Source organism: Enterobacter sp. ENT03, assembly GCF_019218745.1.
Lineage (GTDB): Bacteria > Pseudomonadota > Gammaproteobacteria > Enterobacterales > Enterobacteriaceae > Enterobacter_D.
The window spans coordinates 1-56,250 of the sequence record NZ_JAHUXA010000007.1; the positions used below are offsets into that span (position 1 = coordinate 1).

The following is a 56,250-nucleotide window of genomic DNA, read 5'->3' on the forward strand; positions in this document are numbered from 1 at the left end:
GACCTCCGCGGTGCTGCTGGCGTATGCGGGGCTGAAAGAGCGGTTCGGACAGGCGAGACAGTTCGCGGCGTTCGCGGGACTGACGCCGCGGCAGCACGACTCGGGGAGCAGTGTGCACAGGGCGAGCAGGATGAGTAAGGCGGGTCATGTGTCGCTGCGCAGGGCGCTGTATATGCCGGCGATGGTGGCGCTGTATAAAACGGCGTGGGGAAAAACGTTCAGGGAGCGTCTGGAGAAGAACGGCAAGGGAGCGAAGCTGATAATCGGGGCGATGATGCGTAAACTTGCCCAGGTGGCGTATGGCGTCCTGAAATCAGGACGCCCGTTCGATGCCACGCTGCATGAGGAAAATGCTTGCATGGCATAACAGTATCTACCGATCCGGCGGGTTTGACGTGGTAACGAATTATGACGGGGTTAACATTGTCGGTGTAGGCCCGGCAAGCGAAGCGCCGCCGGGCGTTTAACGTTTAACCGCGTCCGCTTACTTAGCCGGGATCGCCTTCAGCAGTTCAGTCAGCAGAGTCCAGTACTGGCCCACGCTTTCAATATGCACCTGCTCATCCGGTGAGTGCGGCCCGGTAATGGTTGGCCCGATAGAGACCATATCCATGTCCGGATACGGTTTCTTGAACAGACCACATTCCAGACCAGCATGGATCACCTGAATGTTCGGCGTCTTATCAAACAGACGCTGATACGTTTCGCGTACCAGCGCCATCACCGGCGAACTGGCATCCGGCTGCCAGCCTGGGTAGCTGCCTTTGGCGGAAGTTTTCGCGCCTGCCAGCGTGCCGAGAGATTCCAGCATGCTCACCACGTACTCTTTACCGCTGTCGATAAGCGAACGGATCAGACAGATGATTTCAGCGCTGTCGTCCTGCATGGTAACCACGCCGACGTTCAGTGAGGTTTCCACCACGCCTTTTGCCACGTCAGAATTGCGGATCACGCCGTTCGGGGTTGCATTCAGCAGCTGCACGAACGCATCGCGGGACTGAGTGGTCAGCGCGCCTTTATCTGTGGTGGTCGCTTCCAGAACCACGTTCAGGTTCTTCTCTTTCGCTTCCAGCTCGTTCTTCAGAATATCGAGGTAAGTCGCCGCCAGCGTTTTCAGCTGATCAGCTTTATCGGCTGACACGGCCAGGGTGGCGAAGGCTTCACGCGGGATAGCGTTACGCAGCGTACCGCCGTTGAAATCCACCAGACGAAGATCCAGTTCATTCGCATGACCGGCCAGGAAGCGGGCCAGCAGCTTGTTGGCGTTACCCAGGCCCAGGTGAATATCACCGCCGGAGTGACCGCCTTTCAGGCCTTTCAGCGTCAGCTTGAAGATCTGGAAACCGGCCGGGATTGCTTCACGAGACAGCGGCAGGGTGGTGATAAAATCAATGCCGCCCGCGCAACCCATGTAGATCTCACCCTCTTCTTCAGAGTCGGTGTTGATCAGAATATCCGCCTGCAGCCAGTTGGCCTGCAGACCAAACGCGCCGTCCATACCGGCTTCTTCGGTCATGGTCAGCAGCACTTCCAGCGGGCCGTGCGCCACACTGTCGTCAGCCAGCACCGCCAGTGCGGAGGCCATACCGATACCGTTATCCGCGCCCAGCGTGGTGCCGCGGGCTTTAACCCATTCACCATCAATATACGGCTGGATCGGATCTTTTGTGAAGTCATGCACCGTGTCGTTGTTTTTCTGCGGCACCATGTCGAGGTGCGCCTGAAGCACAACCGCTTTACGGTTTTCCATGCCGGCGGTGGCCGGTTTGCGGATCAGGATGTTACCGACGCTGTCGCGCTCGGCAAACAGACCTTTCTCCTGCGCCCAGCCCATAATGTGCGCGGCCAGTTGTTCTTCATGATAAGAGGGATGCGGAATGGAACAGATTTTGGCAAAAATATCCCACAGCGGCTGTGGAGATAATTGAGACAGTTCAGACACGATAAGTCTCCTTGACATAGACCTGTAAAAGCAACTTACAGGTTGCAGGGTTAGCAAATAAACACCATGTGCAATGCTTGCGCGATAGGCTGGCAGAATACCACTTTATTGGCGGCATGGTACGGTGGCGCACGTAAAAAGCGGCGCAGGTGCCCCGTAACACTGGTTTTTAGTGCGTCGGATCTCTATAATCTCGCGCAACCCATTTTCCCCTCGAACACTTTTTAAGCCGTTTTAAAAATAGGCTGGGACACTTCACATGAGCGAAAAATACGTCGTCACCTGGGACATGTTGCAAATTCACGCCCGCAAACTGGCCGCGCGCCTGATGCCGTCAGAGCAGTGGAAAGGCATCATTGCCGTTAGTCGTGGTGGTCTGGTGCCGGGCGCGCTGCTGGCACGTGAATTAGGTATTCGCCATGTAGATACCGTCTGCATCTCCAGCTACGATCATGATAACCAACGTGAGCTGACTGTACTGAAACGTGCAGAAGGTGACGGCGAAGGTTTCATCGTGATCGACGATCTGGTTGATACCGGCGGCACCGCTGTTGCCATTCGCGAAATGTATCCAAAAGCACATTTCGTTACCATTTTCGCTAAACCGGCCGGACGTCCGCTGGTGGATGATTATGTAATTGATATTCCGCAGGATACCTGGATTGAACAACCCTGGGATATGGGCGTGGTCTTCGTACCGCCGATCTCAGGTCGTTAATCCCCGCAATTATTATGTGCTTTCAGCGCCCGGTTATGCCGGGCGTTGTTCATTTTAGCCCCCGGCAGGTTACAATAGTCATTAGTGACGTATTCATGGAGGCTGCGCGCAATGACCCAGGCTAATCTTAGCGAAACCCTGTTTAAACCCCGCTTCAAACACCCTGAAACGTCGACGTTAGTCCGCCGTTTTCAGCACGGCACGCAACCGGCGATGCAGTCCGCGCTGGACGGCAGAAACATCCCGTGCTGGTATCGCATGAACAACCGTCTGATGTGGATCTGGCGTGGCGTTGACCCGCGAGAGCTGCTGGACGTGCAGGCGCGCATCGTGATGAGCGAAGCCGAACGGACCGACAATGCCCTTTACGACACAGTGGTCGGCTATCGTAACGGTAACTGGATCTACGAATGGGCCACCCAGGCGATGGTCTGGCAGCAAAAAGCGACCCAGGAAGCCGATGCCGCCCTGAGCGGTCGCCATTGGCTGCACGCCTCCACTCTTTACAGCATTGCCGCCTATCCGCATCTGAAGGGCGACGATCTGGCGGAGCAGGCACAGGCGCTGGCAAACCGTGCCTATGAAGAAGCGGCGCGACGTCTGCCTGGTGCGCTGCGCGAGCTGGAGATCCCCATTGCCGGCGGCGCGCCCTTAACGGCGTTTCTTCATATGCCAAAAGGCGACGGCCCGTTCCCCACGGTGCTTATGTGCGGCGGTCTGGATAGCCTGCAAAGCGACTACTACACCCTTTATGAGCGTTATTTCGCGCCGCAGGGCATCGCAATGCTGACGCTGGATATGCCATCGATTGGTTTCTCATCAAAATGGAAGCTGACGCAGGATTCCAGCATCCTTCACCAGCACGTGCTGAAAGCGCTGCCGGACATTCCGTGGATTGACCATACCCGCGTCGCCGCCTTTGGCTTCCGTTTTGGCGCGAACGTCGCCGTGCGGTTGGCTTATCTGGAATCACCTCGACTGAAAGCGGTAGCCTGTCTGGGGCCAGTGGTGCATGGATTGCTGACCGACAGCGCCCGTCTGAGCACGGTGCCGGAAATGTATCTCGACGTGCTGGCAAGCCGACTCGGGATGCATGATGCATCCGATGAAGCGTTGCGCGTCGAACTTAATCGTTACTCGCTGAAAACCCAGGGGCTGCTTGGCAGACGCTGTCCGACGCCAATGCTGTCCGGGTTCTGGAAGAACGATCCCTTTAGCCCGGAAGAAGAGTCACGTTTAATCACCTCGTCATCTGCTGACGGCAAACTGCTGGAGATCCCGCAGAAACCGCTGTACCGCAATTTCGACCGTGCGCTGCGGGAAATTACCGACTGGATTAATCATAAATTGCGTTAATACATTGCTAATTTATGCCGGTTTGGTAAAACAGTGGCTACACCTAAGGAGATTGCAATGACGTTACCGAGTGGACACCCGAGAAGCCGGCTTATTAAGAAGTTCACCGCACTTGGCCCCTATATCAGGGAAGAACAGTGCGAAGATAACCGGTTCTTTTTCGACTGCCTGGCTGTTTGCGTTAACGTTAAGCCAGCACCAGAAAGCCGTGAGTTCTGGGGCTGGTGGATGATAATGGAAGCCCAGGAAAAACGCTTTACCTACAGCTATCAGTTCGGCATGTTTGATAAAGAAGGTCACTGGCAGGCTGTGGCGATCAAAGATAAAGAAGTGCAGGATCGTCTGGAGTACACGCTGCGTGATTTCCATGGCCGCGCCCGCGATATGCTGGCCACACTTGAGATGAAGCTTGAGCCTGCTGATGACTTCAAAAAAGAGCCGGTGAAACTCTCCGCCTGATTTGACGCTCAACCATACGCATAAAAAAACGCCCTTCATCGCTGAAGGGCGTTTTCTTTTCTGTCATCAGAACTGGTACGTTACGCCAACTGCCACGACGTCGTCGCTGCTCAGACCCAGTTTATTGTTGTCGTCGATCTGGTTGATTTTGTAGTCAACCATCGCAGACATGTTTTTGTTGAAGTAGTACGTCACACCCACATCAATGTATTTGACCAGATCTTCATCACCGATCCCGCCTTCAATATCTTTACCTTTGGACTGCACATAACCCAGTGACGGACGCAGCCCAAAGTCGAACTGGTACTGTGCCACCGCTTCGAAGTTTTCCGCTTTATTTGCAAAACCACCGGAGATCGGGGTCATGTTGTGGGAAACGGCGTACATGGCGGCCAGATAAACGTTGTTCGCATCATATTTAATGCTGGTGCCCCAAGCGTCGGCTTTCTCACCCTGACCGCGGGCAGACTGTTGCTGCAGGTTGGTGCGATCTGAACTGGCATACGCGCCCGTTACCGTTACCGGGCTGCCGCCGAAGTCATACGCCAGAGAGCTGCCCCAGCCATCGCCGTTCTGCTTGTTTACCGCGCGGGTGCCTTCATTTTTCCCCTGGTACTGCAACGACATATCCAGGCCTTCTACCATGCCGAAGAAGTCAGTGTTGCGGTAGGTTGCCACGCCAGTGGTACGCTTGGTCATGAAGTTGTCGGTTTTACCCAGAGAGTCACCGCCAAATTCAGGGAACATATCAGTCGCGGCCTGCACTTCATACATCACGCCGAGGTTACGACCATAATCCAGAGAGCCAAAATCTTTGATTTTCAGGCCGGCGAACGCCAGACGGGTTTTCTGCGCGTCGGATGCGCCTTCCACTTTGTTACCGGCAAATTCCGCTTCCCAGCGACCAAAACCAGTCAGTTGATCGTTAATCTGCGTTTCGCCTTTGAAGCCCAGACGCACGTAAGTGGTATCGCCATCGCTGCCGGCATCGTCGCTGAAATAATGCATGGCTTTAACTTTGCCATAGAGGTCCAGCTTGTTGCCGTTCTTGTTATAAACTTCTGCCGCCTGAACCGATGCGGAAGCGACAATGCTCATCACCACTAATGCCAGAGTACTCTTTTTCATTTTGATTCCTGATTTGAAAGACACGCTAATATTCGCTGGGCTTTACGCCCCGTGAAAAAACATGAAGGGTTTTAACTCCGTGGAATGAAGGATTTATGACAAAGTCGGATTAATTTGAAAAAACTGAATTTATTTATTGCTGCCATAAAAGTGTCAAACTCTGCCGTTAGGCTTGCTGATCCTGCGCAACAAAAAACCGTGCTTTTTGCGCTGGTTATTGGCAAGCACGCTGACTCCTGTTAAAACGTCCTTTCCCATCTTTTTTCTTAATTGTTTAACGGCAGAGAATCATGAGTGACAGCCAGACGCTGGTGGTAAAACTGGGCACCAGTGTTTTAACAGGCGGATCGCGCCGCCTGAATCGCGCCCACATTGTGGAGTTAGTCCGTCAGTGCGCACAGCTGCATGCCGCCGGGCATCGCATTGTGATTGTCACGTCCGGGGCGATTGCCGCCGGGCGCGAGCATTTAGGCTATCCAGAACTGCCAGCGACCATCGCCTCTAAACAGCTGCTGGCCGCAGTGGGGCAAAGCCGCCTCATCCAGCTGTGGGAACAACTTTTCTCCATTTACGGCATTCACGTCGGGCAGATGCTGCTGACCCGCGCCGACATGGAAGATCGCGAACGTTTCCTGAACGCCCGTGACACCTTACGCGCGCTGCTGGATAACAATATTGTGCCGGTGATCAACGAAAATGACGCCGTCGCCACCGCTGAAATCAAAGTGGGCGATAACGATAATCTCTCGGCGCTGGCGGCTATCCTCGGCGGCGCTGACAAACTGCTGTTGCTGACGGATCAACAAGGGCTGTTCACCGCCGATCCGCGCAGCAATCCGCAGGCTGAACTGATCAAAGACGTTTACGGCATCGACGACGCCCTGCGCGCCATCGCTGGTGACAGCGTTTCCGGCCTCGGAACGGGCGGAATGGGCACCAAATTACAGGCAGCGGACGTGGCCTGTCGCGCCGGTATCGACACCATTATCGCCGCAGGCAGCCGCCCTGGCGTCATTGGCGATGTGGTGGAGGGGATCCCGGTGGGAACGTTGTTCCACGCGCAGACCTCGCCGCTGGAAAACCGTAAGCGCTGGATCTTTGGCGCGCCGCCCGCCGGTGAAATCACCGTAGATGAAGGGGCCACTGATGCGATCCTGCAACGCGGCAGCTCCCTGCTGCCAAAGGGTATCAAAGAAGTGAACGGCAACTTCTCGCGTGGGGAAGTGATCCGTATCCGCACTCTGGAAGGGCGCGACATTGCCCATGGCGTCACCCGTTACAACAGCGATGCGCTACGTCGTATCGCTGGTCACCACTCACAGCAAATTGACGCGATTCTGGGTTATGAATATGGCCCGGTCGCCGTCCATCGTGACGATATGATCACCCGCTAAGGAGCAGACGTATGCTGGAAAAAATGGGCATCGCTGCGAAAGCAGCGTCTTACACCCTGGCACAACTTTCCGCCCGTGAAAAAAATCGCGTGCTGGAAAAAATTGCCGATTATCTTGAAGCACAGACTGAGGCGATCCTGCTGGCAAACGCCGAGGATGTTGCAGACGCGCGGCGCAACGGCCTGAGCGAGGCGATGCTCGATCGCCTGGCGCTCACCCCTTCGCGCCTGAAAGCCATCGCTGACGATGTACGCCAGGTCTGCAAACTGGCCGATCCGGTGGGGCAGGTGATTGATGGCTGTCTGCTCGACAGCGGCCTGCGTCTGGAGCGTCGGCGCGTGCCGCTCGGCGTGATCGGCGTGATCTATGAAGCGCGCCCCAACGTTACCGTGGATGTCGCCTCGTTGTGCCTGAAAACCGGCAATGCGGCTATTCTGCGCGGCGGCAAAGAGACCTGGCGCACCAATGCGGCGACCGTAAAGGTCATCCAACAGGCGCTGGAAGAGTGCGGTCTGCCCGCGGGTGCGGTGCAGGCGATTGAAAGCCCGGACCGCGCGCTGGTGAACGAGATGCTGCGCATGGATAAGTATATCGACATGCTGATCCCCCGAGGCGGCGCAGGATTACACAAGCTCTGCCGCGAACAGTCCACCATCCCGGTGATCACGGGCGGGATTGGCGTCTGCCATATTTACGTGGATGACACCGCCGAGATTGACCCGGCGCTAAAAATTATCGTTAACGCCAAAACCCAGCGTCCAAGCACCTGCAACACTGTAGAAACGCTGCTGGTCAATCAGCACATCGCCGAGACTTTCCTGCCTGCGCTCAGCAAGCAAATGGCGGAAAGCGGTGTAACGCTGCATGCCGACGATCTTGCGCTGGCACAGTTGCAGCACGGCCCGGCAAAAGTCGAGGCGGTAAAAGCGCAGCAGTATGACGATGAGTTTTTATCCCTCGATCTGAACGTGAAAATCGTCGCCGATCTGGATGAGGCCATCGTCCATATTCGTGAGCACGGCACCCAGCATTCCGACGCCATCCTCACTCGCACGCTGCGCAATGCGAACCGTTTCGTCAATGAAGTAGATTCGTCGGCGGTCTACGTGAACGCCTCAACGCGCTTCACCGATGGCGCGCAGTTTGGTTTGGGTGCCGAGGTGGCGGTCAGCACGCAGAAGCTGCACGCCCGCGGCCCGATGGGGCTCGAAGCGCTGACCACCTATAAGTGGATCGGCTTTGGCGACGATACCATTCGTGCTTAAATGAAACAGGGTGATGCAAAAGTAGCCGGTTGATTAGGAAGGTTATTGACGCATCGCCCTGTTAGTTTTAACCTTCTACACCGTCATTCACGCCCGTGAACACGTCTTTGGGCCGATATAGCTCAGTTGGTAGAGCAGCGCATTCGTAATGCGAAGGTCGTAGGTTCGACTCCTATTATCGGCACCACTTCTCCCTGTTTTTTGATCGCGTTACCACATCCCCTATATCAACGCCGAGACGGTCAACACGCCGCCAGGTAACACTACCATTGGCGTAAATCCGCGCCGCGGACGCAGCGCATCGCGGCTGTAGATCAGAAAGACCGCGAGCAGAAACAGGAAGATAGCCATCATTAGCCCGCAAACGGTTTCAATAAGGTTGATAACGTTCGGGTTCGCATACACCACGGCAAAGGACACGGTGAACAGCAGTAGAAATGCAATGATTTTGCCTTTGCGCTTTTACAGCGACTAAGGTTTCATGGGGAATATTTAAGATGCAACTCAGTACAAAGAAAATAATGCTGAAAATGATCAGCGTATAGGCATGACGTACAACCAGTACGGCTTTATTTTCTCCGCTGCTATTTTTCTCGTGATAATGTGCCGCCAGAAACGAAATTAACGGTGTGGAAAAAATAAAGGTGATAAGCGGCAGCGTAAACCATAAACGCCAGGCATCCATTTCGTATGTCTGAATGTCCATTGTGGATGGGAAGCTATTTTGTAGAATATGCTTTGGGACGACTTGAAAGCGTTAAAATAGGGCGGATGTTACAGGTTTGAATAAGCCTTTAACTTAAGGGGGGGATGCGATTAACATCCATGGCGAGTAGTTAATGGTTATTGTTATTTTGTAAATGAACCTGACTAAAGTTAAACTGATAATAAGATAAGCAGCGCTAATCCTTGACCTCAATTATCCTCTGCGCTATTTTTTATTGCCGGGCATGTCCTGCGTGCCGTCATTTATAATTAGTGCAGAAATAATTTTATGAAAAATACACTTTTAACGTTGGCTATTTTATTGCCAGCGGGGCATGCGTGCGCGCATGATAATTGCGTAGCGTCAGATAACTGGCAGTCTGAACGCAGCGCCGCTGAGCAGGCGGTAGAAGACAAGATAAATCAGACGCAACAAAATGGTATCGACAAATGGTTAAACGATATTAACAATGAAGCGGATCGCCTTGGTGTTCATTTTGGCAGCGCTGAAGAGGTTAACGCCTGGAATAATCATCATTATATCACCTGGGGTGACACCAGCGTATCCGATGATCTAATTTCTCAGCTACATGATAGTATTTCGGGGCATAGCGATACCGGAAATTCCGATAATAACCACGATAACAATAATAACGACAGCCATAATAATCACGACAATACCGATAACCCTAATACCGCCCCGGACGACAACGGAAACCCATCCCCCTCCACCCTGATAAGCTATGCCGATGCCGTTTCGGATCACGCCGAAGCTGCGGCTGAAGGACATGCAGACGATGCTGTTACCGCCGCTGAAAAGCACGCCGATGAGCATGCAGACAACGCCGCTGCACATGCCAGAGCGCAGGCCAATAACTATACCGATGAGCAGATTGCCGCCGCTGAAGCCTATGCCACGGTGCTGGCAGAGTCGTCGACGCGTTATGTGGATCAGGGGGTACAGGACGCAAAGCGCTATACCGATCGCGTCGCTAAAGGTTTGCAACAGCAGATTGACCACAACAGCCAGGCCATTAAACGGCTTGGCGCTAGCGCCCAGGCCACGTCAAACTTGCATTACAACGCGAACCGTAGCGGCTACGCCGTTTCCGTCGGCGACTACCGTGGTGAAACCGCGCTGGCGGGCGGCTTGCAGTTCAGGGCGGGTAACCACAATGCCGTCACGCTACAGGGCAGCTACGACGCCGAAGCGTTCGGCGGTAGCGTCGGTCTGCACGGAGACTGGTAACGCATGTCACTTTTTCTGAAGCTTTTTATCTTTTTAGTTATCGTTGGCTGGGGATTATTTGAAGGCTTTCGCAATAGCCCTAATAAATAATATTTTTGCAATGTCCCCATCCTTCCGATGGGGACGGCGATCACATTTGTAGTCATGCCGGATGTCAATCACTATCCACAATCCCCCAACTTAAAATCTACGAAACTAGACATTTGTCGACTTTTCATCTTAAAGTCCAGATTCTGCTACCAGACAACGCTGGTATTCAGTTATCAAATGGTTAAATAATATTTTGCTGAATGTAAAGGATCGACCGAAAAGCCATGGTCGGCGTGCATTCAGTGTTTGCAGTCGCTACGACACACCTCTTTGGGAGATTTTATGCATTCCTCTGTTAATAAAAACGAAAGCCGGACTTTCTTCGGGCATCCTTATCCGTTGGGCTCCTTGTTCTTCACTGAAATGTGGGAACGCTTCTCCTTCTACGGCATTCGTCCACTGCTGATTTTGTTCATGGCGGCAACGGTTTATGACGGCGGGATGGGACTGGCACGTGAAAACGCCTCGGCTATTGTGGGGATTTTTGCCGGCAGTATGTATCTGGCCGCGCTACCAGGCGGCTGGCTCGCAGACAACTGGCTCGGCCAGCAGCGGGCAGTGTGGTATGGCTCCCTCTTAATTGCCCTCGGCCATCTCTCCATCGCGCTGTCGGCCATGATGGGCGACAGCATGTTCTTTATCGGCCTGATGTTCATCGTGCTCGGCTCGGGGCTGTTTAAAACCTGTATCTCGGTGATGGTGGGAACGCTGTACAAAAAAGGCGATCCCCGTCGCGACGGCGGTTTCTCGCTGTTTTATATGGGCATCAACATGGGTTCCTTTATCGCGCCGCTGATCTCCGGCTGGCTTATCAAAACCCACGGCTGGCACTGGGGCTTTGGCATCGGTGGTATCGGGATGCTGGTGGCGCTGGTTATTTTCCGCGTGTTTGCCGTACCGGCGATGAAACGCTACGACAGCGAAGTGGGCCTCGACTCCACCTGGAACAACCCGGTGGCGAAGAAGAACGGCGTGGGGGGCTGGCTGCTGGGTCTGGCGGCAGGCGTGGCAATCGTGGTCGCGCTTATCGCGCAGGGCGTGATTGTCATCAACCCGGTTGCCGTTGCCAGCGTGCTGGTCTATGTGATTGCCGTTTCGGTGGCGCTCTATTTTATCTATCTGTTTGTGTTTGCGGGCCTTAACCGTAAAGAGCGCGCCAGATTGTTGGTATGCTTTATCCTGCTGGTTTCCGCTGCTTTCTTCTGGTCGGCGTTCGAGCAGAAACCAACCTCCTTTAACCTGTTTGCCAACGACTATACCAATCGCATGATCGGTAGTTTTGAGATCCCGGCGGTGTGGTTCCAGTCGATTAATGCCCTGTTCATTATCATTCTGGCTCCGGTATTCAGCTGGGCATGGCCGATGCTGGCGCGTAACAATGTGCGCCTGAGCAGCATCACCAAGTTCGTCATCGGTATTTTGTGTGCGGCCGCTGGCTTTGGTTTGATGATGCTGGCCGCGCAGAACGTGCTGGCGAACGGCGGGGCAGGCGTATCACCGTTCTGGCTGGTGGGCAGCATCCTGATGCTGACGCTGGGCGAGCTGTGTTTAAGCCCGATTGGTCTGGCGACCATGACGCTGCTGGCGCCGGAAAGAATGCGTGGGCAGATGATGGGACTGTGGTTCTGTGCCAGTGCGCTGGGCAACCTTGCGGCGGGTCTGATTGGCGGTCATGTAAAAGCCGATCAACTGGATATGCTGCCGGACCTGTTTGCGCGCTGCTCCATTGCGCTGCTGATCTGTGCTGCGGTGTTGATGGTTCTTATCGTACCGGTACGTCGTATGCTGGAAAACTCACAGGCCAGCACTGAGGCAAAACCGGTGGCTGACGCCTGAGTAATCTCATCACGCTAAGACGGGATCGCCTGTCTTAGCGTGTTGTCGTATCAGGCATAACGACCAAAAACATGATAGAGCCCCGTCAGATTATTCACGTCAAACTTATGATAGATATTGCGGCGATGGTGGCTTACCGTTTTGCCGCTAACATCTAAATAACGTGAGATTTCTTTATTATTTCTGCCTGAAATAATGTAGGGCAACAAATCACTTTCCCGCTTCGTCAGGTTCTTTTCCTTTTCGATATGGTACAGGCGTTTGTTTTTCGTCACGATAATATGTTGATTGCCGGAGGCAAAATCCTTCAGGCAGGTCCTTAACTTACGCATCACGCTGCCACAATCAATGGAGTAATCGGAAACCGAATTGATAAGAATGTTTTCAATGGTGTCTTCGAAACAGCTCTCCCGCGTTATCAGTATAAAATAGCTTTCCGGATACTTACTTTTAACAACCAACAAATCGATGAGCTGCTGAATGTTTGAGTGCCCGTAATCCACAACAATGGCTTTTGTCTGGTTAAGTATTTTCTTGGTGAATGTATTAACGTCAGATGAATACATTACGCTGGAGAATGATTTGCACTCTGCCAAAATTTGCCGTGTAAGTTCGTGAAATCCTTCACGGAAGTAGCTGCATGGTGTTATTACAGCGATCATTATCCATAACCTGTATAAAAATATTCATGAGGGTAATAATTACCTGTCTTCATAGGGAAAGGCAATTAAGAAATAGGGGCTGGATTATAAGAAAACTCTTATCAAAAATGAAGCAGATTGTGCAGCAGATTTACTTTTACAGGAAATCAATTAATAAACCTATAAAAAACAGCTCACTATATTTAGTCTAAGAAAATCGCCATAACGGGGTAATTCTCCTAATCAGTGACAATATTTCCTTTACCGGGGAAGAGCCGATAAGCGTTTAAGCCTATTAATTAAAGGGCAGACCCAGGGTCGGTAATGGGCTGGCGCAAAGTAGTGTGACAAATAACGAGTTCACTGTTCTGCGAAGACTTGGGATGAGGAACGCGGGCTAAAAACCCGCGCTATTTATACCATCAGCTCAAATCGTGCAGGCTTTTATCGACAGGTGGCGTCAGCGCCATGTCATGAAAATCCACCGCCAAACCGCGTCGTTCAGGCGTACAGCACATCACGCCGACTTTCGCTGCACCACGCGGAAACCAGCCTAAACGCAGCAACGGCCACTGCTTGCCATCGGCGGAATATTGCAGCCGCAGGCTGTCCCCTTTTCGCGTTAATCGCAGCCAAAAGGCACGCGGATCGCCCGGAAAAATACCTGTCGCCCAGTCTGAATATTCCCGCGTCAGCACGCTGCCGATAGCCGGGGCACCATCGTTATACTCAATGCCAGCTTTTAACCAGTGGTGTTCGTCGATCATCAGCATGATCCCCGCCTGGTCATACAGCGTGTTGAAATCGGCGCAGACTTTTACCTGAAAGGTAAAATCATCGGTGACATCGGCGGCGAAAATGTGCCCGGAGAAACGCTCAAACCCGTACCAGGTTTTTTGCCAGAAGTCGGTTTTATCATCGGTGATGACATGTAATGTGCCGTTCTCGTACTGCCACTGCTTCGGTTCATTAATCCAGTTAAAATTTGCGGACATGCAGCCTCCAGCGTCGCCAGGGAAAGTCTCAGTGTAGAACGTCGTGTAAAAAACGGTCTATGCCGTACGCACCATCTCATACTGGGTGATCACCATTTCCTGATAACCCGCGCCTTCAAACAGTGACGCAAACGTGGCCGGAATGGCGACGGGGGTACCAATCCCCGGATACTGCGCGTTAATTTTTTGCAGTAGCTGGCGGGCGAGCCCCTGATGGCGGTAGGCGGGATCTACAAACAGGTAGCGCAACTGCGGCGTGGCGGTCAGCGTGGCGATCACTCCCCAGGCGTGCTCGCCGTCTTTCACCACCTGACAGGGCAGTGAGGGAAAGGAGAGGGGATCGAGCTGCCAGGGGGTGTTTTCTGCGGGACCGCGATAAACCGCGCACAGCAGGCCATCCAGCGATCCGGCTGCCAGCGCATCAACCGGTTCGACAAGCTTGCCCTGGTAGCCGCACAGTTCGCGAGCGATACTAAATCCCAGCGATTCGTAAAGTGCAATGGCAGGCGCGTTCTCGCGGATCACTTCCAGCGACAGGGAGGTGACGTCTTTTAGCCCGGCAAATAACGCGCCCAGCATCGGTTTGGTCAGCCCTTTGCCTCGCCAGCCAGGCTGGATCGCAAAGGCCGCCAGCCGTGCACGATTGCCCCGGCGCGTAATCAGCGCGATTGCCACCGGCTCGTTATCCGCATACCAGACACAGGAATCCGCAAAGCTCAGCCCCTCGGCAATAAAGCGGGCGGCGAAGTGCTCTGGCGTCAGCGTAAAAGGCACAAAATAATCCTGAAAACAGCGCCCGAGGATCTCTGTCAGTGCAGTGATGCTGAGCGCGTAAGCAGGTACGGTGGTAAAAGGCATAGCATCTCTCCATGAACAAATGAGTCACATACTCTACAGGGTAATGCCGTCGGTTACTGTTGGGTTGACGGCAAAAGGCGGCTACACTCAGTTTGCAGATAACATTGCGCATGTTGCGCGCTTTTGCCAGAGGATATGACAATGCACCACACGATGAAAAACGATCCTGAAGATACGTCAAAAGATGAAACCCAGGGTTCTGGCCTGTTGCAGCAAAAAATGCTCGCCTCCCGTTCGATTATTATTTCCGGCGAGATCAACCAGGCGTTGGCAGAAAAAGTGGTGACGCAGCTTATCCTGCTACAGAGCATCAACAACGATCCGATTAAGATCTATATCAATAGCCAGGGCGGTCATGTTGAAGCGGGTGATACCATCCACGACTTTATAAAATTCATCCGTCCTGAAGTGCATGTGATCGGTACCGGCTGGGTAGCCAGCGCCGGGATCACCATTTACCTCGCGGCGAAAAAAGAGCACCGTTATTCTCTGCCGAATACCCGCTTTATGATCCATCAGCCGTTAGGCGGCGTGCGTGGTCAGGCGACGGATATTGAAATTGAAGCGCGTGAGATTATTCGCATGCAGGAAAGGGTGAATAAACTGATCGCTGACGCGACCGGGCAGCCGCTTGAAAAAGTGAAAAAAGATTCAGACCGTAATTACTGGATGTCACCTGCGCAGGCGCTGGATTACGGCGTGGTCGGTAAATTAATTCAGCATTACGATGAGCTTAATCTCGATTAATGGCGTTTTGCGCCCATAAAAAAAGCTCCCGCGGGAGCTTTTTTTTTTCAGCAGCTTATTTTGTCAGTTCAGCGGTCATGTGCACGTTATTGCTGACGTTAGCTTCAGTAATTTTATAGGAGGCACCTGCTTTTTGCGCCTGTGCTGCAATCTGCGCTTCAGCAGCATCCAGGGTGGAAGCAGAAGCGGTAACAGATTGTGCGAAAGCGCCAAAAGACATCAGGGACAGAGCGGCAACAGCGGCCAGGGTTTTTACGTTTTTCATGATCAAATTCCTTCAACAGTGTATTCGGTAAGAGCGTTAATTTTTTCTTCAGGGATCGCCAGTTACTGGAGATCGCCTGCAGTCAGATTTTCAGGATCAAAAGCGTGACTGTATTCCAGGTGGTTCTGATGCGCGGTGTTATCGATATTCGAACCGGCTTCAGGACGCGATGTAGAGTGATCTGCTGCCATGGCACCGAAGGAAACCGTCGCTGCCAGGATCAAAGCGGAAACTACGCTGATGTTTTTCATTTTTTTGCCTTCTCTCATCAAGGGTCGTTATCGGCGACTTATTTATAAATTACCGCAGTACCGTGCAGGGTATTCGGGCCGGTAACAGAGGTGATGCGATAAGACTTCGCGCCCATTTCATCGGCTTTCTGTGCCAGTTCCGCTTCCAGAGAAGAGATGTTCGTCCCGGCAGTGGCAGAGATATAACCTGCTTTCTGCTGACCGGCTGGGGTGGCATCAACTTGCACCGCGGCTACGCTTGCGAAAGATAAAGAACTCAGGATGGCGACGGCGAACAGAGCTTTAACGTTTTTCATAATCAGTACCTTCAGGATTCGGTGTAATGAGTGTCGTAAGTAATTACTTAACGATCGATAGACAAATGATAGATGTGATCTATATCACACGTCAACATTATTTTTTAATGACCGTTAATTTAATTAATAAAACTATATAAATCATAAAGATAAATTGATAAATTTTTTGTATAAAAGGCGCTGGTCATCGGCGGTGAGATGTTTTTATAATGATTACTATATAAATCAGTTAAAAAGGCATTCACATGACCACGCAAGTCACACGGAGTACGAAGAAAGGCAGGGGAAGGCCGAAAGTGTTTGATCGCGAGGCGACCCTGGATCGGGCAATGGCGTTATTCTGGCAGCATGGCTATGAAGCGACCTCTCTGGCCGATCTGGTAGAGGCTACCGGTGCAAAAGCCCCGACGCTCTATGCCGAGTTTACTAATAAAGAAGGGCTGTTCAGGGCAGTGCTTGATCGCTACATCAGTCAGTTTGCGGCGAAGCATAAAGCAAAGCTGTTCTGTGACGATAAATCCGTGGCGCAGGCGATAGAGGATTACCTCACTGCGCTGGCGCACTGCTTTGCCAGTAAGGACACGCCCGCTGGCTGCTTCTTAATTAATACCTCGGCCACGGTTTCGGCCTCCTCAGAAAAAATCGCCGACGTAGTGCGTAGCCGTCATGCGCAGCAAGAGGCGATGCTGCTGGAGTTTTTCGTCCAGCGGCAGGAAAAAGGGGAATTACCCGCGCATGTCGATCTGCAAGCATTGACCGCGTTTATAAATTGCCTGATCCAGGGCATGTCAGTGAGCGCCCGGGAAGGGGCAACGACGGAAGACCTGTTGGAAATCATCGCAACCACACTTAGTCTGTGGCCGACGTTGATCGCAGCGTAATACCCTAAAAAATATAAAAATTTTAGAGTTTATATTTGATTCGTTGTGATGTGATCTCAGGCGCAAGAAAATATATTTCAGATAATTCTGCTAAAAAAGCGCATTTTGCGTGCAGTCTGGTATAAACCTTCTATAATTTTTATTCATACCTTTGAGGGTGAAAATGTGAACAATGGTTTTTACCGGATCCGGTACAAAGGTATCGTACAGCTCGCATTCTATACGAATGAAGAAGTAGAAAACCTCGACACCGGTACGCAAACAATGGGTTTCTGGCGCTTCGTAGAAGGCTTTGAAATTGACAATAATGATGAAATCGGTGTGTTAGGTGGGCCTTACGACGCCTTTGGTAACGCGCTGAACAACATTATTTTAAGTAATGATCCTGTGCTGGCCGGGAATATTTATAACAGCGGCGAGAGTACAGAATATATATAATATAAAAGAGGCCGGTCACAGGACGGCCTCTTTTATTATCACTTCACAACTAACACTCGTTACTTACCCGATGCAATTATGACTGCTTCTCAGCAATAATTGTCAATTTTTCATCAGTCGCTTTTTCTTCTTCCAGCGTTTCACCCAGTAAACGGGCCGCCTCTTTATAACCCAGTTTTACTGCCAGCGCACGAAGCGTGCCGTATGTTGCAATCTCATAGTGCTCTACCTTCTGCGCAGCGCCAATCAAACCGGCGTCACGTACCGGGCCTGCTTCTACTGAGTCGATAATTTCCTGCGCCTCTTCTACCAGACCTTCTAACGCGTGGCATTTCATTCGCTTAATGCGTACGCCCTCTGTGGCTTCCACCAGCTGATCCAGACGCTCAATCTGACCGTGCGTCTCTTCAAGATGCTGTTTAAACGCAGCGACCAATTTCTCGTCGGTTGCCGCGCGGGCCATTTTCGGCAGGGCACGCGTAATTTGCTTCTCAGCGCTGTAAACGTCTGATAAATCGTGAATGAATAAATCTTCTAAAGTCTTAATGGTCATTTTGTATTCCTTAAATAATCATTGGAGAAACAATCCGCAAATTATGCGGGATTACGCGATGGTGAGATTTCAGTTTAGTCGATCTTCAAATTTTGCCATGAAAATAAAAAATGTAATTATGAGATGATTCCTGGGGAAAATCAGTCAGGGTAAATTAGCACGGCTGATAAAAGCATTAACATCTAATACTTATTAATTAATAAGAGCGAAAGAAATTATTTCCCTGACTATTTCAAGGGTATTGCACCTCAGATTTTTCCTTTAATTACGCGAGGAAAAAGATACACTGCGACATACGTTGTAATGAAGTCGTTGAGGAAAAACGATGTTTTCGAACACCAACACGGTGTCCAGCCACCCATCGCTGTTGCGGGCTGGTGCAAAGGCCTGTTTCGCCACGCTGCCCGGCTACTGGAGTATTGGCATCGCAGCTGGCGCCATAGGCACGTTATCCGGGTTTTCTGTACTGCACATCACCCTGCTGGCCAGCTGCCTCTACGCCGGTTCTGCACATTTTCTGTTTTACTCCCTGTGGGCCGCCGGGGCGGAAACCGCCTCCATCGTGCTGAGTGTGCTGCTGGTCAACCTGCGTTATTTGCTGATGAGTTCGTCCATCAGCCTCTTTTTCCAGCACAGCACAACGTACCAGAAGATTGTCACCGGTTTGCTGCTAACCGACGAAACCTTTGGCGTTGCGGTGCAGCATGGCAGCCAGTCCGGCGAGATCCCTTTCAAATGGATGCTCGGGCTGAATCTTACGGCCTGGATAAACTGGATCATTTCCTGCGTACTGGGGGCGTGGCTGGCTTCGTCACTGCCTGCCGCACTGATGGAAGGCCTGAGTTTTAGTCTGGTGTCGATGTTTATTGGCCTGATCCTGATGACCTGGTTTGCCAGTAAGCGACAACGCCTCGAAACCCTGACTATTGTGACGGCAATGGCGATAACCCTGTTATTTCACTCATGGTCTAATACCAGTCTGGTGGTTATCTTTGCGGCCTCGGTTGCGGCGACCCTTGCGACTATTGTGCTGATCCGCATGGAAAAAAAAGGAAAATAATATGGACAGAAATATTATTCTGGCAATTGCGCTGGTGTCACTGGTAAGCGCGGCTATGCGCGTTTTGCCGTTATTGTTATTATCCCGTATGCGATTATCGTTCACGCTGCAACAATGGCTGGCATTTATTCCTTCCGGTATTATGACGGCGATTGTGGTTGCAGAGGTGCTGCATAAACCTGCTATGACACCATCAGGTCTGAGCGTCTACCTGCTGGCGGCGATCATCGCCGCCGTGGTGGGCGCGCTAACCCGCAGCCTGTTTGCCACTGTTATTAGCGGTATGGTCGCGTTTTCTGTGCTGCAATTATTGAGCGGCCTGTAATTCAAAATTAGTTACTGTTAGTCACTGGTTTACTGGCACCGGGCGTTCTCTCATCTGTGCCAGATTTCCGGCCTGATAGCTGCATAATAAATGAAATTTGCGCTAAGAGCTTTTTGTAATGAAAAAGGCACAGTAATTAAAAGTGAATAACGCTATTTGACCATTTTAATTTCGATGATATAAACACTCCGAGCATGTCACATCCCTAATTCAGGTAGTGCGAATTTGCCTAAATGAGATAACTACGCATCCGCCAGCACAAAAAAATGAAATATGCTTAACCCCTGTTGGTTTCTGGATGTAATAGAAACAATTATCTACGAGCAATTCGCGAGGCCTGAATGATTATTTTCATTACCCTCAGTCAGAGGCTGTGCCTGTGTAAAAGAACGCTGTTCGCTTTCGGGAGCAACGCCAGTAAAAATGATGACTGATGATAAAAAACCGTTTAATCCCAGGGATGTAGACCTGCACCATCTTAATGATCTGCTTAATAATAATTCCGACTGGATTTGGGAAGTCGATGCGCAGGGGCGATATACCTGGTCATCGGACGTGGTCACCAGCCTGCTGGGATTCACCCCGGATGAAGTGATTGGCTGCACGCCCTTTGATTTTATGCCGCCGGGTGAAGCGGAGCGGGTAGCCGGGGCATTTCTGGCTATCGTGCAACAGCAGATCCCTTTTTCCGGGCTGGTTAACCGCAATCAGCGGGCCGACGGGCAAGTGATCGTGCTGGAAACCAGCGGCATTCCCCTGTTTGACGAGAACGGCGAGCTGCGGGGCTACCGTGGCGTGGATCGTAATATCTCCACGCTGGGCGAACGTGTGCTGCAACTGGAAACGATTTATGACGCGACGCCGGTGGCGCTGTGCATGATTGACCGCCACGGTCAGATGGTGATGTCTAACAAAGCCATGGCGAAGGCGTTAAGCCGTACCAGTGAGGAGATCAACGGGAAACCGGTCGCGGAACTGATGCCTGCCTGCTGGCAACACTTTGAGCGCGACTTCGAACTTGCCGACAGTGGCGTGGAGATCCCGACACGCGAAACCCGCTGGCAGGATCAAATTTTTTCGTTACACCCCGTCGCGGTACACGATGCCACAGGCAACGTCGTGGGGCTGTCCTTAACGTGGGTGGATGTGACCGAGCGCCATCAGGCGGAGCAAAAACTGGCGGATGCCAATCAGGTATTACAGCAGCACGCCCAGCATGACTATCTGACCGGACTGTTTAACCGCCGCTTTATGGACGAGTGCCTCAATCGCGAAATCATCCGCGCCTGTGAGAAAAGCTACTCACTGTCAGTCTGTCTGGCCGATATTGATTATTTCAAACGTTTTAATGACAGCCAGGGCCATCAGGCGGGGGATGCTTGCCTGCGGGATGTGGCAAACGCATTGACTGCTGTGCGTCATCGGCCTGATGACAATGTCAGCCGCTACGGCGGCGAAGAGTTCCTGGTGATTTTACCTTGTACCGATGGCGAGGAGGCGCAGGTCATTGCCGAGGGGCTGCGTGAAAGTATTGAAGCGCTGCGCATTCCCAATGCCGCCAGTCCAACGGGCTTTTTGACGATCAGTATCGGCGTCGCCACGCTGGATGGCAGCAAAACGCTGCCACAGGACAAACCGCTGCATATTATTGCCAGCGGCTTAATACGCCGCGCGGATAACGCGCTGTACGCCGCGAAAAACCAGGGACGAAACCGGGTGGTTGCCTCCTCGGCACCGGAAAGTTAATTCGCCCCACACGTTATACTGATAACGATAACTGTTGCTTAGGATCTGGAGCATGATTTCAACCCTGATTTACCGGAGTCGCCTGACAAGCAGCTTTGATCCCTCAAAGCTGAGCGAACTGGTATGCGTCTCTCAGACCCGCAACAGCGCGCTGGGCATCTCTGGCATCCTGCTGTTTGATGGCAGTCACTTTTTGCAGGTCCTGGAAGGACCGCTGGACAACGTTAATCAGCTGTATGAGAAGATTAATAACGATCCGCGCCACGATTCGGTGGTCGAACTGATGCGTGATTACGCGCCAAAACGCCATTTCCAGACCCACGGCATGTCGCTGTTTGACTTACGCACTGGCAATCCACGTACCATCCTGCGTTCAGTGATCACCGCCGGGGCGCTGAATTTCCGGCTCGCCAGCGATGCGCGGGTCTACAAATTCATTAAGTCTTTTATGCGTGGGCGCTGGCGCGATGTGAACCCACGACAATCAGAGCCTGCCAGTTGGGAGTTTGTGACCGATAATCTGACCTTTGCGCAGCCGCAGCCGATGATGTTTGCCGACCAGCCCTGCCAGTTTGCCATCCAGCCGATTGTCGAACCCCTGCGTGGACAGATCAGTTCGTTTGAGGCGCTGATCCGCAGTCCTACCGGCGGCTCGCCCCATGAATACTTTGCTTCTATACCGGCGGGAAAGATTCACGAGGCCGATCTGCTGTCTAAGGAGTATGCTTTTGCGCTGGCAAAAAAGGTCGGTATTGGCAGCAATAAGCTCTCCATTAACCTGTTGCCGATGTCGCTGGTGAAAATTCCTGATGCGGTGAATATCCTGCTCGATCAAATCACGCGGAATGGTCTGGTGCCGGAGCAGGTTATCGTCGAGGTAACGGAAGATGAAGTGATCTCCGGCTATGACGCCTTTGCCTTTGCCATTATGCAATTGCGCTCGGCCGGGATCGGTCTGGCAATCGATGATTTCGGCGCGGGTTTTGCCGGTCTGTCGTTGCTCACCAAATTCCAGCCCGGCGAGCTGAAAATCGACCGCAGCATCATCACCGATATTCATCTGCACGGCCCGCAGCAGGCGATCCTCAATGCCATCATTAAATGCTGTACGGAGCTGGAGATCGACGTGGTGGCAGAGGGCGTTGAAAAGGCCGAAGAGTGGTGCTGGCTGGAGGCGGCTGGCATTAAGCACTTCCAGGGGTATTTATTCGCGCGTCCAGGCCTGAACCGCATCCCGCCCATCCGTTGGCCGGTTAAAATCAAAAACTAGCCCTTTCTTTTTTATCTCTTTGATTTATCTGTTCCTTAGCGCTAAAGATCCGTCCAGAAATGCCGTTATATTTTGCAGGGTTATATTAATTTTCTGGCAAGGAACCGCGTTATGGAAAAGAAACATCAACTGCTGGCGACGCGTCTCGGTGAAATTCTCGGGCGCTTTAATAATGGTGAAACGCTGTATGTGAAGCAGCTGGCGGAAGAATATGGCGTTCATCCGCGAACCATTAAGCGCGATATTGTCGAGCGCCTGAGCTTTCTGGATGCCGAACCAGGGGAGCGAGGGGGCTACCGGATTTCGCCGGGCCTGCTGGGGCGTTTTAGCGCTGACAGCATCGAGCTCTTTGCGCGACTGGCTGGCGTCAGCGAGCTGTTCCCGGGCTTCAATAAGCGCATGCTGTCATCCCTGCATTCCACCGCGGCCAGCCAGAGCATCGTGGTGCAGGGGCATCGTTATATTTCCAGTGAATTACAGGCTGACTATTTTGCCCGCTTACAGCGCGCCATTGACGAACACTGCTGCGTAAATTTCCGCTACCTGCGTCGTAATGAAGAGCGGCATTATGCCGTGGAGCCGTATCAGCTCGCTAACCTGAACGGCGTCTGGTATCTGGCCGCTCGTCATGATAATCGCCTGAAAAACTTCACCTTAACCAAAATCACTGCCCTGAACTGTACGTTTGAAACCTTTGAACCGGATGCAGAGTTGCTGACAAAAATGCGTCAGGAGCCGCGTGTGTGGGGCGTAGAGGATAAGTTCAGCGTGCGGCTCAGTGTGGCACCGGAAGTGGCCGAGTATTTCCAGCGCCGGGATCTGCTCAACGATCAGGTAATCGAACAGCAGACCGCCGATGGCGGCCTGATTGTCACCACGCAGGTGGCACATAAAAAAGAGATCCTGCCGGTGGTGCAGTACTGGATCCCGCACCTGAAGATCCTCGCGCCAACGTCGCTACAACGCGAGCTGGAAGCGGAGATTAAAAGCTGGCTGACGGTGGTGTAGGGCACCCGTCAGGACAGCGCCACCCGCGGCTTTACCTGGCCGTGCAGCGCCGGGTTATCGCTTTCATCTTTGAGGTTTACGCCGGTCAGACGGCGTAAAAATGCGTGTTCCAGCAGCCAGGCGAGTTTAAAGGCCGCCGCCTCATGGCGCAGACCTTCGGGGCGGATGTTGGAAATGCAGTTACGTTCAGATTCCAGCCGCGCACGGGCTGGTTTCCACGTCAAATAGACGCCGAGGCTGTCCGGCGACGACAGGCCGGGCCGCTCGCCAATCAAGATCGCCACCGCCTTACTGTTCAGCGTTTCCCCGATGTCATCCCCCAGCGCCACCCGCGACTGATGCGCCAGCACTACTGGCGCCAGGGATAATCCCAGCGTGCGAAGATACGGCAGCAGGGCGGCGATCAGCGGCACCGCCTGGCGATGTACCGCATGAGAAGAGAGCCCGTCGCCAATTACCAGCAGCAGCTCGTGCGCGGCCACGCGCTGATGACGCAGCGTTTCACGACTCTCCTCACTGAGTTTTCGGCCCAAATCCGGACGATTTAAGTAAATATGCCGATCCGCCGCCGCGCTGTGGACGGTCAGGGTTTGCAGCCCAAGCGCCGCTAATTCGTCTGCCAGCGAGGTGCTGTCAAACGGCTGGTGGATGGCATCGCGCGCTTGCGCATGGGCAAGACCAAAGTTCAGCACCTCGCGTGTCGGCAGGCTGGCTCCACTGCGGCCGAGAGCGATGCGCGCATCGGTAAATTCACGCAACAGTGACCAGGCATCTGGATTTTTCATACCGGCGCTCCCTGCGGCAAAATGCTGAGCAACGGGTGGCTGGCACCGGTTAAGCGCAGCTGGCCGCTATTATCGATAATCTGCATACGGGTCAGCCATTCGCCGAACTCTGGCGCATGTTTCAGGCCGAGCAGGCGGCGGGCGTAGAGCGCATCATGAAACGACGTGCTCTGATAATTGAGCATGATGTCATCCGCGCCCGGCACGCCAATCAGGAACGTCAGCCCGGCGTTGCACAGCAGCGTCAGCAGGGTGTCCATGTCGTCCTGATCCGCCTCGGCGTGGTTGGTGTAGCAGACGTCGCAGCCAATCGGCAGGCCCATCAGCTTGCCGCAGAAGTGATCTTCCAGCCCGGCGCGGATGATCTGTTTGCCGTCATACAGATATTCCGGACCAATAAATCCGACTACGGTATTCACCAGCAGCGGATCAAAATGTCGCGCCACCGCATAAGCCCGCGCCTCGCAGGTTTGCTGATCGACGCCGTGATGCGCCCCCGCCGACAGGCAGCTGCCCTGGCCGGTTTCAAAATACATCACGTTATGGCCGAGCGTACCGCGTCCGAGACTTAACGCTGCCTCCTGCGCCTCGCGCAGCAGCGCCAGAGTGATGCCAAAACCGCGGTTCGCAGCCTCAGAGCCCGCCACCGACTGAAACACCAGATCGACGGGCGCGCCGCGCTCGATCAGTTGCAACGTGTTGGTGACATGCGTCAGTACGCAGGACTGCGTAGGGATCGCAAAGCGGTCAATAATGTCCGCCATCATGTGATTCAGCCGCTCCAGCACCGGCAGGCTGTCGCTGGCCGGATTGATCCCCACAACCGCATCACCCGCGCCGTACAGCAGGCCGTCGAGCATACTGGCGGCAATGCCCCTGAGATCGTCGGTAGGATGATTCGGTTGCAGGCGGACGCTAAGGTGGCCCGGCAGGCCAATGGTGTTGCGAAAGCGCGTGATCACCCGGCATTTGTTGGCGGCAAGGATCAGATCCTGGTTACGCATGATCTTGCTGACGGCAGCGGCCATTTCCGGCGTAATGCCGCGGGCGACGCGGCTTAGGGTCGGCGTGTCGGTGCTGTCATCCAGCAACCAGTCGCGAAAATCACCGACGGTAAGGTGGCTGATGTCAGTAAACGCTTGCGGGTCATGGGTATCAATAATCAACCGGGTGATCTCGTCCTGCTCGTAGGGGATCAGCGGGTTCGCAAGAATGTCACGCAGCGGTACGTCTGCCAGCGCCATTTTTGCGGCCATGCGTTCTTCGGCAGAATCGGCGCTGACGCCAGCCAGCACGTCCCCGGAGCGTGCCGGGGAGGCTTTCGCCAGCAGGTCTTTCAGGCTGGCGAAACGGTAAGTGCGGTGCGCCAGGGTCGTTTTATACATGGTGTCTCCTCAGGAGATCGCCCGCAGTTGCGGATCCAGCGCTGCCCGCTCGCGGGACGAGGCGGTTTTGCGAAACCACAGATAACCCGCCAGCATCATGGCGGCAAAAATCAGCGCCAGCAGCGGGTTATACCAGACCATCGCCACCAGGCAGAGCACCGCCATACCGAGTGCGAAGGCGGGCGCATACGGAAACAAGGGCGCGCGGAACGGACGGATCAGCAAGGGTTCGCTGCGGCGCAGTTTGAACAGCGCGGCCATAGAGGTGATATACATAACAATAGCGCCAAATACCGACATCGTCACAATACAGGCGGTGAGCGGCATGCCGCTGATGGTGATGAGCGAATCGGAAAAGATCGCCGCGATCCCCACCACGCCGCCCGCGAGGATCGCCAGATGCGGCGTGCGGGTGCGACGGTTTAGCGTGGCAAGCCGCGCCGGTAAATATCCTGCCCGGGCCAGCGAGTAAATCTGACGGGAATAACCCATGATGATGCCGTGAAATGACGCCACCAGGCCAAACAGCCCTAGCCAGACCAGCATATGCAGCCAGCCGCTGCTGCTGCCGACCACCACTTTCATCGCCTGCGGTAGCGGATCGTTGATATTCGATAGCGCGCGCCAGTCGCCGACGCCACCCGCAAATATCATTACGCCGACTGCCAGCACGGTGAGCGTCAGAATGCCGCCGCCCAGCGCACGCGGAATGGTACGCTGGGGATCTTTCGCTTCTTCAGCGGCCATCGACGCGCCTTCAATGGCGAGGAAAAACCAGATGGCAAAGGGGATAGCCGCAAACATCCCCGGCAGCGCCAGGCTGCTGAAGCTTTCCGCGCCCGCCCAGCCGTGGGCGGTAAAGTTGTCCCAGGAGAAGCCCGGCGCGACCACGCCCATAAACACCAGCAGTTCGAAAATTGCCAGCAGGGTGACAATCAGCTCAAAGGTGGCGGCAATGCCCACGCCAAGAATGTTCAGGGTCATAAAGATGACGTACGCCCCGCAGGCCACCCATTTTGGGTCGAGCGACGGAAACTGGACGTTGAGGTACGCGCCAATCGCCATGGCGATCGCGGGGGGTGCAAATACAAACTCTATTAGCGTGGCAAAGCCAGCAATGAATCCGCCGGTCGGCCCGAACGCGCGGTATGCATAGGCAAACGGCCCACCCGCATGGGGAATGGCGGTTGTCAGCTCGGTAAAGCTAAAAATAAAGGCGCAGTACATGGCGGCGATCAGCAGGGCGACAATCAAAAAACCGAGCGTCCCTGCCTGTGACCAGCCGTAGCTCCAGCCAAAATATTCCCCTGAAATCACCAGTCCGACGGCAATGCCCCACAGACGGAAGCTGCCGAGTGTTCTTTTTAAGGTCGTTGTTTCTGTGTTCATCATGGAGTGCCTCGCCATTAAACCCAGTCGGGAAAAACGTTGCAAAGGCGATGCCAGAAATAAAGCGTATTTCTTTCAGGAGGGTAGATTAATCAGGTGTAATTACTGCACCGATATGAACAACGTAACGGTGCAGGTTGCCCCGGTATAGTGAAAGGGTATGCTGGCCGGGAAAAGGGCGGGTTGACCCGCCCTGGTGATTACAGGATCTTGCGTTCTGCCAGATCGAGCGCGAAATAGCTGAAGATCAGATCCGCGCCGGCGCGTTTGATCGCCCCCAGACTTTCGAGGATCACTTTATCTTCATCAATCGCGCCTGCCTGGGCGGCAAACTTGATCATCGCATATTCTCCGCTCACCTGGTATGCGCCAAGCGGCAGCTGCGTGCGCTCGCGAATATCGCGCAGAATATCAAGATAAGCGCCTGCCGGTTTCACCATCAGACAATCCGCGCCCTGGGCTTCATCGAGCAGCGATTCACGGATCGCTTCGCGGCGGTTCATGGGGTTCATCTGATAGGTTTTACGATCGCCTTTCAGCGCGGTGCCTGCCGCTTCACGGAAGGGGCCATAGAACGAGGACGCGAACTTGGTGGAGTACGACATAATCGCGGTATCGGTAAAGCCCGCGGCGTCCAGCGCCTGACGGATGGCCTGCACCTGACCATCCATTGCGGCTGACGGGGCGATAAAATCTGCGCCTGCCGCAGCGGCAACCACGGCCTGCTTGCCGAGATTAATCAGGGTCGCATCATTATCCACACCGTGTTCGCACAGGACGCCACAGTGACCGTGGGAGGTGTATTCGCAAAAGCAGGTGTCGGACATGACGATCATTTCCGGCACGGCGTCTTTGGCAATGCGCGACATCCGCGCCACCAGGCCGTCTTCTTTCCAGGCATCGCTGCCGGTGGCGTCCGTGTGGTGAGAAATACCGAAGGTCATTATCGAGCGGATCCCGGCGTTCGCAATGCGTTCAATTTCACGTGCGAGGTATTTTTCCGGTATGCGCATTACGCCTGGCATGGCGTCGATGGCCTTGTAGTCGGCAAGCTCTTCTTCAACAAAAATCGGTAACACCAGGTCGTTAAGGCTCAGTGTTGTCTCTTCAAACATGGCGCGTAATGCGGGTGATTTACGCAGACGGCGAGGGCGGGTGATTAAGTCGGTCATGATTTGCCTGATGTTGGTGGGACACCAGAACATTTTACCTCAATTCGGCAGTGATGTTTCGCGAAACTGGCCTTACCGACCTTGTCGTAAACAACGGTAATACCGGTTCATAATATATTATTTATATATATTGGTGCGAATATATTTATTTGTTAACTATGTTTTTCATTTCTATTGATAAACATAGTTTGTACAAATAATGTATTTAAAAGAATCACTGGTATCAATGTTTATTTGGTTTGTATTCTTAAAAAATAACAAACCAATTAAGTGTTATTTGTTTAACTATCTGTTTTTATGGCTTTTTATTGTTTTTAAGTGGCGTGTTTTATTATTGTGTCTGGATCCGTACTTTGTGAGCGGATTAGTTGAACTTTTCTTACCCTCAACCGCATAATTCTCCAGGCGGTAATATTACTTTGCTGTTCTATTTTTACGAGCTAACGATATTAAATCCCTGAGGAGGGATGACAAATGCACTCCTGGAAAAAGAAACTTGTTGTATCTCAACTGGCATTAGCCTGCACTTTGGCAATCGCTTCTCAGGCAAATGCTGCTACTTACAATACCTGGGATTATGTTAATAACCCTACAACAGCTCTCGATTGGGACGCTATGGATACCCCGAGCACTGTTGACGGCAACTATGTCAAGTACAGTGGCTTTGTTTACCATAATAATGCCAGTGGTGATTTCGACCAGACGTTCAAAGGCGACACTGTTAACGGCACGATTTCCACTTATTACCTGAACCATGATTACACTGATAGTGCAGCAAACACGCTGGACATCAGTAATTCAGTTATTCATGGCTCAATTACGTCTATGCAGCCTTACGGCTATTATGACCGCTATGATCTAGATAAAAATGATTTAATCGGTTATGACTTCTACACTGATACTGTTGTTGATAATAACTGGTATGACGGTGACGTATTCACTCTGAATATCTCAAACACGACCATTGATGACGACTATGAAGCTTTGTATCTCACCGATACTTATCTGGATGGCAATGTAACTAAAGAGACGAAGGAAACCTTTGATCTCAGCGAGGGACTTGCAGTTAATCTTGATGTCGAAAGTAACATCAACATTTCTAACAATTCCCATGTTGCAGGCATTGCGCTGAGCCAGGGTGATACAGCAAATACTCATTATGGGGCTGAGTATCACCAGTGGGATAACAACATTAAAGTGTCCAACTCTACTGTGACTTCCGGTTCTCAAATTCCGCTGGAAGCTGATGGTTATGGTTTCTTCGGTAATTCTGCTGAGCCAAGTGACTACACTGGTGACGGTGATGTAGCGCTGTCTTTCACAGACAACGCGGCTTCGCATTACTCCATGAAGAACAATGTGAATTTCGATCATTCTACTCTGTTGGGTGATGTCAAATTCACAAGCCACTGGAATAACGACGGTGTGTTCTTCTATTCCGCTGGCCATGATACTAACGGTGACGGCGTTCTTGACACCAACGGCGGCTGGGTTGACGACGCTCAGAACGTTGATGTGTTGAACCTCACTCTGGACAACGGTAGCAAGTGGGTTGGTTCAGCTAACATCGTTGCTGATGATATTGTTCCTGCCAGCATGTTCGATGTTGCAACTAATAGCCTTACCTCAGATTCGGTCCATGAGAATAATGCCTGGAACCGTGTTGTTGATAACAAGGTATTCCAGAGCGGCGTATTTAACGTAGCGCTGAATAATGGTTCAGAGTGGGATACTGTTAGTAGTTCTTTGATTGATACATTAACTGTCAATAACGGTTCTCAGGTTAACGTAACTAATTCTTTCTTAGTGTCTGATACCATTGCATTGACCAACGGTTCTTCAATGAACATTGGTGAAGATGGTCTGGTTGCAACCGATCACCTGACAATCAATAGCTATAGTACGGCTGCATTGACTGACCAGGTTCATCGTGGTGAATATTCTCTGTACGCTAACACAATCACTGTGACTAACGGCGGTACATTAGATGTCAACGTTGATCAGTTCGATAACGGTATTTTCAACACGGATAAACTGGAACTGACCAGCGGCAACACGGCTGATAATAATGGCTATGTTGTTTCAGGTGTGTTCGACATCAACAGCAGCGATTATGTGCTGAATGCGGATCTGGTGAACGACCGTACCTGGGACAAATCCAAAGCTAATTACGGCTACGGTACTATTGCTATGAACTCAGATGGTCACCTGACCGTCAATGGTAATGGTGATGTCAATAACGGTACTGAGCTTGATAACAGCTCTGCTGATAACGTAGTGGCTGCAACCGGTAACTACAAAGTTCGTATCGACAACGCAACCGGTGCGGGTTCTGTTGCTGAATACAAAGATAAAGAACTTATCTACGTCAACGATAAAAACAGCACTGCAACCTTCTCTGCTGCTAACAAAGCTGACCTGGGTGCTTACACCTATCAGGCTGAGCAGAAAGGGAATACCGTTGTTCTGACGCAGCAAGAACTGACTGACTACGCTAACATGGCGCTGAGCATTCCTTCTGCTAACACCAACATCTGGAACCTGGAGCAGGATACCCTGAGCACCCGTCTGACCAATGGCCGTCATGGTCTGGCAGATAACGGTGGCGCATGGGTGAGCTACTTCGGTGGCAGCTTCAACGGTGACAACGGCGACATTAATTACGATCAGGATACCAGCGGCATTATGGTGGGCGTGGATACGCTTATCGATGGCAACAATGCTAAATGGACTGTCGGTGCTGCAGCCGGTTTCGCAAAAGGCGATATGAATGATCGTACCGGTCAGGTAGATCAGGACAGCCAGTCCGCCTATATCTACTCATCTGCTCGCTTCCCAAGCAACCTGTTCGTCGATGGTTCATTAAGCTACAGCCGTTTCAATAACGACCTGACCGCCACGATGAGCAACGGTCAGTACGTTGACGGTAGCACCTCTGCTGATGCCTGGGGCTTCGGTCTGAAGCTGGGCTATGACTTTAACCTCGATAAGGCCGGTTATGTTACTCCTTATGCCAGCGTGAATGGTCTGTTCCAGTCTGGTGATGATTATCAGCTGAGCAACGACATGCGTATGGACGGTCAGTCTTATGACAGCCTGCGTTATGAACTGGGTATCGATGCGGGTTATACCTTCAACTACGGTACCGACCAGGCGTTGACCCCGTACTTCAAACTGGCGTGGGTGTATGACGACGCGGATAATAGTGCGGACGTTAACAGCGACAACATCGACAATGGTGTTGAAGGTTCTGCGGTTCGTGTCGGACTGGGAACTCAGTTCAGCTTTACCAAGAACTTTAGCGCTTACAGCGATGCAACCTATCTGGGCGGCGGCGACGTTGAACAGGATTGGGGTGCTAACGTTGGCGTGAAATATACCTGGTAAGAACAGTAGCGTTTTTGTTCGCCTGATGTAAAACCAAGCCCGTCAAGCAATTGGCGGGCTTATCCGTAAGGAAAGACCGTAAAAATGATCAACACCCAACCGGTAGATGAGTTTTATCGTCTGAATCATCGGTTAATGCCTTCCGGGACGCCCTTTGAATTCACGCAGGGTAGCGTGATCGTTCCCGAGGAGAGCAATGAACTACGCACCTATGTTTTTCTTGAGGGAGCCATTTCTTTAGAACGTCAGACTAACAGACTGCTGCTTGGAGTCGTGGCTTCGCCGGCGATTTTTGGGCTCGCCATTGGCGTTATGCCGACGCAAGAACAGTACCATCTGAATGTTGAAACCTCCTGTCGCGGTTATTACCTTCCCGCTTGTACTACCTTACAGCTTCTGGATAAGCACCAATTATGGCGAGAGGCGTTTTACTGGATGACCTGGCAGAACCGGATGCTAGAAGCGCGCGACCAGCAACTCATCGGCACCAGTTCCTATGCGCAAATCCGCGCGACGTTGTTATCGATGGCGAAATGGGATGATACCCTGCGCGCCCGTATCGGCGTCATGAATTATATCCAACGCCGCACGCTGATTTCACGCTCGGTTATTGCAGAAGTGCTTGCGGCACTGAGACAGGGTAATTATATCCGTATGGAAAAAGGCAAGCTGGTCTGCATTAACCGCCTGCCTCTTGACTACTAACGGCGCTGCGGGACTCAGGATGCCGGGATTACCTGTGGCTTATGACCGCTGAGTTCGCTGACCAGGTCATTTACACCGTCGCTCATATTCACAAAACGCGTCAATGGTGAGCGAGTGACCACGACAAAAACGCCGACATTGTTTTTTGGCACCATCGCCATATAGGTAATGAAACCTCCGCCACCGCCGGTTTTTTGAATGATCCCCGGACGGCCATTTTTTGGTGCCATATAAACCCAGCCGAGTCCTAGCGCATCAGCCTTACCGGGAACGTCCATACCGATAACTCGCGTCAGCTGCGGGCGTTGATAGATCAAGGTCTGCATGCGGTCTGCCTGATTATTACGGGCATAAAAATCGGAGGACAGGAACTGCTGCATCCAGCGCATCATATCGCCCGGCGTTGAATACACACCGCCGCTGCCGATGGCCGCCAGCGTGTTATTGCACGGACTGGCGCCTTTCTCCGCGACCATCAGACGTTTGCACTGGTCGGGCGAGGGGGTAAAGGTGGTATCTTTCATACCCAGCGGGCGGGTAATTTGCTCTTCGAAAAGCTGCGGATAAGGTTTGCCTGCGGCGGTCGACAGCGCATCCGCCAGCAGATCAAATGCCAGATTGGAATAGGCTGCCTGGGAGCCTGGCGCGGTTTTCAACGTTGCGGTAGAAAGCCAGTTCCAGCGCTGCTCACGTGTCGGCCAGACAAATACCGGACGATGCGCTGCGCCACCCGGCTGCTCGCGCGGTAACGCGCTGGTATGGGTGGCAAGATTAACCAGCGTGATAGGCGTGCCGTTATAAGTGGGCACCCGCGCGCCTGGCGGGGCGTACTTACTCAGCGGATCGTTAAGTTTCACCACCCCCTGATCCAGCAGCTTTACCAGCATTTCGCTGGTCATCAGCTTGGAGATGGAGGCAATGCGGATCACCGAATCCAGCTGTGGGTGGACGTTGCTGCCTGGTCGGGTTTCCCCAAAACTTCTGAACACCCGCTGATTACCATCAATCACCACCATCGCCATACCGGTGGCGCCGCTACCGTAATAAATATGGTTCGCATAGCGATCGACAACATCTGAGGCAAATTCTGGATCAAGCGAGGGCTGGGCGGCGTTGACCGACGAAAAACTCAGTGCGCCTAACATCACGGATAAAAGCAGACAACGTTTCAACGAAGTATCCATCAATAAATACAGAAGATAATGCGTATTTATACTATTTAAACGCCTGATGCAAAGCCCGAAAAAAGGCATTATTCGCGGTTAAAGCGTAACGATGCGTAAACAGACGCGTTTTCTTGCTCGCTAATGTCTGCTTATGTGATGCCAGCCTTATGATAACCTCCTGAGCTTCAGCCATTTTATAGGATCAACCCAATGTCAGCGAAACGAGTAGTCATGGTCATTGATATGCAGAACGGCGTTTTTGCCACCCCGCGCCTGCGGAGCGAACAGTGTGTGTCGCGTATCAATCAGCTGACCCGCGCCGCCGACACCGTGATCTTTATTCAGCATTGCGAAGACGGCGGCCTGGAAGCTGATAGTGAAGGTTTTGCGTTATTGCCGGAGCTTTTCCAGCCGGAAGGGTCGCGCTATGTCACGAAAACCGCCTGCGATGCCTTTTATAAAACCGGGCTGGCGCAGTTGTTGGAAGATAACGGGATTACCGAGTGGGTGATATGCGGCTGTGCGACCGATTATTGCGTCGATACCACGATTAAAATCGCGGCAAGCCAGGGTTACGCTATTACGGTGGCCAGTGATGCGCACACCACGGCGAATCGTCCGGCAGTCGATGCCGCATCGCTGATTGCCCATTATAACGAGGTCTGGCGCACGCTGACGGTGCCCGATAATCCGGTACAGGTGAAATCCACGGAAACAATTCTTCGCGCATGGCAAACGAACTATGCCGCGACCAGTCGGTCTGACAGAGCGGTTTTGAACCGCTAAGCACGTTGTTCGCTATAAAAATGAGAAGTTTCAGGAGCAGATATGTTTAAGTCTTTTTTCCCAAAGCCGGGACCGTTCTTTTTATCGGCATTTATTTGGGCCATGATCGCCGTTATTTTCTGGCAGGCAGGCGGGGGGGCCTGGCTGACACATCTGGCCGGTGCGTCTGATGATGTACCCATCAGCGCCGCGCGCTTCTGGTCGGGCAGCTATCTGGTTTTCTATGCTTACTACGCCTTATGCGTGGGGATTTTTGCGTTGTTCTGGTTCAAGGTTGCGCCGCATCGCTGGCAAAACTGGTCAATTCTGGGCACTGCGCTGATCATCTTTGTAACCTGGTTTATGGTACAGGTGAGCGTGGCGATCAACGCCTGGTACGCGCCGTTTTACGACCTGATCCAGAATGCGCTCAGCGCGCCTCATAAAGTCACGCTCAGCCAGTTTTATCAGGGGATCGGCGTCTTCCTTGGTATTGCCTTGATTGCGGTGCTGGTGGCGGTAATGAATAACTTCTTTGTCAGCCACTACGTATTCCGCTGGCGCACGGCGATGAACGAATATTACATGGCCCACTGGCAGCGCTTACGCCATATCGAAGGTGCTGCGCAGCGTGTGCAGGAAGACACCATGCGCTTCTCTTCAACGCTGGAAGACATGGGCGTCAGTTTCCTGAACGCCGTCATGAAGCTGATTGCGTTCCTGCCGATTCTGGTGACCCTGTCGGCGCATGTACCAGAGCTGCCCATTGTCGGGCATATTCCCTATGGTCTGGTAGTGGCGGCGATTGTCTGGTCGCTGATGGGAACGGGTATGCTCGCCGTGGTCGGTATTAAGCTGCCGGGTCTGGAGTTTAAAAACCAGCGCGTGGAAGCAGCCTACCGTAAAGAGCTGGTCTATGGTGAAGACGATCCAGAACGCGCCGATCCGCCTACGGTACGTGAGCTGTTTGCCGCGGTACGCCGTAACTATTTCCGCCTCTACTTCCACTATATGTACTTCAATATCGCGCGTATTTTTTACCTGCAGGTCGATAACGTTTTCGGCCTTTTCCTGCTGTTCCCGTCGATTGTTGCCGGTACGATCACGCTCGGTCTGATGACCCAGATCACCAACGTGTTTGACCAGGTACGCAGCTCCTTCCAGTATCTGATCAACTCCTGGACAACGCTGGTAGAGCTGATGTCGATCTACAAACGTCTGCGTGCGTTCGAACAAACCCTCAATAACGAGGAAACGGCAGACGTGACCACCACGCTGAGCTGATACAGGGAAAGGTTATGTCTTTTATCGCACCACGTTTTATCCCGGTTCTGGCCGGGCTTATCCTTGCCGGGTGTAGCACTGAGCGTGCGGCACCGCTGAAAGAAGGCGAGAAGCCGGTTGATGTGGCAAGCGTGGTGCGGGCGAAAATGCCCGCCAGCGTGAAAGATCGTGATGCCTGGGCGAAAGATCTGGCGACCACCTTTGAGAGCCAGTCGCTGGCACCGACGCTGGAAAATATCTGTTCGGTGCTGGCGGTGGCGCAGCAGGAATCCAATTATCAGGCCGATCCCCCGGTGCCAGGCCTGAGTAAAATCGCCTGGCAAGAGATCGACAAACGCGCAGCCCGGTTACACATCCCGCAGTTTGTGGTGCACACGGCGCTGAAAATCAACTCGACGACAGGCAAAAGCTACAGCGAGCGGCTGGATAATGTGAAAACAGAGAAACAGCTCAGCGCCATTTTCGACGATCTTATCGATCGCGTCCCGCTAGGGCAGACACTGTTTGGCTCGCTGAACCCGGTACACACGGGCGGACCAATGCAGGTCAGCATCGATTTTGCCGAAAAGCATACCAGCGGTTATCCGTGGAAGATGGACGGCTCCGTGCGTCAGGAAGTCTTTTCCCGTCGTGGCGGCCTGTGGTTCGGGACTTATCATCTGCTTAACTATCCGGCTAACTACTCCGCGCCGCTGTACCGTTTCGCTGACTTTAATGCCGGATGGTATGCCAGCCGTAATGCCGCATTCCAGAATGCGGTTAGCAAAGCCAGCGGCGTTAAGCTGGCGCTGGATGGCGATCTGATCCGTTACGATACCCGCGAACCGGGCAAGACCGAGCTGGCGGTGCGTAAACTGGCGGGAAAACTTGATATGAGCGAGCGTGAAATTCGTCAGCAGCTGGAGAAGGGCGACAGTCTGGCGTTTGAGAAGACGGCGCTGTATCGCGAGGTGTACCGTTTAGCAGAACAGAAAAGCGGGAAGGCGCAGCCAAAAGAGATGTTACCGGGCATTCAGCTGGAAAGCCCGAAAATCACCCGCAATCTGACGACCGCCTGGTTCGCCAAACGCGTGGACGATCGTCGGGCGCGCTGCATGGGACAACAGTAAAACGCTGACTTAATCGTAACGCCGTAAGCGCAGCAACAGGGCAATAACGCCGAGAATGGCGCTACCGATGAGGAAGGGGACCAGACCGAATATCGTCCCCACGCCCAGCCCCATTTCGACATGCGGCCGATTGACATCCTGCATCTGCATCAGATGTTCAAACACGCCGGGCGCATGCACCAGCAAGTTTAACAATTGCGCACCGGTCCAGAAGCAGAGCAGCACAAATACGGCATACGCAATGTTACCTGGGGTGGAGGCGTCACGCTTTTTTCCTTTCCGATCCGAAAAGGGTTTCGACAAAGTAAAGTCTGCCATATCGACCTCCGCTACTCATGATGAACGTCGGCTAAAAGCCGGTGATACTGATGTTATTTTGACAGGACAGAGTGATTGTCAATATCAGATTGGTGACAATTTGCACCGTAACGCAGCGGAGAATAATCAAATTATGGTGGCACTCACATTTTTGTTACATATATAATTTCTCATTAACATTTAAGAATTTCCGCATGCCGCACAGACGTCAAGGCGCAAATATGCGAGGATATTTTTTTAGATTGCGGAGCTGTTATGAAACTGCCTGAGAAAATTCGCCGTGACTGGCATTATTACGCCTTTGCCATTGGTCTGATCTTTATTCTTAACGGCGTGGTAGGACTACTGGGATTTGAAGCGCAGGGCTGGCAGACGTATGCCGTCGGGCTGGTGACCTGGGTGATCAGCTTCTGGCTGGCTGGATTGATTATTCGCCGCCGCCCCGCAGAAGACGACACAGCGGCGAAAACGCCGGATTAATTCATGGTGCTTTTTAGTGCGCTGTCGGCCTGATGGCGCGCTAACGCCAGGTCAATCAGGCGGCTAATCAGCTCGGTATAACTGATGCCGCTCGCCTGCCAGAGCTTGGGATACATACTGATATTGGTGAATCCCGGTAGCGTATTGATTTCGTTAATAATCACTTCATTTTCTGGCGTCAGAAACACGTCCACGCGCGCCATGCCCGCGCAGCCCAGCGTCTGATACGCCTGAACCGCAATCTGACGGATCGCGTCATTCACCGCCGGATCAATCTCCGCCGGAACCACCACGCGTGCGCCGTTATCATCAATGTATTTGGTGTCGTAAGCGTAAAATTCGCTGTTGAGCACGATCTCGCCGCAGGTGCTGGCTTCAGGTTCGTCGTTACCCAACACCGCACATTCGATTTCGCGGCCGACAATGCCTTTTTCCACCACCACTTTATGATCGAACTCGAAAGCCAGGCGTACCGCCGCGTCGTATTGTGCTTCGGTGGTCACTTTACTGACGCCAACCGACGATCCCTGATTCGCCGGTTTTACAAACAGCGGCAGGCCGAGCGTCGTTTTAACATCACTGAAGGCGTACTTTTTGCGATTCGCCCGGGTCAGCGTGATAAACGGCGCGATATTCAGCCCGGCATCGCGCAGCAGTCGCTTGGTGACGTCTTTATCCATACAGGCGGCGGAGCCGAGCACGTCTGAGCCGACAAACGGCAAGTTCGCCATGCGCAGCATACCCTGGAGTGAACCGTCTTCTCCCAGCGTGCCGTGCACAATCGGGAAAATCACGTCAATGTGCGGCAGCGGCGCGCCATTATCGGCATTGATCAGCGGCTGTTCGGCCTGGCCTGGGATCTGCGCCAGGCGCGTTTCGGAAGGATTGAGCGCAATACGCGCCGGATCGCTGGCGTTCAGCAGGTAATTATTTGCATCATTGACGTGCCACTGTCCCTGCTTATCAATGCCCAGCAGCACCACTTCGAAGCGGTCTTTATCCATTGCTTCCACAATGTTTTTCGCCGACTGCAACGACACTTCATGCTCTGCCGACTTACCGCCAAACACCACGCCTACCCGCAACTTCTTCATCACTACATCCACTCATTAACGTCATGAAAGTCCCTACCTTACCACGTCAAATCGGCGGATTCCCGGCCTTCTGATATAATGTTTTTTCAGCCTGAAAGGAGAACGCGTGAAAGGAAAAAGCCTGATTGTGATCGCGGTTCTTTTGGGAGCGGGCGTGATGGGATACCGCCATCTTCCCCCCTGGTACAACCCGTTTACCCCACTGCGCTTAAGCGATCCGCCCGGCGTAATTACCCAGTTCAAGCTGCGCCGCCTGCCGCCTGAACAGTGCGCCGCGTTGCTGGCGGAGGCGAATCAGCAGGGGCTTATCACCACGCAGTCAGTGACCAACAGCACCGGTACTTGCCCGCTGACCAATGCGGTGCGGGTGCGTGATTTTGGCCCGGTTAAGCTCAGCAGCAGTTTTCTCGCCTCATGCCCGCTGGCGTTAAGCTCGGCGCTGTTTGTCGATCAACAGGCGCGGCCCCTGACGCGGCAGTTTATGAACAGTGCGCTGGTGCGCATCGATCATTTCGGCAGCTATGCCTGTCGTAATATTTATCACCGTGAGAACGCACGCCTGAGCGAACATGCCACGGCGGATGCGCTGGACATCAGCGGGTTTCGTCTCGCCTCCGGCCAGCAGGTCAGCGTGCTGCGCGGCTGGAAGCTGGACAACACCCAGCCCTGGCTGAAAGCGATGCTCAGCGCCAGCTGCGACTATTACGGCAACGGGCTGGGACCGGAGTACAATGCGGCCCATGCGAATCATTTTCACCTTGGCATGCGTGGCTACGGCCTGTGCCGCTAATGGGTGATCCACTCAAGAATGACAACCTGTTATGGAAGCCTGGAAAGTAAACCTTATCTCCGTCTGGTTCGGCTGTTTTTTCACCGGGCTGGCGATCAGTCAAATCCTGCCGTTCCTGCCGCTGTATGTGGCGCAGCTCGGCGTCAGCTCCCATGAAGCGCTGTCGATGTGGTCGGGGCTAACCTTCAGCATTACCTTTCTGGTGTCGGCGATTGTCTCGCCAATGTGGGGCAGCCTCGCGGATCGCAAAGGGCGCAAGCTGATGCTGCTGCGCGCTTCGTTGGGCATGGCCATCGCCATTCTGTTGCAGGCCTTTGCCACCAATGTCTGGCAGTTACTGCTGCTGCGCGGCGTGATGGGGCTGACCTCCGGCTATATTCCGAACGCCATGGCGCTGGTCGCCTCCCAGGTGCCTCGCGAGCGCAGCGGCTGGGCGCTCAGCACGCTCTCCACCGCACAAATCAGCGGCGTGATCGGCGGTCCGCTAATGGGCGGCTTTCTGGCGGATCACGTCGGCCTGCGCGCGGTATTTATCATCACCGCCATCCTGCTGATGGTGAGTTTTCTGGTCACGCTGTTCCTGATCAAAGAGGGCGTGCGGCCAAAAATCAGCAAAGCCCAGCGTCTGTCCGGTAAAGCGGTATTTGCCTCGTTACCCTATCCACGGCTGGTGATCAGCCTGTTTGTCACCACCATGGTGATCCAGTTATGTAACGGATCGGTAGGGCCAATCCTGGCGCTGTTTATTCAGTCACTGTCGCCGGATACCGCCAACATTGCGTTTCTCAGCGGCATGATCGCCGCGATCCCCGGCGTCTCGGCGCTGATCTCCGCCCCCCGGCTCGGTAAGCTTGGGGATCGCATCGGCACGGCGCGCATTCTGATGGCCACGCTGGTCTGCGCCGTCGGGCTGTTCTTTGCCATGTCCTTTGTCACCTCGCCGTTGCAACTCGGTGTACTGCGCTTCCTGCTCGGCTTTGCAGATGGTGCCATGATGCCGGCGGTGCAGACGCTGCTGCTTAAATACTCCAGCGACCAGGTTACCGGGCGTATCTTTGGTTACAACCAGTCGTTTATGTATCTGGGCAATGTCGTCGGGCCGCTGATGGGGGCGACGGTATCGGCTATGGCCGGATTCCGCTGGGTGTTTGTGGCCACCGCCGTGGTGGTATTGCTCAACGTCTGGCAGCTGGCGGTGGAGCTAAGACGCACCCGCCGCCGCATTGACGCAAATAAGTAAGCCAGATTGAACTACTATTAACCGGGGCTTAATGCCCCCGCTAGCGCGTTGTTTTAGCAGCCTTGTTGAGCGCGTTTTTTCTCTATTTTTCGGCGAAAGCGTGATGAATATTGCGCGGTTATAAAAAGAATTAATGCGATCTAAAAATAATACTTTTAGCTACTTTGCAATTCTCAAATCTGGTGCTAACGTCAGCGAAAACTACATAAGGAAATACCGTTATGAAAAACCTCATCGCAGAGTTATTGGTAAAGCTTGCTGAAAAGGAAGAAGAGTCCAAAGAGTTGGTCGCGCAAGTAGAGGCGCTGGAGATCGTGGTGACGGCGCTGCTTCGCCATATGGCGACACCGGAACAAAACGCCCTGATCCAAAGTATCGAAGGTGCGCTGGAGGCCGCCAGCCCGGACGCCGGAGTGTCGGAAGAGGACTCGGAATTGCTGCAGCAATACGTAAAGAAGCTTTTGAGGCATCCCCGCAGTTAAGTCACTGAAAAAACGATTGTCACATCGTTGTCACAGGGGATGCCTATATTCGCTCTGTTTATTCCTTTTATACCTTTGCGTATTTATACATGGAGATAACAGAGTGAAACAAAGCGCCATTTTCATCGCCTTATTCCCGCTGATGTTTACCCCGGTCATTCACGCGGAAACGTCGTCCACTACGGTACTCGATAATCGTGCAGCCCAGGGTGATATTACCACTCAGGGCGGCGCACGCCGTTTATCTGCCGATCAGACGGCGGCTATTCGCGATTCGCTGAATGACAAACCCGCCAAAAATATTATTTTGTTGATTGGCGATGGCATGGGTGACTCTGAAATTACCGCAGCACGGAATTATGCCGAAGGGGCAGGCGGATTTTTTAAAGGGATCGACGCGCTGCCGCTGACCGGCCAGTACACGCACTATTCGCTGGATAAAAAAACCGGTAAGCCGGATTACGTGACCGACTCCGCGGCCTCCGCTACGGCCTGGTCCACCGGCGTGAAATCTTATAACGGCGCGCTGGGGGTGGATATTCACGAAAAAGATCACCAGACCATCCTTGAACTCGCCAAAGCTGCGGGTTATGCCACCGGTAACGTCTCGACCGCAGAATTGCAGGACGCCACGCCCGCTGCGCTGGTATCCCATGTCATCTCCCGTAAGTGCTATGGCCCGAGCGTCACCACTGTCACCTGCGCGCTGAACGCGCTGGAAAAAGGCGGTAAAGGCTCGATTACTGAGCAGCTGCTGAACGCCCGCCCGGATGTCACCCTGGGCGGTGGCGCGAAAACCTTCGCGGAAACCGCCACGGCCGGAGAGTGGCAGGGGAAAACCCTGCGCGAGCAGGCGCAGATGCGCGGTTACCAGATGGTGAGCGATGCCAGCGGGCTGGCCGCGATCACCGATGCCAGCCAGGATAAACCGCTGCTGGGGCTGTTCTCGGAAGGCAATATGCCGGTGCGCTGGGAAGGGCCGAAAGCCAGCTATCACGGTAATCTGGATAAGCCTGCCGTCACCTGTACGCCAAACCCGAAACGCACCGACAGCATACCGACGCTGGCTGCAATGACTGATAAAGCTATCGAACTGCTGAGCAAAAACCCGAAAGGCTTCTTCCTGCAGGTTGAAGGCGCGTCCATTGATAAACAGGATCACGCGGCCAACCCGTGCGGTCAGATCGGTGAAACCGTGGATCTGGACGAAGCCGTGCAGAAAGCGCTGGCCTTCGCGAAGAAAGACGGCAACACGCTGGTGATCGTGACGGCTGACCATGCTCACGCCAGCCAGATCATTGCCCCGGACAGCAAAGCCCCCGGTCTGAGCCAGATACTGACCACCAAAGACGGCGCTGTCATGGCGATGACCTATGGCAACTCGGAAGAAGAGTCGATGGAGCATACCGGCGCGCAGCTACGTATCGCCGCTTACGGCCCCCATGCCGCAAACGTCGTGGGACTGACCGATCAGACGGACCTGTTCTTCACCATGAAAAACGCCCTCGGCCTGAAGTAAACCCCTTCTGCCACCCGATTGCGCAAATTTACGCCGTCGGGTGGTTTTTTTCCAGGAACGCACCATGCTTACAGGTACACTTGCCCTGAAGGATGGTGATATGAAAATAACATTCCTGGTTACCCTGCTATTTGGCATGCTGTTCGCGGTGGCGGTCAGCGCCGCTGAAAAAACACTCACCCCACAACAACAGCGTATGACGCTTTGCAATCAACAGGCCACGGCGCAAACGCTGAAAGGCGACGCGCGCAAAACCTATATGAGTGATTGCCTGAAAAATACCAAAGTTGAACCGGGTCAGAAAAGCCTCTCGCCTCAGCAACAAAAAATGCGCGAATGTAACTCACAGGCGACGCAACAATCCCTGAAAGGGGAAGATCGCAGTAAGTTTATGAGCGCCTGCCTGAAGAAATAGAGCTGGTACGAACGGGTGATGCTGCGCGGCGGCTCACCCGAAATTTCATACTGACCGCTAAAAACCCCTGCCTATAATTTTTGGAAATGTTTCAGAATGTTCCCAAAAATTATGAATGATAATAATTTTTACACCTCTGCGCCGCCACGCCCCGACGGCGACAGTTTGCAGAGTCAGGACGATCAGTATCGCGCGGGGCAACAGTTTGTTCGCCGCGCAAAGATGCCGCGCGTTGCCGGTATCGGCGGCCTCTATTTTCCCCTGGCCGGCGTGATGGTAACGCAGTCTCTCGCCGGTGGCTGGTGGCTGGTGTTGCTCTGCTGGGCCTTCATCTGGCCGCACTTCGCCTGGCAACGCGCCGTGCGCGCCAGCGATCCGAAGCGTGCCGAACTCACTAACCTGAAAATCGATGCGATTTTTGCCGGAATATGGATCGCCATTATCGGCGTTAACGTGATGCCCACCGCCGCGCTGGTGATGATGATCGGCGTGAACCTGATGGGCGCAGGCGGCCCGAAATTATGCGGACTTGGGATGGTGCTGCTGGTGGCGACCTGTCTGGGAACGCTGCAAATCACCGGGATCCGCGTAGTGCTGACCAGCACGCCACTGGAAGGATGGCTGTCGATCCCCTTTCTGATGATCTACCCGATGCTGTTCGCGTGGGGAAGTTACAAAACGGCCAACCGACTGGCGGCGCAAAAACGGCGTTTGCAGGTGATGAGCACCCGCGATGGCATGACCGGCGTCTACAACCGTCGCTACTGGGAGATCCTGCTGCGCAACGAATACGATAACTGCCGCCGTCATGAACTGACATCGACGGTGTTACTCATCGATCTCGATCATTTCAAAACCATCAACGACACCTGCGGGCATGACGTGGGCGATGAAGCGATCATTGCACTGACGCATCATCTGCAAATGAGTCTGCGCGGGGGAGATGTGATTGGGCGATTTGGCGGCGATGAATTTGCGGTGATCATGACCGGCACCAGCGCCGAGAGCGCCGCTGCCGCCATGAGCCGCGTCCATGCGAGGCTGGCGACTTTCCGCCTGACCTGCGCACCGCACGTTACGCTGCATATCAGCGTCGGCGTTGCGCCCTTAACCGCCGATATGCTGCATTACCGCGAATGGCTGAAAGCCGCCGATGTGGCGCTTTACAAAGCCAAAAAAGCCGGACGTAATCGCACCGAAATCGCCGCCTGAACTCAGGCTTTGCTGAGCTTCTCTGATTTTTCCATGCACTTGCTCATCGCTTCGATGACCGCGGCACGGAAACCGCGCTCTTCCAGCACTCTGACCGCTTCGATGGTCGTACCGCCAGGCGAGCACACCATGTCTTTCAGTTCACCCGGATGTTTACCGGTTTTCAGCACCATTTTGGCCGAACCCATCACTGCCTGGGCTGCAAATTTATAGGCCTGCTCGCGCGGCATACCGCCCAGCACCGCCGCATCGGCCATCGCTTCGATAAACATAAACACATAGGCTGGCGCGGAGCCGCTGACGCCCACCACCGGATGGATCATCGGTTCGGCGATCACTTCCGCTTCACCAAAGCAGCGGAAAATATTCACCACATCCGCAATGTCCTCTGGCGTCACCAGCGCGTTAGGGGTGATCGAGGTCATGCCCGCATTCACCAGCGCCGGTGTGTTAGGCATGGTACGCACGATTTTGCGATCGTGTCCAAGGGCGCGCGCCAGCTGGTCCAGCGTCACGCCAGCCGCGATGGAAACAATCAGCGTATCTTTATTGAGGCTGGAGGTGATTTCGCTCAGCACCTTGATCATGGCGTTGGGTTTTACCGCGCCAAACACAATATCAGCGACCTGCGCCACTTCCTGCGCGCTGGTGGCGGCATTGATGCCGTACTGATCGTGCAGCGCAGCGACTTTATCGGGAGAGGGGGTATACACCCAAATCTGGCCCGGCAACACCTGGCCGCTGGCGATCAAACCGCCGAGGATCGCTTTGCCCATATTGCCGCAGCCGATAAAACCAATTTTTTTATCCATCACGTCAGTCCCTGGTTTTTCATTGATTGGGTTTATAGCTTAACGTGGATCCGCGTACAGGGCTAAAGCTTCCTTGTAGTCTTTGCGGGCAGAGGCGATTCAGGCGAGAATAAAGTGTAATCGTTTATCAGGAGTCAATATGGTGATTTGGGTGGATGCCGATGCGTGTCCGAACGTAATCAAAGAAGTGTTATTTCGTGCCGCCGAGCGCACACAAACCCCGCTGACGCTGGTGGCTAATCAGACTCTGCGCGTACCGCCATCGCGTTTTATCCGCACCCTGCGGGTGGAAGCGGGCTTCGACGTGGCGGATAACGAAATCGTGCGCCTGTGCAACCCCGGCGATCTGGTAATCACCGCGGATATTCCGCTGGCGGCGGAAGTCATCGCCAAAGGCGGCGCGGCGCTGAACCCGCGAGGTGAACGCTATACCGAAGCCACGATTCGCGAACGTCTGACGATGCGCGATTTTATGGATACCCTGCGCGCCAGCGGCGTACAGACCGGCGGGCCGGATACGCTCTCTCAGCGCGATCGCCAGCACTTTGCCGCCGAGCTGGATAAATGGCTGCTGGACGTTAAACGTCGCCGCGAAAGCACCAGCGGAAGCTGAAAGCTTGTCAACGGACGACGCATTCAGTAAGGTGAGCTTGCCACTTTATCTTTACACTTTAAAACATACATTTTCTCGCTAGAATCACTATTGCCGCAGTTTGCTGTTTTCACTGTAATTATTTGTTTACGTTTAACTGCACAACATCATCATTTTAGTTTCACATAATCTCGTTCCGCCCGAGGCGGGACCAGGGGGATCACCAGGTCATGACGTTACCCATCTTTCTTACTGGCGCCCGCGGTTGCGGAAAAACCACCATCGGCGTACAGCTCGCCAGGGTCCGGGAGTGCCAGTTTGTTGATACCGATCGCGTACTGCAGGATGAGGCGCAGATGACCGTCGCCGGTATCGTTGAAAAAGAGGGCTGGTCAGGATTTCGTGCGCGTGAAACCACTACCCTGCAAAGTGTTACCGCGCCGTCGACGGTCATTGCCACCGGCGGCGGTATCATCCTCAGCGAATTCAATCGTCAGTTTATGCGTGAACATGGCGTCGTGATTTATCTCTGCGCCCCGGTGGACGTGCTGGCGCAGCGGCTGGACGCCACGCCGAAAGCCGCCCAGCGTCCGACGCTGACCGGCAAACCCATCAGCGAAGAAGTGAGCGATATTCTTGCCGAGCGTGATGCGCTGTATCGCGAAGCCGCACACTATGTGGTGAATGGCGCACAGGATCCGGAAAACGTGGTGGCCGATATTCAGGCGGTACTGTTACTGGCGCGCGCAAGCTAAAGCCTTAACGCTACCTTTGGCTATACTGCAGGTACGACTGATAAAAACTGATAAAAAAGGAAGTGCTATGCCGACAAGACCACCGTACCCAAGAGAAGCGCGTATCGTCACGGTTGAAAAAGGAAATCAGACGGAAACCGTCACCTGGTATCAACTGCGAGCCGATCACCCGAAACCTGATTCGCTGATCAGTGAACATGAGACGGAGCAGGAGGCGCTGGATGCCAAGCGCCGTTACGAAGATCCGGAAAAATCATAATCGCTTTCCCCCGCCTCGCGGGGGAATTTTCAGACGCCTTTATGGGTAATTACGGTTATTTATGTAAGCGTTTACAAAATTAGTCACGCTCCGGTCATATCTGCTGCTACGCTTTTTTCTGCGACGATCATTTCCGGAACACTCTCGCCTTCGTTGGTGTGAGTGCCTGTCAGTCCGAATAACAGAAGTGAAGAAGGCGGAAAGAATCATGAGTGCGACGCTGGCGATCCTCACTATCGGTGTGGTGCCTATCAATGCTGTACTGCCGCTCTTAACCGAGCATATCGCCGAAGATCAGATCACCCATGTCAGCCTGATGGGTCACATGGATCCCGCAGATGCCCTTGAAGATTACGCCGCCGAACCGGGCGATGACGAGATCCGCGCGCTGCTTAACAATGGCGAGGTGGTGAAAGTCTCGCGGCAAAAGGTGCAGCGCGATCTGCAAAGCGTGATTGAAGTGCTGGATAATCAGGGCTATGACGTCATCCTGCTCATGTTCAACGATAAAATTGCCGGTCTGAAAGCGCGCAACACCATCTTGCTGGAGCCACAACGCATTATTCCGCCGCTGGTGGCGTCTATCGTTGATGGTCATCAGGTCGGCGTACTGGTGCCCATGGTGGAGTTACTTGGCGAGCAGCAGCAAAAATGGCAGGCGCTTTCCAGTGAGCCGCTGTATGCCATTGCTAATCCGCAGGACACCATCGGACCGCAGCTGGTTGAGGCAGGTAAATCGCTGATCGATCAGGGCGCTGACGTGCTGATGCTCGACTGCCTCGGTTTCCATCAGGCGCACCGCGATCACCTGCAAAAAACTCTTGATGTCCCCGTTTTGCTCTCCAATGTCCTGGTCGCCCGTCTTGCGTCTGAACTCCTGATGTAACAGCGATTTTACGTGACAGCCACAAAGCCTGGCCCCTATAGTGGATTTCCATACACTACACAGATAAGGGCCAGTCTATGCTTCAGAGTAATGAATACTTTTCCGGTAAAGTGAAATCCATTGGTTTTACCAGCAGCAGCACTGGCCGTGCCAGCGTCGGCGTGATGGCGGAAGGCGAATACACCTTCGGCACCGCGCAGCCAGAAGAGATGACGGTGGTGAGCGGGGCGTTAAACGTACTGCTGCCGGGTGAAACGGAGTGGAAAGTCTATGTTGCGGGAGAGGTATTCAACGTGCCTGGCCACAGCGAATTCCATTTACAGGTGGCCGAGCCAAGCGCGTATCTTTGCCGCTATCTGTAATGCAGTGACCTGTCCCCTCGGGCGAGGGGGCAGATCCACAGGATCAGCGTTGCGCTTCGCCGCCTAATCCTTCTACCAGATTCTGGATCAGCGCCGCCAGTTCCCCGGTCATCAGGATAAAGTCAGCGTCAAAGCGCTGGGCATAATCCTCACGGTCGATGTCTTCATTCTGATCGCGCAGCTCGTCGGAAAACTTCAGACGTTTGATCGAGCCATCGTCGCACATCACAAACTGAATACGTTGCTGCCAGTCGAGGGCAAGCTTGGTGACCAGTTTCCCGGCTTCGATGTGCACGGCGATTTCATCGCAGACGAGATCCTGCTTTTTACAGCGGATCACGCCGCCATCTTCCAGCATCGCCTTCAGCTCGGCTTCGTCCTGCAACTGGAACCCTTGCGCCGCACTGCCGGAGCGTACCCATTCGGTCAGCGTCAGTTCAATAGGATTTTCCAGCGTCAGCGGCACCACCGGCAGCGACCCCAGGCTTTTACGCAGCAGCGCCAGCGTATCTTCCGCTTTCTTGGCGCTGGCGCAGTCCACCATGATCAGCCCGTTTACCGTGTCGATCCACATCATCGTCTGGCTGAAACGGCTGAACGCGCGCGGCAGCAGCGAATGCAGCACTTCATCTTTCAGCGAATCTTTTTCGGTCTTCTTCAGCTTGCGGCCCTGATCGGCTTCAAGCTTCGCAATTTTCGCTTCCAGCGCCTGTTTGATCACCGGCGACGGCAGAATTTTTTCTTCTTTGCGGGCGCAAATAATGATCTGGCCATTATTGGTATGGGTCAGTGCATCACTGTGCGAACCCATCGGCGGCACCCAACCGGTTTTCGCCATATCCTGGCTACCGCAAGGTGTAAAGGTGAGCGCGGCTAACTGTTTTTCCATCTCTTCTGCACGCAATGCAACATCGCGGCTAAGACGGTAAACCATCAAATTTTTGAACCACAGCATAATAATTTTCACGGCCTTGTCGTTAAATGCAGCGGGCATAATAACGAATTGTCACTTTCGATGCATTGCTAATACTGAGCAGGGATCCTACTCTGTTGATATTTCGCGAAAAAGAAGGAGATTTCCGTGCGTATAGGAATTGATTTAGGCGGCACCAAAACAGAAGTAATCGCGCTCAGCGACAGCGGCGAGCAACTGTTTCGCCACCGTCTGCCGACGCCAAAAAATGACTACGGGCAGACCACTGAAACCGTTGCCACGCTGGTCGAAATGGCAGAAAAGGCGACGGGGCAAACCGGCACCGTCGGCATTGGCATCCCAGGCTCTATTTCGCCCTATACGGGCGTGGTGAAAAACGCTAACTCCACCTGGCTTAACGGCCAGCCATTCGATAAAGATCTCAGCAAACGGCTCAATCGCGAAGTACGGCTGGCGAACGACGCCAACTGCCTGGCGGTATCCGAAGCCGTTGATGGTGCCGCCGCAGGCGCGCAAACGGTGTTCGCGGTGATCATCGGCACCGGCTGCGGTTCTGGCATCGCCCTTAACGGCCATTCACATATTGGCGGCAACGGTACCGCAGGCGAGTGGGGCCATAACCCGCTGCCGTGGATGGACGAAGACGAACTGCGCTATCGCGACGAAGTCCCGTGTTACTGCGGTAAAAAAGGCTGTATCGAAACCTTTATTTCCGGCACCGGTTTTGCCACCGATTACCATCGGTTAAGCGGTCAGCCGCTGAAAGGCAACGAGATCATCCGGCTGGTGGACGAGCAGGATCCCGTCGCTGAACTGGCGCTCAGCCGCTATGAACTGCGGCTGGCGAAATCGTTGGCCCACGTGGTGAACATTCTCGATCCGGATGTGATCGTGCTGGGCGGCGGCATGAGCAACGTCGATCGTCTGTACAAAACGGTGCCCGCGCTGGTGAAAAACTGGGTGTTCGGCGGCGAATGCGAAACGCCGATCCGCAAAGCGGTACACGGCGATTCCAGCGGGGTACGCGGTGCGGCCTGGCTGTGGCCGCAGACGTAATTACTGTACGGCAGACGCAGCCGCCCCATGCCCTTTCAGGCGGCTGTAAAACACCAGTGAAATCATGGCCGATAACGACAGCAACGCCGCCGGTAAGGCCACATACTGATACGCGAACCCCGCAGTCAGCATCATCCCGCCACAGAACGCCCCCACTGCGCTACCCAGATTAAAGGCGATTTGTCCTCCCGCCGCCCCCAGCATTTCACCGCCTCTGGCATTTTGCAGCAGCAGGATCTGCAACGGCGCAGAGAGGGCAAACAGCCCGGCGCAGCTGATAAACGCCAGACCCAGCGACGCGGTTTTATTCCACGCGAAACAGAAAATCAGCGCCAGCGCGATGGCGATCACCAGATCGGTGATCATCGCGATGCGCAGCGGGGTAAACCAGCGCGACAGCTTGCCGCTCAACAAATTGCCTAACACCATCCCCAGTCCCACCAGCATCATGATGACTGGCATGGTGGTTTCCCCATAGCCGGAGACGAAGATCATCAGCGGCTTGATATAACTGAACCAGGCGAACACCCCGGCATTGCCAAACATCGTGGCGGCAAAAATCAGCCAGGGCGCCGGGGACTTCAGGAAGTGAAACTGCGCAGACAGTGTGCTTTTGGCTTCGTCGGCGATGTCCGGGATCCACATCAGGATCGACACCATCACCGCAATATTAAAGGCCGCGATCAGCCAGAAGGTGTAGCGCCAGCTGAATTCATGGCTCAGCCAGGTGCCGATCGGCACGCCGATAAGATTAGCAATGGTCATACCGGAGATCATTCCCGCCACGGCGGCAGTCACCCGTCCCGGCGGGGCGACTTTGGTAAGAATGATCGCCCCGACGCCGAAAAACGCGCCGTGGGGAAAGCCCGACACCAGCCGTCCGACCGCCAGCATCACATAGGATGAGGAGAGGGTGAAAATCACGTTGCCCGCCAGACACAGCAGCGCCAGAAACACCATAATGCGTTTCAGCGAGAAGCGATTCGAGAACAGGGCGATGATCGGCGCGCCCAGCACCACGCCCAACGCATACCAGGAGATCATATGCCCGGCGGCGGGAATGCTGATCTGCACATCTTTCGCCAGCTCCGTCAGCACGCCCATAATGCCGAACTCTGCCATACCCAGCCCGAAGGTCCCGAGCGCCAGCGAAACAATCACTTTTTTGATACTACCTGACACGGCAATCATCCTTAAGGGTAAACCCCGTCCGGCGGGACGGGGGAAAAACGTTACTCTACGGCCCAGACTTTATCGAGCTTGCTGTAGCCCAGCCCGTTGATTTTGCGCACCTTGATCTGCACCGGAATGCGCTCTTTCATCGCTTCGACGTGGCTGATTACGCCGATGGTTTTCCCGGTGGCGTTAAGCGCGTCCAGCGCATCCAGCGCGGTGTCCAGCGTTTCGCTGTCCAGCGTGCCGAACCCTTCATCGAGGAACAGCGAATCAATGCGCGTTTTATGGCTGACCAGATCTGACAAGGCCAGCGCCAGCGCAAGGCTGACGAGGAAACTCTCGCCGCCGGACAGGGTACGGGTATCGCGCACCGCGTCTGCCTGCCAGGTGTCCACCACTTCCAGCTCCAGCGCTTCACTGGCTTTGCGTTTCAGCAGATAGCGCCCGTGCAGGCGGGTAAGCTGATTATTCGCCAGCCACACCAGATTATCGAGCGTCAGCCCTTGCGCGAACTTACGGAATTTATCGCCTTCTTTCGAGCCGATCAGCGCATTGAGGTACGCCCAGTCTTCCACGTGCGCCGCGTTCTGCTGAATGCTCTCCATCAGCGCTGACTGTCGCTGACGGTTTTCGGCGTCCTGTTTCAGTTGCTGGCGGATCTCGCCCTGGCGAGTGGTATTTTCCCGCAGCTGCCGGGCGAAGGCGGCGATCTGCGCGTTCAGCACCTCAAGGTCAGCGTCGTCTGCCAGCGTCTGTGGTCGGCTCGCCAGGTGCTGCGCCAGCGCGGTGTCGGCCTGATCTCGCAGCGCGCTTTGCTGCTGATGCGCCCGCTCAAGCTGCTGCTGACGCTGCTCCAGCGCCAGCCGTTGCGCGTCATCGAGCAGCGCGTGCTGGAAGGCGTCCTCGTCGGCGAACGGGCTGGCGGCCAGCGCCGTGCCAAACTGTGAGTGTGCCTGTTCCCGTTCTGCTTCCCGCTGCTGGATCTGCTCCTGTAACAGGCGCAATTGGCCTTCAAGCGTACTGGCCTCGCTGTAAAGCGTCTGCCAGTTGGTCAGCGCGGCGGCGTGTTCGTGCTCCGGCAACGGCGGCGGCGTGGTGCTGTCGTCGTGCAACGTCGCCAGCAGACTGCCGAGGCGGCTCAATCTTTCCCGCAGCTGCGGCAAGGTGTCATGCTGTTGCTGCCAGCGTTGCGCTTCTTCCTGCCGCGCCGCCAGCCAGGCCGCTTCGTCGCTCACCGCCGGGCGCGTTAACCCCAGCTGTGCCAGCGCGGTATCCAGCGCGTCACGCTGCCGGGCGATGTCTGCCGCCAACTGCGCTTCCCGCTGCTGCTCTTTGTGCAGCGTCGCTTCCAGCGTCAGGCGTTCATTCAGCTGGCGCAACTGCTGCTCATGCTGATCCTGCTCCGCCAGCCAGCCGCTCACGTCGTCCTGCGGCGTCAGTGCAATGTTCAGCGCCGCACAGTGCTGCTGCCAGCGGGCGTGAAGCGTGGCGCTTTCCTCCTGAATCGCGGCAAGGGCCAGGGCGAGTTTGTCCCGGTGCTGGCGCTGGGTATCGAGCTGGCCTTTTAAGGCAAAGCCCTGCTCGCGCAGGGTTTCCACTTCTTTTTTCAGCGCCGCCAGCCGCTGCTGGTTTTCGCCAGGCTGTAACGCCTGATAGGCCGCCACGGCGGGGTGCGACGTGGATCCGCACAGCGGGCAGGGCATGTCCGGTTGCAGGTTCGCGCGTTCTGCTTCAAGGCGCAGGATCAGCTTTTCCTGCTCTACCAGCTTTTCCACATCGCTTTCATGCTGGCGTTTGTCTTTGTATTGCTGACGAATAGTGCCAAGCTGCACCTCCCACGCGGCGAGCTGCGTGTCCATCTCCGCCAGCTCTTGCTGTTGCTGCGCCTGACGTCTGGCCAGCGCGGCAAACTGCGGATGCAGCATCGCCAGTTGCTGACGCCCGTTGCGGCCGGCCAGATGCTGTTGTAAATGAGCGCTTACTTCCTGCTGGTTAAGCGTGAGCGAAGAGGGCGGCAGCGCGGCCAGCGCCTGTTCTGTCGCGCGCAGGGTATTTTGCAGATCCGCACGCTGTGTTTCATCCCGCTGCTGCTGCGCAAAGGTCAGACGCCAGCCCGCCAGTTCTGCCCCCCACAGGCGAAAACGGTCGTTATCCGTCAGCCACTGCTGCACCTGCGCCACCTCGGTCTGCAGGGCGGTCGCCGCGACATTTGCCAGTTGCCAGGTCTGTTGCAGCCCGATACGCACCTGTTGTAAGCGAGTATTCACATTCTCGCGATGCCCCTGTGCCTGGTGCAGCGCTTGCTGGCGCGCCTGTAACAGTTGCCAGTGAGGACGTAACTTTTCCGCCGGGATGGCGCGGGTGAGTTTCTCCAGTTCCGGGGCGGCGGCCTGCAATGCCGCGTGGGCGGCGCTCAGTGCCTCCTGCGCCCGCTGCTGTTCGCCGTTCAGACGACGGGTTTCGCTCAGCCACTGGTGATGCGCCTGCGCCTGCTGCTGTCCGGCGAGCAGCTGTTTTTCATCGTCAGTAAGTGCCTGCAAACCTGCGCTGAGCGTCTGCGTCTGTTCGTCGCTTAACAGCTGCACGCCGTCGGCCTGGGCCTGGAGCTTTTCCAGTTCCTGTCGCGCGGTTTTGTGTTTTTCAAACACCCTCGCGGAAATCTGACCGTAAATCTCGGTGCCGGTCAGCTCCTCCAGCAGTTCGGCGCGCTCGCGGGGTTTGGCATTCAGGAAGGCCGCAAATTGCCCCTGAGAGAGCAGCATCGAGCGGGTGAAACGGCCATAGTCCAGCCCGGTCAGGGTGGCGGTGAGATCCAGTTTGTCTTTCACTTTATCGGCAAGAATTTTGCCGTCGGCGCACAGCGCCAGCTCCACGCGCGGGGCCTGCAAATTGCCGTCCGGCTGATTGCGGGCGCGGTTCTGGCTCCAGAACGCGCGATAGGCGACGCCTTTGACCTCAAACTCCACTTCCGCCAGACATTCGGCGGTGTCGCGGGTCATCAGGTCGTTTTGCGACTGGGAGACGCTGCTCAGGCGCGGCGTTTCGTGATACAGCGCCAGACAGATGGCATCGAGCAGGGTGGTTTTACCCGCCCCCGTCGGCCCGGTGATGGCAAACAGCCCATTACTGGCGAACGGCTCGGCGGTGAAATCGATTTTCCATTCCCCTTTCAGGGAGTTGATGTTTTTCAGGCGCAGACTGAGGATCTTCATGCGTCGTCTTCCTCCGTCAGGGCGTCAAGGGTTTGTGCGAACAGCGTCTGTAAGCGGTCGTTTTGCGCCTCGTCGAGGCTTTCCAGCGCCAGCCGCCGCTCAAAGACCTCTTCCACTTTCAGCTCGCTCAGGGTTTCACGCAATTCGCCCGCCAGCAGGCGTTCCCGCTGCTCCCGGCTACGGCGTACCAGCAACACCTCGACCGGCAAGCCCTCGGTGAGCGCCTGGATTTTACGTTGTGCGTCGGCCAGGTATTCATCGGTGGTGATTTCAATATCCAGCCACACCGGCGGGCTGACCGGATTGCCGCGCCACTGCGCCAGCTGTTCGCCGATGGCCGCCAGATCGCCTTTGATCACCGCCAGTTGCTGCGTGACCGGCACCGTCAGTGGCGTCACCGCCTCCAGCCTGCCGTCGCTGAAAGTCACCAGATTGACGCTTTTCGGCCTGCCGGTTTCATCAAAACTTAACGCGATGGGCGAGCCGCAGTAGCGAATGTGCTCCTGGCCGCCGACCAGCTGCGGGCGGTGAATATGGCCAAGGGCGAGGTAATCCACCGGCGGGAAATTTTGCGCCGGGAAGGCGTCCAGCGTGCCGATATAAATGTCACGTACCGCGTCACTTTTGCTGGCACCGACGGTGGTCAGGTGGCCGCTGGCGATAATCGGCAGCGTGTGTTCCCCGCGCAGCGCGCAGGCGTCGTCATACTGCTGCTGGTAATACCGGGTGATGCTGGTCAGGAGATGCTGCTGCTTCTCGCTGCCGGATAGCCCGGCCTGGCTGACCACGATGTCACGCGGGCGTAAAAAGGGCACCGGGCAGAATACCGCCCCCGGCGTGCCATCCCGGCGTTTGAGCATAAAGGGATCGCTGCCAGCGGTGGCGACCACAGTGGTATTTAAAAAGGCGAGAATTTCACGGGATTCGTTAAGCGTGGCGACAGAATCGTGGTTACCCGCCAGCACCACCAGATGACTGCCGGTTTGCTGCAAATTCACCACAAAGCGATTGTAGAGTTCGCGGGCGTAGCTCGGCGGCGAGCCGGTATCAAAAATATCGCCCGCGACAATAATCACATCCACCTGCTGTTCTTCGGCGGTTTTCAGCAACCAGTCGAGAAACGCGGCGTGTTCCGCCGCCCGGCTTTTACTGTAAAAGTTTTGACCCAGGTGCCAGTCAGAGGTGTGAAGAAGGCGCATAACGATCCCATGGCAAAAAAGCGTGAAGCCGATTATAAACGTTAAGCGACATGAAGATAGTTACGGGGTGGTTTTCGCGCGCCATAAAACAACGGCTTGAGTCATCATGCCGTCATCATTTTCATAAATCTGTCATAAATCTGACGCATAATGCCACCGCAACATATACTGGCGACTTAATAAATACAGGGCAAATTATGGCGAGACGCATTCTGGTCGTAGAAGACGAAGCTCCAATCCGTGAAATGGTATGCTTTGTCCTCGAGCAAAACGGCTTCCAGCCTGTCGAAGCGGAAGATTATGACAGCGCGGTGAACCAGTTAAATGAACCCTGGCCCGATCTCATTTTGCTCGACTGGATGTTACCTGGCGGTTCCGGGATCCAGTTTATCAAACATGTGAAACGTGAAGCCCTGACCCGTGACATTCCGGTGATGATGCTGACGGCGCGCGGCGAGGAAGAAGATCGGGTGCGTGGCCTGGAAACCGGAGCGGATGATTACATCACCAAACCGTTCTCGCCCAAAGAGCTGGTGGCGCGTATTAAAGCCGTGATGCGCCGTATATCGCCGATGGCGGTGGAAGAAGTGATTGAAATGCAGGGCCTGAGCCTGGATCCGGGTTCCCACCGCGTAATGACCGGCGAAAATCCCCTCGATATGGGGCCTACCGAATTTAAGCTATTACACTTCTTTATGACCCACCCGGAACGCGTCTACAGCCGTGAACAGTTGCTGAACCACGTCTGGGGCACCAACGTTTATGTTGAAGACCGCACGGTCGATGTGCATATTCGCCGCCTGCGTAAAGCGCTGGAACACAGCGGCCACGATC

General features: G+C 54.3%; 58 protein-coding genes and 1 tRNA gene (1 of these 59 only partly in view). 36 read left to right on the top strand and 23 right to left on the bottom strand.

The annotated features are described in order from the left end of the window. The coding region (locus KW828_RS11005; protein ID WP_218336403.1) for a transposase at nucleotides 1–367 on the top strand (367 nt) is incomplete at its 5' end. Nucleotides 368–484: 117 nt separating this feature from the next. Here the strand turns inward: KW828_RS11005 and pepD are convergent. After that, nucleotides 485–1,942 (bottom strand): cytosol nonspecific dipeptidase, encoded by a 1,458-nt coding sequence (gene pepD / locus KW828_RS11010; RefSeq protein WP_218336404.1) that lies wholly within the window; start codon nucleotides 1,940–1,942, stop codon nucleotides 485–487. Nucleotides 1,943–2,201: 259 nt separating this feature from the next. Here pepD and gpt point away from each other — a divergent pair, with 259 nt between their 5' ends. The 3 genes from gpt (at nucleotide 2,202) to crl (ending at nucleotide 4,475) form a co-directional block, all read left to right on the top strand. Beyond that, nucleotides 2,202–2,660, top strand: coding sequence for a xanthine phosphoribosyltransferase (gene gpt / locus KW828_RS11015; RefSeq protein ID WP_010427903.1), 459 nt, complete (start codon nucleotides 2,202–2,204; stop codon nucleotides 2,658–2,660). A 111-nt stretch (nucleotides 2,661–2,771) separates the two neighbouring features. Continuing rightward, the gene (gene frsA / locus KW828_RS11020) at nucleotides 2,772–4,016 is read left to right on the top strand and encodes an esterase FrsA (protein ID WP_218336405.1); all 1,245 of its coding nucleotides are present in this window, start codon (nucleotides 2,772–2,774) and stop codon (nucleotides 4,014–4,016) included. Between the two features lie 57 nt (nucleotides 4,017–4,073). Then, nucleotides 4,074–4,475: a sigma factor-binding protein Crl gene (gene crl, locus KW828_RS11025; protein ID WP_218336406.1), complete on the top strand. Its 402-nt coding sequence runs from the start codon at nucleotides 4,074–4,076 to the stop codon at nucleotides 4,473–4,475. A 66-nt stretch (nucleotides 4,476–4,541) separates the two neighbouring features. Here crl and phoE read toward each other — a convergent pair whose 3' ends face one another. Next, complete coding sequence (gene phoE / locus KW828_RS11030) at nucleotides 4,542–5,603, bottom strand: phosphoporin PhoE (protein ID WP_218336407.1); 1,062 nt, start codon at nucleotides 5,601–5,603, stop codon at nucleotides 4,542–4,544. Nucleotides 5,604–5,893: 290 nt separating this feature from the next. Here phoE and proB point away from each other — a divergent pair, with 290 nt between their 5' ends. From proB to KW828_RS11045, 3 genes are all read left to right on the top strand, one after another. Then, complete coding sequence (gene proB, locus KW828_RS11035; RefSeq protein ID WP_218336408.1) at nucleotides 5,894–6,997, top strand: glutamate 5-kinase; 1,104 nt, start codon at nucleotides 5,894–5,896, stop codon at nucleotides 6,995–6,997. 11 nt (nucleotides 6,998–7,008) lie between these two features. Then, nucleotides 7,009–8,262, top strand: a complete 1,254-nt coding sequence (gene proA, locus KW828_RS11040) for a glutamate-5-semialdehyde dehydrogenase (RefSeq protein WP_218336409.1) — start codon at nucleotides 7,009–7,011, stop codon at nucleotides 8,260–8,262. Nucleotides 8,263–8,373: 111 nt separating this feature from the next. Continuing rightward, nucleotides 8,374–8,449 (top strand) — tRNA-Thr (locus KW828_RS11045). Nucleotides 8,450–8,484: 35 nt separating this feature from the next. On the opposite strand, the gene KW828_RS21900 is transcribed toward KW828_RS11045, so the two are convergent. Beyond that, a complete protein-coding gene (locus tag KW828_RS21900) occupies nucleotides 8,485–8,616 on the bottom strand; it encodes a hypothetical protein (RefSeq protein WP_256350129.1) in 132 nt (43 codons plus the stop codon). Between the two features lie 16 nt (nucleotides 8,617–8,632). After that, complete coding sequence (locus tag KW828_RS11050) at nucleotides 8,633–8,947, bottom strand: hypothetical protein (RefSeq protein ID WP_218336410.1); 315 nt, start codon at nucleotides 8,945–8,947, stop codon at nucleotides 8,633–8,635. A 309-nt stretch (nucleotides 8,948–9,256) separates the two neighbouring features. On the opposite strand from KW828_RS11050, the gene KW828_RS11055 reads away from it, so the two are divergent. Beyond that, nucleotides 9,257–10,216 carry a YadA C-terminal domain-containing protein gene (locus KW828_RS11055; RefSeq protein WP_218336411.1) on the top strand — a complete coding sequence of 320 codons (960 nt, stop codon included), beginning with the start codon at nucleotides 9,257–9,259 and terminating at the stop codon, nucleotides 10,214–10,216. Nucleotides 10,217–10,588: 372 nt separating this feature from the next. Beyond that, nucleotides 10,589–12,142 (top strand): peptide MFS transporter, encoded by a 1,554-nt coding sequence (locus tag KW828_RS11060; protein WP_218336412.1) that lies wholly within the window; start codon nucleotides 10,589–10,591, stop codon nucleotides 12,140–12,142. Nucleotides 12,143–12,192: 50 nt separating this feature from the next. On the opposite strand, the gene KW828_RS11065 is transcribed toward KW828_RS11060, so the two are convergent. The 3 genes from KW828_RS11065 to KW828_RS11075 all read right to left on the bottom strand — a co-directional run bounded on the left by KW828_RS11065 (nucleotide 12,193) and on the right by KW828_RS11075 (nucleotide 14,636). Further along, nucleotides 12,193–12,804, bottom strand: a complete 612-nt coding sequence (locus tag KW828_RS11065; RefSeq protein WP_218336413.1) for a response regulator transcription factor — start codon at nucleotides 12,802–12,804, stop codon at nucleotides 12,193–12,195. Between the two features lie 401 nt (nucleotides 12,805–13,205). Beyond that, nucleotides 13,206–13,778, bottom strand: coding sequence for a DUF1349 domain-containing protein (locus KW828_RS11070; RefSeq protein ID WP_218336414.1), 573 nt, complete (start codon nucleotides 13,776–13,778; stop codon nucleotides 13,206–13,208). A 57-nt stretch (nucleotides 13,779–13,835) separates the two neighbouring features. Beyond that, nucleotides 13,836–14,636 carry a GNAT family N-acetyltransferase gene (locus KW828_RS11075; RefSeq protein WP_218336415.1) on the bottom strand — a complete coding sequence of 267 codons (801 nt, stop codon included), beginning with the start codon at nucleotides 14,634–14,636 and terminating at the stop codon, nucleotides 13,836–13,838. 141 nt (nucleotides 14,637–14,777) lie between these two features. Here KW828_RS11075 and KW828_RS11080 point away from each other — a divergent pair, with 141 nt between their 5' ends. Continuing rightward, nucleotides 14,778–15,383, top strand: a complete 606-nt coding sequence (locus tag KW828_RS11080; protein WP_218336416.1) for an ATP-dependent Clp protease proteolytic subunit — start codon at nucleotides 14,778–14,780, stop codon at nucleotides 15,381–15,383. Nucleotides 15,384–15,438: 55 nt separating this feature from the next. Here the strand turns inward: KW828_RS11080 and KW828_RS11085 are convergent, their stop codons facing one another. The 3 genes from KW828_RS11085 to bhsA all read right to left on the bottom strand — a co-directional run bounded on the left by KW828_RS11085 (nucleotide 15,439) and on the right by bhsA (nucleotide 16,195). Next, nucleotides 15,439–15,648: a YdgH/BhsA/McbA-like domain containing protein gene (locus tag KW828_RS11085; protein ID WP_218336417.1), complete on the bottom strand. Its 210-nt coding sequence runs from the start codon at nucleotides 15,646–15,648 to the stop codon at nucleotides 15,439–15,441. Between the two features lie 62 nt (nucleotides 15,649–15,710). After that, the gene (locus tag KW828_RS11090) at nucleotides 15,711–15,899 is read right to left on the bottom strand and encodes a hypothetical protein (protein WP_218336418.1); all 189 of its coding nucleotides are present in this window, start codon (nucleotides 15,897–15,899) and stop codon (nucleotides 15,711–15,713) included. Nucleotides 15,900–15,937: 38 nt separating this feature from the next. Then, entirely contained in the window at nucleotides 15,938–16,195 is a 258-nt protein-coding gene (bhsA, locus tag KW828_RS11095) for a DUF1471 domain-containing protein (protein ID WP_218336419.1), read from the bottom strand. 245 nt (nucleotides 16,196–16,440) lie between these two features. Here bhsA and KW828_RS11100 point away from each other — a divergent pair, with 245 nt between their 5' ends. Both KW828_RS11100 and KW828_RS11105 read left to right on the top strand, forming a co-directional pair. After that, nucleotides 16,441–17,076, top strand: coding sequence for a TetR/AcrR family transcriptional regulator (locus KW828_RS11100; RefSeq protein ID WP_218336420.1), 636 nt, complete (start codon nucleotides 16,441–16,443; stop codon nucleotides 17,074–17,076). Nucleotides 17,077–17,241: 165 nt separating this feature from the next. Beyond that, on the top strand, nucleotides 17,242–17,514 hold the full coding sequence (locus KW828_RS11105; protein ID WP_218336421.1) for a hypothetical protein: 273 nt from the start codon (nucleotides 17,242–17,244) through the stop codon (nucleotides 17,512–17,514). 76 nt (nucleotides 17,515–17,590) lie between these two features. Here the strand turns inward: KW828_RS11105 and KW828_RS11110 are convergent, their stop codons facing one another. Continuing rightward, nucleotides 17,591–18,067 (bottom strand): ferritin-like domain-containing protein, encoded by a 477-nt coding sequence (locus KW828_RS11110; protein ID WP_218336422.1) that lies wholly within the window; start codon nucleotides 18,065–18,067, stop codon nucleotides 17,591–17,593. Between the two features lie 325 nt (nucleotides 18,068–18,392). Between KW828_RS11110 and KW828_RS11115 the strand changes: the two genes are divergently transcribed. The 5 genes from KW828_RS11115 (at nucleotide 18,393) to KW828_RS11135 (ending at nucleotide 23,476) form a co-directional block, all read left to right on the top strand. Further along, nucleotides 18,393–19,127, top strand: a complete 735-nt coding sequence (locus KW828_RS11115) for an AzlC family ABC transporter permease (RefSeq protein WP_218336423.1) — start codon at nucleotides 18,393–18,395, stop codon at nucleotides 19,125–19,127. 1 nt (nucleotide 19,128) lies between these two features. Continuing rightward, nucleotides 19,129–19,452, top strand: coding sequence for an AzlD domain-containing protein (locus KW828_RS11120; protein ID WP_218336424.1), 324 nt, complete (start codon nucleotides 19,129–19,131; stop codon nucleotides 19,450–19,452). A gap of 423 nt (nucleotides 19,453–19,875) precedes the next feature. After that, a complete protein-coding gene (locus tag KW828_RS11125) occupies nucleotides 19,876–21,198 on the top strand; it encodes a sensor domain-containing diguanylate cyclase (protein WP_256350130.1) in 1,323 nt (440 codons plus the stop codon). A 52-nt stretch (nucleotides 21,199–21,250) separates the two neighbouring features. Continuing rightward, on the top strand, nucleotides 21,251–22,468 hold the full coding sequence (locus tag KW828_RS11130; RefSeq protein WP_218336425.1) for a diguanylate phosphodiesterase: 1,218 nt from the start codon (nucleotides 21,251–21,253) through the stop codon (nucleotides 22,466–22,468). A 111-nt stretch (nucleotides 22,469–22,579) separates the two neighbouring features. After that, on the top strand, nucleotides 22,580–23,476 hold the full coding sequence (locus KW828_RS11135; RefSeq protein WP_218336426.1) for a YafY family protein: 897 nt from the start codon (nucleotides 22,580–22,582) through the stop codon (nucleotides 23,474–23,476). Between the two features lie 8 nt (nucleotides 23,477–23,484). Here the strand turns inward: KW828_RS11135 and eutC are convergent, their stop codons facing one another. The 4 genes from eutC to hemB form a co-directional block, all read right to left on the bottom strand. Further along, a complete protein-coding gene (gene eutC / locus KW828_RS11140; protein ID WP_218336427.1) occupies nucleotides 23,485–24,261 on the bottom strand; it encodes an ethanolamine ammonia-lyase subunit EutC in 777 nt (258 codons plus the stop codon). After that, the gene (locus tag KW828_RS11145) at nucleotides 24,258–25,646 is read right to left on the bottom strand and encodes an ethanolamine ammonia-lyase subunit EutB (RefSeq protein ID WP_218336428.1); all 1,389 of its coding nucleotides are present in this window, start codon (nucleotides 25,644–25,646) and stop codon (nucleotides 24,258–24,260) included. The genes eutC and KW828_RS11145 overlap by 4 nt, the downstream gene beginning before the upstream one ends. 9 nt (nucleotides 25,647–25,655) lie before the next feature. Continuing rightward, nucleotides 25,656–27,035 carry an ethanolamine permease gene (gene eat, locus KW828_RS11150; RefSeq protein ID WP_218336552.1) on the bottom strand — a complete coding sequence of 460 codons (1,380 nt, stop codon included), beginning with the start codon at nucleotides 27,033–27,035 and terminating at the stop codon, nucleotides 25,656–25,658. Nucleotides 27,036–27,235: 200 nt separating this feature from the next. Then, nucleotides 27,236–28,207 (bottom strand): porphobilinogen synthase, encoded by a 972-nt coding sequence (gene hemB / locus KW828_RS11155; RefSeq protein WP_218336429.1) that lies wholly within the window; start codon nucleotides 28,205–28,207, stop codon nucleotides 27,236–27,238. A gap of 474 nt (nucleotides 28,208–28,681) precedes the next feature. Between hemB and KW828_RS11160 the strand changes: the two genes are divergently transcribed. Together KW828_RS11160 and KW828_RS11165 are read left to right on the top strand one after the other, a co-directional pair. Further along, the gene (locus KW828_RS11160; RefSeq protein WP_218336430.1) at nucleotides 28,682–31,594 is read left to right on the top strand and encodes an autotransporter outer membrane beta-barrel domain-containing protein; all 2,913 of its coding nucleotides are present in this window, start codon (nucleotides 28,682–28,684) and stop codon (nucleotides 31,592–31,594) included. Between the two features lie 84 nt (nucleotides 31,595–31,678). Then, entirely contained in the window at nucleotides 31,679–32,299 is a 621-nt protein-coding gene (locus KW828_RS11165; protein WP_218336431.1) for a helix-turn-helix domain-containing protein, read from the top strand. Between the two features lie 14 nt (nucleotides 32,300–32,313). On the opposite strand, the gene ampH is transcribed toward KW828_RS11165, so the two are convergent. After that, complete coding sequence (gene ampH, locus KW828_RS11170; protein WP_218336553.1) at nucleotides 32,314–33,471, bottom strand: D-alanyl-D-alanine-carboxypeptidase/endopeptidase AmpH; 1,158 nt, start codon at nucleotides 33,469–33,471, stop codon at nucleotides 32,314–32,316. A 204-nt stretch (nucleotides 33,472–33,675) separates the two neighbouring features. Between ampH and KW828_RS11175 the strand changes: the two genes are divergently transcribed. The 3 genes from KW828_RS11175 to KW828_RS11185 are packed head-to-tail and all read left to right on the top strand — an operon-like array spanning nucleotide 33,676 to nucleotide 36,623. Next, nucleotides 33,676–34,251, top strand: coding sequence for an isochorismatase family protein (locus KW828_RS11175; RefSeq protein WP_218336432.1), 576 nt, complete (start codon nucleotides 33,676–33,678; stop codon nucleotides 34,249–34,251). A 42-nt stretch (nucleotides 34,252–34,293) separates the two neighbouring features. After that, nucleotides 34,294–35,514, top strand: coding sequence for a peptide antibiotic transporter SbmA (sbmA, locus tag KW828_RS11180; protein ID WP_218336433.1), 1,221 nt, complete (start codon nucleotides 34,294–34,296; stop codon nucleotides 35,512–35,514). A 14-nt stretch (nucleotides 35,515–35,528) separates the two neighbouring features. Further along, entirely contained in the window at nucleotides 35,529–36,623 is a 1,095-nt protein-coding gene (locus KW828_RS11185) for a DUF1615 domain-containing protein (RefSeq protein ID WP_218336434.1), read from the top strand. Between the two features lie 9 nt (nucleotides 36,624–36,632). Here KW828_RS11185 and KW828_RS11190 read toward each other — a convergent pair whose 3' ends face one another. After that, a complete protein-coding gene (locus KW828_RS11190; RefSeq protein WP_218336435.1) occupies nucleotides 36,633–36,941 on the bottom strand; it encodes a DUF2755 family protein in 309 nt (102 codons plus the stop codon). A 255-nt stretch (nucleotides 36,942–37,196) separates the two neighbouring features. Here KW828_RS11190 and KW828_RS11195 point away from each other — a divergent pair, with 255 nt between their 5' ends. Continuing rightward, entirely contained in the window at nucleotides 37,197–37,421 is a 225-nt protein-coding gene (locus KW828_RS11195; RefSeq protein ID WP_218336436.1) for a DUF2754 domain-containing protein, read from the top strand. Here the strand turns inward: KW828_RS11195 and ddlA are convergent. After that, nucleotides 37,418–38,515: a D-alanine--D-alanine ligase gene (gene ddlA, locus KW828_RS11200; RefSeq protein WP_218336437.1), complete on the bottom strand. Its 1,098-nt coding sequence runs from the start codon at nucleotides 38,513–38,515 to the stop codon at nucleotides 37,418–37,420. The genes KW828_RS11195 and ddlA overlap by 4 nt on opposite strands. A gap of 106 nt (nucleotides 38,516–38,621) precedes the next feature. On the opposite strand from ddlA, the gene KW828_RS11205 reads away from it, so the two are divergent. From KW828_RS11205 to adrA, 6 genes are all read left to right on the top strand, one after another. Further along, nucleotides 38,622–39,305, top strand: a complete 684-nt coding sequence (locus KW828_RS11205; protein ID WP_218336438.1) for an extensin family protein — start codon at nucleotides 38,622–38,624, stop codon at nucleotides 39,303–39,305. 31 nt (nucleotides 39,306–39,336) lie between these two features. After that, nucleotides 39,337–40,545 (top strand): multidrug efflux MFS transporter, encoded by a 1,209-nt coding sequence (locus KW828_RS11210; protein ID WP_218336439.1) that lies wholly within the window; start codon nucleotides 39,337–39,339, stop codon nucleotides 40,543–40,545. 221 nt (nucleotides 40,546–40,766) lie between these two features. Continuing rightward, complete coding sequence (gene iraP, locus KW828_RS11215; protein ID WP_218336440.1) at nucleotides 40,767–41,027, top strand: anti-adapter protein IraP; 261 nt, start codon at nucleotides 40,767–40,769, stop codon at nucleotides 41,025–41,027. 103 nt (nucleotides 41,028–41,130) lie between these two features. Continuing rightward, nucleotides 41,131–42,546 carry an alkaline phosphatase gene (phoA, locus tag KW828_RS11220; RefSeq protein ID WP_218336441.1) on the top strand — a complete coding sequence of 472 codons (1,416 nt, stop codon included), beginning with the start codon at nucleotides 41,131–41,133 and terminating at the stop codon, nucleotides 42,544–42,546. Between the two features lie 100 nt (nucleotides 42,547–42,646). Continuing rightward, the gene (psiF, locus tag KW828_RS11225; RefSeq protein ID WP_218336442.1) at nucleotides 42,647–42,961 is read left to right on the top strand and encodes a phosphate starvation-inducible protein PsiF; all 315 of its coding nucleotides are present in this window, start codon (nucleotides 42,647–42,649) and stop codon (nucleotides 42,959–42,961) included. 96 nt (nucleotides 42,962–43,057) lie between these two features. Further along, nucleotides 43,058–44,173, top strand: a complete 1,116-nt coding sequence (gene adrA / locus KW828_RS11230) for a diguanylate cyclase AdrA (RefSeq protein ID WP_218336443.1) — start codon at nucleotides 43,058–43,060, stop codon at nucleotides 44,171–44,173. Nucleotides 44,174–44,175: 2 nt separating this feature from the next. Here adrA and proC read toward each other — a convergent pair whose 3' ends face one another. After that, a complete protein-coding gene (proC, locus tag KW828_RS11235) occupies nucleotides 44,176–44,985 on the bottom strand; it encodes a pyrroline-5-carboxylate reductase (protein ID WP_218336554.1) in 810 nt (269 codons plus the stop codon). 139 nt (nucleotides 44,986–45,124) lie between these two features. Here proC and KW828_RS11240 point away from each other — a divergent pair, with 139 nt between their 5' ends. The 5 genes from KW828_RS11240 (at nucleotide 45,125) to ppnP (ending at nucleotide 47,839) form a co-directional block, all read left to right on the top strand. Beyond that, nucleotides 45,125–45,598 carry a YaiI/YqxD family protein gene (locus tag KW828_RS11240; RefSeq protein WP_218336444.1) on the top strand — a complete coding sequence of 158 codons (474 nt, stop codon included), beginning with the start codon at nucleotides 45,125–45,127 and terminating at the stop codon, nucleotides 45,596–45,598. 209 nt (nucleotides 45,599–45,807) lie between these two features. After that, the gene (gene aroL / locus KW828_RS11245) at nucleotides 45,808–46,332 is read left to right on the top strand and encodes a shikimate kinase AroL (RefSeq protein ID WP_218336445.1); all 525 of its coding nucleotides are present in this window, start codon (nucleotides 45,808–45,810) and stop codon (nucleotides 46,330–46,332) included. Nucleotides 46,333–46,399: 67 nt separating this feature from the next. Beyond that, entirely contained in the window at nucleotides 46,400–46,591 is a 192-nt protein-coding gene (gene yaiA / locus KW828_RS11250; RefSeq protein WP_088220275.1) for a protein YaiA, read from the top strand. A 208-nt stretch (nucleotides 46,592–46,799) separates the two neighbouring features. Then, the gene (locus tag KW828_RS11255; protein ID WP_218336446.1) at nucleotides 46,800–47,477 is read left to right on the top strand and encodes an AroM family protein; all 678 of its coding nucleotides are present in this window, start codon (nucleotides 46,800–46,802) and stop codon (nucleotides 47,475–47,477) included. Between the two features lie 77 nt (nucleotides 47,478–47,554). Further along, on the top strand, nucleotides 47,555–47,839 hold the full coding sequence (gene ppnP / locus KW828_RS11260; protein ID WP_218336447.1) for a pyrimidine/purine nucleoside phosphorylase: 285 nt from the start codon (nucleotides 47,555–47,557) through the stop codon (nucleotides 47,837–47,839). Nucleotides 47,840–47,882: 43 nt separating this feature from the next. Here ppnP and rdgC read toward each other — a convergent pair whose 3' ends face one another. Next, complete coding sequence (gene rdgC / locus KW828_RS11265) at nucleotides 47,883–48,794, bottom strand: recombination-associated protein RdgC (RefSeq protein WP_218336448.1); 912 nt, start codon at nucleotides 48,792–48,794, stop codon at nucleotides 47,883–47,885. 126 nt (nucleotides 48,795–48,920) lie between these two features. Between rdgC and mak the strand changes: the two genes are divergently transcribed. Continuing rightward, nucleotides 48,921–49,829: a fructokinase gene (gene mak / locus KW828_RS11270; RefSeq protein ID WP_218336449.1), complete on the top strand. Its 909-nt coding sequence runs from the start codon at nucleotides 48,921–48,923 to the stop codon at nucleotides 49,827–49,829. On the opposite strand, the gene araJ is transcribed toward mak, so the two are convergent. The 3 genes from araJ to sbcD all read right to left on the bottom strand — a co-directional run bounded on the left by araJ (nucleotide 49,830) and on the right by sbcD (nucleotide 55,416). Continuing rightward, on the bottom strand, nucleotides 49,830–50,999 hold the full coding sequence (gene araJ / locus KW828_RS11275) for an MFS transporter AraJ (RefSeq protein ID WP_218336555.1): 1,170 nt from the start codon (nucleotides 50,997–50,999) through the stop codon (nucleotides 49,830–49,832). A 62-nt stretch (nucleotides 51,000–51,061) separates the two neighbouring features. Continuing rightward, nucleotides 51,062–54,217 (bottom strand): exonuclease subunit SbcC, encoded by a 3,156-nt coding sequence (gene sbcC, locus KW828_RS11280; protein ID WP_218336450.1) that lies wholly within the window; start codon nucleotides 54,215–54,217, stop codon nucleotides 51,062–51,064. Further along, nucleotides 54,214–55,416, bottom strand: a complete 1,203-nt coding sequence (sbcD, locus tag KW828_RS11285) for an exonuclease subunit SbcD (RefSeq protein ID WP_218336451.1) — start codon at nucleotides 55,414–55,416, stop codon at nucleotides 54,214–54,216. The genes sbcC and sbcD overlap by 4 nt, the downstream gene beginning before the upstream one ends. A 197-nt stretch (nucleotides 55,417–55,613) precedes the next feature. On the opposite strand from sbcD, the gene phoB reads away from it, so the two are divergent. After that, nucleotides 55,614–56,250: the 5' portion of a phosphate response regulator transcription factor PhoB gene (phoB, locus tag KW828_RS11290; protein WP_088220268.1), read on the top strand. The gene runs 53 nt beyond the window's last position; 637 of the gene's 690 nt are visible here — the first part of the coding sequence; its start codon is at nucleotides 55,614–55,616; its stop codon lies beyond the right edge, outside the window.

Bases quoted from the DNA above. Each gene is read 5' to 3' on its own strand.
- KW828_RS11160 (WP_218336430.1), top strand. From the start codon at position 28,682: ATGCACTCCTGGAAAAAGAAACTTGTTGTATCTCAACTGGCATTAGCC.
- KW828_RS11120 (WP_218336424.1), top strand. From the start codon at position 19,129: ATGGACAGAAATATTATTCTGGCAATTGCGCTGGTGTCACTGGTAAGC.
- proA (WP_218336409.1), top strand. From the start codon at position 7,009: ATGCTGGAAAAAATGGGCATCGCTGCGAAAGCAGCGTCTTACACCCTG.
- proB (WP_218336408.1), top strand. From the start codon at position 5,894: ATGAGTGACAGCCAGACGCTGGTGGTAAAACTGGGCACCAGTGTTTTA.
- phoE (WP_218336407.1), bottom strand. From the start codon at position 5,603: ATGAAAAAGAGTACTCTGGCATTAGTGGTGATGAGCATTGTCGCTTCC.
- KW828_RS11175 (WP_218336432.1), top strand. From the start codon at position 33,676: ATGTCAGCGAAACGAGTAGTCATGGTCATTGATATGCAGAACGGCGTT.
- iraP (WP_218336440.1), top strand. From the start codon at position 40,767: ATGAAAAACCTCATCGCAGAGTTATTGGTAAAGCTTGCTGAAAAGGAA.
- crl (WP_218336406.1), top strand. From the start codon at position 4,074: ATGACGTTACCGAGTGGACACCCGAGAAGCCGGCTTATTAAGAAGTTC.
- proC (WP_218336554.1), bottom strand. From the start codon at position 44,985: ATGGATAAAAAAATTGGTTTTATCGGCTGCGGCAATATGGGCAAAGCG.
- KW828_RS11075 (WP_218336415.1), bottom strand. From the start codon at position 14,636: ATGCCTTTTACCACCGTACCTGCTTACGCGCTCAGCATCACTGCACTG.
- KW828_RS11195 (WP_218336436.1), top strand. From the start codon at position 37,197: ATGAAACTGCCTGAGAAAATTCGCCGTGACTGGCATTATTACGCCTTT.
- KW828_RS11060 (WP_218336412.1), top strand. From the start codon at position 10,589: ATGCATTCCTCTGTTAATAAAAACGAAAGCCGGACTTTCTTCGGGCAT.
- rdgC (WP_218336448.1), bottom strand. From the start codon at position 48,794: ATGCTGTGGTTCAAAAATTTGATGGTTTACCGTCTTAGCCGCGATGTT.
- psiF (WP_218336442.1), top strand. From the start codon at position 42,647: ATGAAAATAACATTCCTGGTTACCCTGCTATTTGGCATGCTGTTCGCG.
- KW828_RS11065 (WP_218336413.1), bottom strand. From the start codon at position 12,804: ATGATCGCTGTAATAACACCATGCAGCTACTTCCGTGAAGGATTTCAC.
- ddlA (WP_218336437.1), bottom strand. From the start codon at position 38,515: ATGAAGAAGTTGCGGGTAGGCGTGGTGTTTGGCGGTAAGTCGGCAGAG.
- gpt (WP_010427903.1), top strand. From the start codon at position 2,202: ATGAGCGAAAAATACGTCGTCACCTGGGACATGTTGCAAATTCACGCC.
- sbmA (WP_218336433.1), top strand. From the start codon at position 34,294: ATGTTTAAGTCTTTTTTCCCAAAGCCGGGACCGTTCTTTTTATCGGCA.
- sbcD (WP_218336451.1), bottom strand. From the start codon at position 55,416: ATGCGCCTTCTTCACACCTCTGACTGGCACCTGGGTCAAAACTTTTAC.
- adrA (WP_218336443.1), top strand. From the start codon at position 43,058: ATGTTCCCAAAAATTATGAATGATAATAATTTTTACACCTCTGCGCCG.
- KW828_RS11145 (WP_218336428.1), bottom strand. From the start codon at position 25,646: ATGTATAAAACGACCCTGGCGCACCGCACTTACCGTTTCGCCAGCCTG.
- KW828_RS11190 (WP_218336435.1), bottom strand. From the start codon at position 36,941: ATGGCAGACTTTACTTTGTCGAAACCCTTTTCGGATCGGAAAGGAAAA.
- KW828_RS11210 (WP_218336439.1), top strand. From the start codon at position 39,337: ATGGAAGCCTGGAAAGTAAACCTTATCTCCGTCTGGTTCGGCTGTTTT.
- KW828_RS21900 (WP_256350129.1), bottom strand. From the start codon at position 8,616: ATGATGGCTATCTTCCTGTTTCTGCTCGCGGTCTTTCTGATCTACAGC.
- KW828_RS11070 (WP_218336414.1), bottom strand. From the start codon at position 13,778: ATGTCCGCAAATTTTAACTGGATTAATGAACCGAAGCAGTGGCAGTAC.
- KW828_RS11255 (WP_218336446.1), top strand. From the start codon at position 46,800: ATGAGTGCGACGCTGGCGATCCTCACTATCGGTGTGGTGCCTATCAAT.
- eat (WP_218336552.1), bottom strand. From the start codon at position 27,035: ATGAACACAGAAACAACGACCTTAAAAAGAACACTCGGCAGCTTCCGT.
- yaiA (WP_088220275.1), top strand. From the start codon at position 46,400: ATGCCGACAAGACCACCGTACCCAAGAGAAGCGCGTATCGTCACGGTT.
- KW828_RS11080 (WP_218336416.1), top strand. From the start codon at position 14,778: ATGCACCACACGATGAAAAACGATCCTGAAGATACGTCAAAAGATGAA.
- sbcC (WP_218336450.1), bottom strand. From the start codon at position 54,217: ATGAAGATCCTCAGTCTGCGCCTGAAAAACATCAACTCCCTGAAAGGG.
- KW828_RS11090 (WP_218336418.1), bottom strand. From the start codon at position 15,899: ATGAAAAACATCAGCGTAGTTTCCGCTTTGATCCTGGCAGCGACGGTT.
- bhsA (WP_218336419.1), bottom strand. From the start codon at position 16,195: ATGAAAAACGTTAAAGCTCTGTTCGCCGTCGCCATCCTGAGTTCTTTA.
- KW828_RS11240 (WP_218336444.1), top strand. From the start codon at position 45,125: ATGGTGATTTGGGTGGATGCCGATGCGTGTCCGAACGTAATCAAAGAA.
- KW828_RS11055 (WP_218336411.1), top strand. From the start codon at position 9,257: ATGAAAAATACACTTTTAACGTTGGCTATTTTATTGCCAGCGGGGCAT.
- KW828_RS11135 (WP_218336426.1), top strand. From the start codon at position 22,580: ATGGAAAAGAAACATCAACTGCTGGCGACGCGTCTCGGTGAAATTCTC.
- KW828_RS11185 (WP_218336434.1), top strand. From the start codon at position 35,529: ATGTCTTTTATCGCACCACGTTTTATCCCGGTTCTGGCCGGGCTTATC.
- eutC (WP_218336427.1), bottom strand. From the start codon at position 24,261: ATGAAAAATCCAGATGCCTGGTCACTGTTGCGTGAATTTACCGATGCG.
- KW828_RS11115 (WP_218336423.1), top strand. From the start codon at position 18,393: ATGTTTTCGAACACCAACACGGTGTCCAGCCACCCATCGCTGTTGCGG.
- KW828_RS11110 (WP_218336422.1), bottom strand. From the start codon at position 18,067: ATGACCATTAAGACTTTAGAAGATTTATTCATTCACGATTTATCAGAC.
- KW828_RS11125 (WP_256350130.1), top strand. From the start codon at position 19,876: ATGATGACTGATGATAAAAAACCGTTTAATCCCAGGGATGTAGACCTG.
- frsA (WP_218336405.1), top strand. From the start codon at position 2,772: ATGACCCAGGCTAATCTTAGCGAAACCCTGTTTAAACCCCGCTTCAAA.
- KW828_RS11165 (WP_218336431.1), top strand. From the start codon at position 31,679: ATGATCAACACCCAACCGGTAGATGAGTTTTATCGTCTGAATCATCGG.
- KW828_RS11100 (WP_218336420.1), top strand. From the start codon at position 16,441: ATGACCACGCAAGTCACACGGAGTACGAAGAAAGGCAGGGGAAGGCCG.
- ppnP (WP_218336447.1), top strand. From the start codon at position 47,555: ATGCTTCAGAGTAATGAATACTTTTCCGGTAAAGTGAAATCCATTGGT.
- KW828_RS11050 (WP_218336410.1), bottom strand. From the start codon at position 8,947: ATGGATGCCTGGCGTTTATGGTTTACGCTGCCGCTTATCACCTTTATT.
- KW828_RS11130 (WP_218336425.1), top strand. From the start codon at position 21,251: ATGATTTCAACCCTGATTTACCGGAGTCGCCTGACAAGCAGCTTTGAT.
- KW828_RS11085 (WP_218336417.1), bottom strand. From the start codon at position 15,648: ATGAAAAACGTAAAAACCCTGGCCGCTGTTGCCGCTCTGTCCCTGATG.
- aroL (WP_218336445.1), top strand. From the start codon at position 45,808: ATGACGTTACCCATCTTTCTTACTGGCGCCCGCGGTTGCGGAAAAACC.
- hemB (WP_218336429.1), bottom strand. From the start codon at position 28,207: ATGACCGACTTAATCACCCGCCCTCGCCGTCTGCGTAAATCACCCGCA.